At 71.9% G+C, this 42683-nt stretch carries 39 protein-coding genes, 1 tRNA gene, 1 pseudogene and 1 riboswitch (1 of these 42 cut by a window edge); of the genes and pseudogenes, 13 read left to right on the top strand and 28 right to left on the bottom strand.

The features are described from left to right. Positions 1-5: 5 nt before the first annotated feature. A tRNA-Ala gene (locus J0911_RS01390) sits at positions 6-81 on the top strand. Between the two features lie 28 nt (positions 82-109). Here the strand turns inward: J0911_RS01390 and J0911_RS01385 are convergent. Next, the gene (locus J0911_RS01385; protein WP_207273595.1) at positions 110-865 is read right to left on the bottom strand and encodes an SDR family NAD(P)-dependent oxidoreductase; all 756 of its coding nucleotides are present in this window, start codon (positions 863-865) and stop codon (positions 110-112) included. A 166-nt stretch (positions 866-1031) separates the two neighbouring features. Here J0911_RS01385 and J0911_RS01380 point away from each other — a divergent pair, with 166 nt between their 5' ends. Next, on the top strand, positions 1032-1913 hold the full coding sequence (locus tag J0911_RS01380; protein ID WP_207273594.1) for a helix-turn-helix domain-containing protein: 882 nt from the start codon (positions 1032-1034) through the stop codon (positions 1911-1913). 92 nt (positions 1914-2005) lie between these two features. Here the strand turns inward: J0911_RS01380 and J0911_RS01375 are convergent, their stop codons facing one another. Both J0911_RS01375 and J0911_RS01370 read right to left on the bottom strand, forming a co-directional pair. Then, positions 2006-2629, bottom strand: coding sequence for a VOC family protein (locus tag J0911_RS01375; RefSeq protein WP_207273593.1), 624 nt, complete (start codon positions 2627-2629; stop codon positions 2006-2008). 10 nt (positions 2630-2639) lie between these two features. Continuing rightward, positions 2640-3881: a benzoate/H(+) symporter BenE family transporter gene (locus J0911_RS01370; protein ID WP_207273592.1), complete on the bottom strand. Its 1242-nt coding sequence runs from the start codon at positions 3879-3881 to the stop codon at positions 2640-2642. A 76-nt stretch (positions 3882-3957) separates the two neighbouring features. On the opposite strand from J0911_RS01370, the gene J0911_RS01365 reads away from it, so the two are divergent. Continuing rightward, positions 3958-4494 carry a helix-turn-helix domain-containing protein gene (locus tag J0911_RS01365; protein WP_207273591.1) on the top strand — a complete coding sequence of 179 codons (537 nt, stop codon included), beginning with the start codon at positions 3958-3960 and terminating at the stop codon, positions 4492-4494. A gap of 97 nt (positions 4495-4591) precedes the next feature. Here J0911_RS01365 and J0911_RS01360 read toward each other — a convergent pair whose 3' ends face one another. The 4 genes from J0911_RS01360 to J0911_RS01345 form a co-directional block, all read right to left on the bottom strand. Beyond that, positions 4592-6448: a heavy metal translocating P-type ATPase gene (locus J0911_RS01360; protein ID WP_307864855.1), complete on the bottom strand. Its 1857-nt coding sequence runs from the start codon at positions 6446-6448 to the stop codon at positions 4592-4594. Positions 6449-6654: 206 nt separating this feature from the next. Continuing rightward, on the bottom strand, positions 6655-7020 hold the full coding sequence (gene cmtR / locus J0911_RS01355; protein WP_207273590.1) for a Cd(II)/Pb(II)-sensing metalloregulatory transcriptional regulator CmtR: 366 nt from the start codon (positions 7018-7020) through the stop codon (positions 6655-6657). Positions 7021-7104: 84 nt separating this feature from the next. Further along, on the bottom strand, positions 7105-7707 hold the full coding sequence (locus J0911_RS01350; protein WP_207273589.1) for a histidine phosphatase family protein: 603 nt from the start codon (positions 7705-7707) through the stop codon (positions 7105-7107). Between the two features lie 57 nt (positions 7708-7764). Beyond that, positions 7765-9123 (bottom strand): PEP/pyruvate-binding domain-containing protein, encoded by a 1359-nt coding sequence (locus J0911_RS01345; RefSeq protein ID WP_242636090.1) that lies wholly within the window; start codon positions 9121-9123, stop codon positions 7765-7767. A 68-nt stretch (positions 9124-9191) separates the two neighbouring features. Here J0911_RS01345 and J0911_RS01340 point away from each other — a divergent pair, with 68 nt between their 5' ends. Both J0911_RS01340 and J0911_RS01335 read left to right on the top strand, forming a co-directional pair. Beyond that, the gene (locus J0911_RS01340) at positions 9192-9578 is read left to right on the top strand and encodes an SANT/Myb-like DNA-binding domain-containing protein (protein ID WP_207273588.1); all 387 of its coding nucleotides are present in this window, start codon (positions 9192-9194) and stop codon (positions 9576-9578) included. 7 nt (positions 9579-9585) lie between these two features. Then, on the top strand, positions 9586-10221 hold the full coding sequence (locus tag J0911_RS01335; RefSeq protein ID WP_207273587.1) for a transcriptional regulator: 636 nt from the start codon (positions 9586-9588) through the stop codon (positions 10219-10221). 77 nt (positions 10222-10298) lie between these two features. Here the strand turns inward: J0911_RS01335 and J0911_RS01330 are convergent, their stop codons facing one another. The 12 genes from J0911_RS01330 to rplU form a co-directional block, all read right to left on the bottom strand. Beyond that, on the bottom strand, positions 10299-11054 hold the full coding sequence (locus J0911_RS01330; RefSeq protein WP_207273586.1) for an alpha/beta fold hydrolase: 756 nt from the start codon (positions 11052-11054) through the stop codon (positions 10299-10301). A 69-nt stretch (positions 11055-11123) separates the two neighbouring features. Continuing rightward, on the bottom strand, positions 11124-11546 hold the full coding sequence (locus tag J0911_RS01325; protein ID WP_207273585.1) for a hypothetical protein: 423 nt from the start codon (positions 11544-11546) through the stop codon (positions 11124-11126). Positions 11547-11595: 49 nt separating this feature from the next. Next, the gene (locus J0911_RS01320) at positions 11596-12282 is read right to left on the bottom strand and encodes a histidine phosphatase family protein (protein ID WP_207273584.1); all 687 of its coding nucleotides are present in this window, start codon (positions 12280-12282) and stop codon (positions 11596-11598) included. Further along, the gene (rsfS, locus tag J0911_RS01315) at positions 12279-12719 is read right to left on the bottom strand and encodes a ribosome silencing factor (protein ID WP_207273583.1); all 441 of its coding nucleotides are present in this window, start codon (positions 12717-12719) and stop codon (positions 12279-12281) included. Before rsfS ends, J0911_RS01320 begins: the two co-directional genes overlap by 4 nt. Continuing rightward, the gene (locus J0911_RS01310; protein ID WP_207273582.1) at positions 12716-13963 is read right to left on the bottom strand and encodes a hypothetical protein; all 1248 of its coding nucleotides are present in this window, start codon (positions 13961-13963) and stop codon (positions 12716-12718) included. Before J0911_RS01310 ends, rsfS begins: the two co-directional genes overlap by 4 nt. Continuing rightward, positions 13956-14561 (bottom strand): nicotinate-nucleotide adenylyltransferase, encoded by a 606-nt coding sequence (gene nadD, locus J0911_RS01305; protein ID WP_207273581.1) that lies wholly within the window; start codon positions 14559-14561, stop codon positions 13956-13958. Before nadD ends, J0911_RS01310 begins: the two co-directional genes overlap by 8 nt. A 21-nt stretch (positions 14562-14582) precedes the next feature. Continuing rightward, the gene (locus J0911_RS01300; protein WP_307864854.1) at positions 14583-14774 is read right to left on the bottom strand and encodes a hypothetical protein; all 192 of its coding nucleotides are present in this window, start codon (positions 14772-14774) and stop codon (positions 14583-14585) included. 104 nt (positions 14775-14878) lie between these two features. Then, entirely contained in the window at positions 14879-16234 is a 1356-nt protein-coding gene (locus J0911_RS01295) for a glutamate-5-semialdehyde dehydrogenase (protein ID WP_207273580.1), read from the bottom strand. 77 nt (positions 16235-16311) lie between these two features. Then, entirely contained in the window at positions 16312-17460 is a 1149-nt protein-coding gene (gene proB, locus J0911_RS01290; protein WP_207273579.1) for a glutamate 5-kinase, read from the bottom strand. A gap of 59 nt (positions 17461-17519) precedes the next feature. Continuing rightward, positions 17520-19037 carry a GTPase ObgE gene (gene obgE, locus J0911_RS01285; protein WP_207273578.1) on the bottom strand — a complete coding sequence of 506 codons (1518 nt, stop codon included), beginning with the start codon at positions 19035-19037 and terminating at the stop codon, positions 17520-17522. A 195-nt stretch (positions 19038-19232) separates the two neighbouring features. Continuing rightward, positions 19233-19493 (bottom strand): 50S ribosomal protein L27, encoded by a 261-nt coding sequence (rpmA, locus tag J0911_RS01280; protein WP_123813642.1) that lies wholly within the window; start codon positions 19491-19493, stop codon positions 19233-19235. 144 nt (positions 19494-19637) lie between these two features. Continuing rightward, positions 19638-19946: a 50S ribosomal protein L21 gene (gene rplU / locus J0911_RS01275; RefSeq protein ID WP_207273610.1), complete on the bottom strand. Its 309-nt coding sequence runs from the start codon at positions 19944-19946 to the stop codon at positions 19638-19640. A gap of 256 nt (positions 19947-20202) precedes the next feature. Between rplU and J0911_RS01270 the strand changes: the two genes are divergently transcribed. Further along, complete coding sequence (locus J0911_RS01270; protein ID WP_207273577.1) at positions 20203-20775, top strand: protein-L-isoaspartate O-methyltransferase family protein; 573 nt, start codon at positions 20203-20205, stop codon at positions 20773-20775. Positions 20776-20886: 111 nt separating this feature from the next. On the opposite strand, the gene J0911_RS01265 is transcribed toward J0911_RS01270, so the two are convergent. Next, positions 20887-24624 (bottom strand): Rne/Rng family ribonuclease, encoded by a 3738-nt coding sequence (locus tag J0911_RS01265; RefSeq protein WP_207273576.1) that lies wholly within the window; start codon positions 24622-24624, stop codon positions 20887-20889. Between the two features lie 415 nt (positions 24625-25039). Between J0911_RS01265 and J0911_RS01260 the strand changes: the two genes are divergently transcribed. Both J0911_RS01260 and cydB read left to right on the top strand, forming a co-directional pair. Then, positions 25040-26539, top strand: coding sequence for a cytochrome ubiquinol oxidase subunit I (locus J0911_RS01260; RefSeq protein WP_207273575.1), 1500 nt, complete (start codon positions 25040-25042; stop codon positions 26537-26539). A gap of 11 nt (positions 26540-26550) precedes the next feature. After that, positions 26551-27612, top strand: a complete 1062-nt coding sequence (gene cydB / locus J0911_RS01255) for a cytochrome d ubiquinol oxidase subunit II (RefSeq protein ID WP_207273574.1) — start codon at positions 26551-26553, stop codon at positions 27610-27612. Here the strand turns inward: cydB and J0911_RS01250 are convergent. The 3 genes from J0911_RS01250 to J0911_RS01240 are packed head-to-tail and all read right to left on the bottom strand — an operon-like array spanning position 27593 to position 30086. Continuing rightward, positions 27593-28507 (bottom strand): hypothetical protein, encoded by a 915-nt coding sequence (locus J0911_RS01250; RefSeq protein ID WP_207273573.1) that lies wholly within the window; start codon positions 28505-28507, stop codon positions 27593-27595. The two genes, cydB and J0911_RS01250, sit on opposite strands and share 20 nt — an antisense overlap. Continuing rightward, a complete protein-coding gene (locus J0911_RS01245) occupies positions 28504-29205 on the bottom strand; it encodes an N-acetylmuramoyl-L-alanine amidase (RefSeq protein ID WP_207273572.1) in 702 nt (233 codons plus the stop codon). Before J0911_RS01245 ends, J0911_RS01250 begins: the two co-directional genes overlap by 4 nt. Before the next feature lie 5 nt (positions 29206-29210). Then, complete coding sequence (locus J0911_RS01240; RefSeq protein WP_207273571.1) at positions 29211-30086, bottom strand: hypothetical protein; 876 nt, start codon at positions 30084-30086, stop codon at positions 29211-29213. A gap of 274 nt (positions 30087-30360) precedes the next feature. Here J0911_RS01240 and cydD point away from each other — a divergent pair, with 274 nt between their 5' ends. Together cydD and J0911_RS01230 are read left to right on the top strand one after the other, a co-directional pair. Continuing rightward, on the top strand, positions 30361-32217 hold the full coding sequence (gene cydD / locus J0911_RS01235; RefSeq protein WP_207273570.1) for a thiol reductant ABC exporter subunit CydD: 1857 nt from the start codon (positions 30361-30363) through the stop codon (positions 32215-32217). Continuing rightward, a complete protein-coding gene (locus J0911_RS01230; RefSeq protein WP_207273569.1) occupies positions 32214-33770 on the top strand; it encodes an amino acid ABC transporter ATP-binding/permease protein in 1557 nt (518 codons plus the stop codon). The genes cydD and J0911_RS01230 overlap by 4 nt, the downstream gene beginning before the upstream one ends. Positions 33771-33862: 92 nt before the next feature. Here the strand turns inward: J0911_RS01230 and J0911_RS01225 are convergent, their stop codons facing one another. Beyond that, positions 33863-34390, bottom strand: coding sequence for a mycothiol transferase (locus J0911_RS01225; RefSeq protein ID WP_207273568.1), 528 nt, complete (start codon positions 34388-34390; stop codon positions 33863-33865). Between the two features lie 197 nt (positions 34391-34587). Next, positions 34588-34737: riboswitch (cyclic di-AMP (ydaO/yuaA leader) on the top strand. Between J0911_RS01225 and J0911_RS20955 the strand changes: the two genes are divergently transcribed. Continuing rightward, on the top strand, positions 34735-35586 hold the full coding sequence (locus tag J0911_RS20955) for a C40 family peptidase (RefSeq protein ID WP_207273567.1): 852 nt from the start codon (positions 34735-34737) through the stop codon (positions 35584-35586). Its footprint overlaps the riboswitch before it by 3 nt. A 78-nt stretch (positions 35587-35664) precedes the next feature. Then, positions 35665-36675, top strand: coding sequence for an NAD(P)-dependent oxidoreductase (locus J0911_RS01215; protein WP_307864853.1), 1011 nt, complete (start codon positions 35665-35667; stop codon positions 36673-36675). On the opposite strand, the pseudogene J0911_RS01210 reads toward J0911_RS01215, so the two are convergent. From J0911_RS01210 to J0911_RS01195, 4 genes and pseudogenes are all read right to left on the bottom strand, one after another. Beyond that, positions 36620-36763: pseudogene (locus J0911_RS01210) on the bottom strand (zinc finger domain-containing protein); the annotation flags it as partial. The gene J0911_RS01215 and the pseudogene J0911_RS01210 sit on opposite strands and share 56 nt — an antisense overlap. A 330-nt stretch (positions 36764-37093) precedes the next feature. After that, entirely contained in the window at positions 37094-37600 is a 507-nt protein-coding gene (locus J0911_RS01205) for a hypothetical protein (protein WP_207273566.1), read from the bottom strand. Between the two features lie 313 nt (positions 37601-37913). Continuing rightward, a complete protein-coding gene (locus tag J0911_RS01200) occupies positions 37914-40349 on the bottom strand; it encodes a hypothetical protein (protein ID WP_207273565.1) in 2436 nt (811 codons plus the stop codon). Between the two features lie 162 nt (positions 40350-40511). Next, positions 40512-42134: a DUF6119 family protein gene (locus J0911_RS01195; RefSeq protein WP_207273564.1), complete on the bottom strand. Its 1623-nt coding sequence runs from the start codon at positions 42132-42134 to the stop codon at positions 40512-40514. Positions 42135-42375: 241 nt separating this feature from the next. Here J0911_RS01195 and J0911_RS01190 point away from each other — a divergent pair, with 241 nt between their 5' ends. Next, positions 42376-42683 carry the 5' portion of a hypothetical protein gene (locus J0911_RS01190; protein WP_207273563.1) on the top strand. The gene runs 115 nt beyond the window's last position, so only the first 308 of its 423 coding nucleotides appear in the window; its start codon is at positions 42376-42378; the stop codon falls past the right edge of the window.

Here is a 42683-nt window from a genome sequence, read left to right as displayed (position 1 = left end):
GCGTCGGGGCTGTGGCGCAGCTGGTAGCGCACCTGCATGGCATGCAGGGGGTCAGGGGTTCGAGTCCCCTCAGCTCCACCAGAAGGTCGGTGTTCGGACCGGCGACGAATCACCATGGAAGGCCTGCCCCCTCCCACGCCGTGAAGGTCCCGGAGGGCCCCTCAGGTCCGAGGCGGGCGACGCGCACCACCTCACGGGCGGCCTCCTCGACGGATTCAGTTCCCTGGAACTTCACCAGGGCGGTGTTCGCAAACCCGGGCGAGACCAGGTTGACCTTGATGTCACTGCCCTCCAGCTCGACCATCATGGCCAGTGTCACGGCGTTCAGCGCGGTCTTCGAGGCGGCGTAGACGGGCTCGAAGCTCGCATGAAACGGCGAACCCGGGTCGGCCGTCAACGTCAGCGAGCCAACTGCGCTGGAGACGTTGACGATGCGCGCGTCCGACGACTCCCGCAGCAGTGGCAGCATCGCCTGACAGACCGCCAGGGCACCGAAGACGTTCACCTCCCACACCGCCCGCACCTCATCGACGGGCACCGTGCTCGCCGTCGAGACCGCGCGCAGCTCAGCCAGCTCGTTGATGTCGGTGCGGGTGGTGGAGATCGCCGCGTTGTTGACCAGCAGGTCGAGCCGACCGGCCTCCTGGCGTATCCGCCCGGCGGCCGCGACGATCGAGGCGGTGTCGGTGACGTCGAGCCGCACGGCGACAGCGCCCTCGCCGATCTCGGCCGCTGCGGTCTCACCACGATCGAGATCGCGCGCTCCGAGGAACACGGTCAGCCCATCGGCGACCAGTTCCTCGGCGACCTGCCTGCCCATTCCTTGGTTGGCTCCGGTGATCAGAGCGATGCGGTTCCTGGGCACGAGGGCCTCCCCATCCGATGCGGTACTGGTGGACGAGCGCTCGTGTCGGTGCACGGTGCGCTCTCCCGCAACTGTGCGGGACCTGCGGCTCCGGGGGAAGGCCACCTCGATCCTGGGAGTGGCAGGACCAGCCGCTGTGACGCCGCGGGAACTACCATGGCGAAACATGGCGGAACAGGCCGGCGACCAGGAGAACAGGCTCGGCGAGTACCTGCGTGCTCGACGCGAGCTGGTACGCCCGGCAACCGTCGGCCTGCCCGAGGACGCCCGACGCCGGGTCTCCGGGCTGCGCCGGGAAGAAGTCGCGATGCTCGCCGGCATCAGCTCCGACTACTACCTGCGGCTGGAGCAGGGACGCAACCGCAACCCTTCGATACAGGTCCTCGAAGCCATCGCCCGGGTGCTACAGCTCGACGCGTCCTCCTTCGAGTACGTCCTGGAGCTGAGCACCGCCAAGCCGCGAGCACGCCGCACACACCGGCGCCGCGAGACGATCACCCCGAGAATCAGAGAACTCGTCCACTCGATCAACGTGCCGGCATTCGTCGCCGGCCGGTACCTGGACGTGCTCGCGAGCAACGCACCGGCACAGGCCCTGTCCCCGCAGCTCCGGGTCGGCGAGAACCTGCTCCAGGCGGTGTTCCTCGACACGGACGAGCGAATGCACCTCGACCGACGCGAGATGGTCGCCATGTTCCGCAGGCAGATCGGCTCCGACCTCGACGATCCGCGGGTCGTGCAACTGGTCGGCGAGCTCTCGGTCGCCAGCGCTGCCTTCCGGCAGGTCTGGGCGCGTCACGACGTGCGACCTCCCAGGGGCGGACTCATCCGCATCGACCACCCACAGATCGGCCCGATGGAGCTGAACCTCTCCAAGCTCGCCATCGACGAGACCGGCGACCAGCTACTCGTCGTCTACCACCCCAGCGACGCGCACCCGCACGGCGCGGACCAACTCGCCCTGCTCGCGTCCCTGACCGCACAGGGGCGTCGCGAGGGAAGCCCGCGACCGGCAGACCAGCGATCCCGGCGGCTTCCGGGAGCGTGAGCCGCTGCCACGGACGTCCACCCGTGTGATGACGCGGGACATCGTTCACCGATGTCCCGCGTCGTCGTCCTTCCCGGCGGGTGGCCACCGCGTCACGCGGCGGGCTCCCAGGAGAAGCCGTCCGGGTCGGTGACCGTCCCGATGTCGCCGTGGATGGTGAGCCGGTGCGAGCCGGTCCCCTCCGGCGGCACCCCGGCGTCCTTGGCCAGCGCACGGTGCTTGTAGAGACCGAACCCGATCGGGCTGGATCCCATGTCGAAGTCCACGTAGGAGCCGAAGCTCTTGCTCACCTTCAGCCCGCGCTCGGCGTAGAACCGCTTGCTTGCGGACACGTCCGAGGCACCGATCAGGAGGACGATCTCGTCGAACCGCCGGGCGGCCGGGCCGGTGTCCTTCTTCGCCGACGTCGCGACCTTCCAGATGCTTCCGTCCGGCGCCCGAACCACGCCGCCGTGACCCCACATGGACTTCGCGACGGGCTTGAGCGGGGTGGCTCCTGCCGCGACCGCCGCGTCGAACAGGGCGTGGACGTTCGCCGGCTGGGGCGCGACGAGGGACAGGTGATATCCCCGGAACCCCGTCGTCGGGCTGTCGCCGGTGCGGAACCCGAGCGACGTGCCGAGACCCGAGCCGTCGAGGTCGAAAGCGGCGTCGTAGAAGGAACGTGCGGTGCTGGGGTCGGTCACCTCGAGGGTGACGGCGTCGATGTCTGCCATGCCTCTCACGTTAGGGACCGTGCGGTGCGGGGCGCTTCTCGATTCCTGACCGGCCCGTCACGCGCCGCTCCGGCGACATCGCGGCGAGCCCGTGGGACCGTGCACGCCGCATGACGCACCTGAGCACGAGACCGGCGGCGAGTGCCCAGAACGCGGCACCGACGCCCAGGACGACGACGCCGGACGCGGCGACCAGCATGGTCACGACGGCGGCTTCGCGTTCGAGGGGGTCGGAGAGCGCCGCGAGAAGAGACCCGGCGAGTGCCCCGAGCAGCGCCAGGCCTGCCGCGGCCTGCATCACGCCGTCGGGCGCGGCCTGGACGAGCGTCGTGAGCGCTCCGCTCGCGGCGCCGAGCGTGAGCATCGTGACCGCCGCGGTGACGGCGGCGATCCAGCGCCGGCGCGGATCCGGCCCGGCGTCCGGGCCGGCCGCGAGCGCCGCGGAGATGGCCGCCAGGTTGATCGCATGCCCGCCGGTGGGTGCGCCGAGGGTGGTGCCGAGGCCGGTGACGATCAGGCTCTCGCGCCAGGGCGTGCGGTAGCCGTGCGCGGTGAGGACAGCGACGTCGGGAACGTTCTGCGACGCCATCGTCACCACGTAGAGCGGAACGGAGATGGCGACGACGCCTTCGACGGTCAGGTGTGGCACGGTCCAGGTCAGCGCCGGAACCAGGTCCGGCCCGGCGACCGCGCCGCCGCCGGTGACCAGCACCACGACGAGGGCGGCGCCGAGTGCGGCGGGCACGGCCCAGCGTCGGGAGACGGGAAGCAGGAGCAGCCAGGCCAGCACGACCGGTCCGACGGCGAGCGGCGCGCTCGCGAGTGCCGTGACCGGGGCGAGGCACAGCGGTAGGAGCACTCCGGCGAGCATCCCCTGGGCCAGCGATGCCGGGATGGCTGCCACCAGGTCGCCGAGCCGTGGGATCACGGCGGTGAGGACGATGAGCAGTCCCGTGACCCCGAAGGCCGCCACCGCCGTGGACCACCCGCCCGCGACGCCGGACATGGAGGCGAGGAGGGCGGCGCCCGGAGTCGACCAGGCCACGACCACCGGGCTGCGGTGCCGCACGCTCAACCAGAGCATGGCGAGCCCCTGGGTGACGAAGAGGGTCAGCAACCCCGATGCCGCCTGCGCGGGCGAGGCGCCCACGGCCGTCAGGCCGGCCAGCACGACGACGAACGAGCTGCTGGAGCCGACGACGGCCGTGACCACTCCGGCGGTCACGGGTCCGTGGTGCGATCTGTCGCTCATCCGAGCAGTCCTCACTATCCTGTTCCGAATACGGAACACCTTATGTTCTGTATACAGAACACGGCAAGGAGGGTGGATGGGTGATCCCAGGACCGGCGCGGCAGCGAGGGTCGGGCAGCGGATCCGCGCGCTGCGGACCGCCCGCGGGATGTCGCTGACGGCGCTGGCCGCGACCGCCGGGATCGGCAAGGGCTCGCTGTCGGAGCTGGAGACCGGGCGGAGGAATCCCACCCTCGACACGCTGTACTCGGTCGCCGGACCGCTGGGCGTGCCGATGGCCGAGCTGGTGGGCGACGGCGAGTGGACGCGGCTGGACGAGAACGGGATCTCCACCACCCGGGTCCGGGTGGTGCGCGAGGAGTCGCGGGTGACCGAGGTCTACCTGATCCGGCTCGCGCCCGGTGCGGTACGCCGCTCCCCCGCCCACGCCGCCGGCGCGGTCGAACGACTCGTCGTGCTGACCGGGAGCGGCACGGTCGCGTACGGCGGTCAGCGGTCCGAGCTCGCCGGGGGTGACTGCGTCGAGTTCCCGGCAGACCAGCCGCACTCGTACACGGGCAGCCCCGACGGCGGTTTCGAGGCGGTCGACGTCATCGTGACGCCACGAGCCTGACTCGTGCGGGGTTGCGGCCTCCGCACGTGACCCACACCGGGAGGTCCTCTCGCACCCGACAACTCAGATCGTGTCGTCACACCGACTCGACCGGGCATCACACCTGGAACGTCCCACGCGACGGTCGCCGGCCCGCCCTGATGCCGTTGAGGATCACGACGACCTCCGCGACCTCGTGCACCAGCACCACACCCGCCAGCCCGAGAGCGCCGGAGAGGGCGAGCGGGAACAGCCCGATGATGATGGCCAGCGCCAGCGCGATGTTGGCCGTCATGATGCGTCGCCCTCGCCTCGCGTGGGCGAGGGCGGCGGGGAGGAGACGGAGGTCGTGGCCGTTGAAGGCGATGTCGGCGGACTCCAGCGCCGCCGCCGAGCCACGTGCACCCATCGCGATCCCGACCGTCGCGGTCGCGAGCGCCGGGGCGTCGTTGATGCCGTCACCGACCATCGCCACGGGCCGGGTCGCGGCGAGGGCCGTGACCGCGTTCGCCTTGTCTGCGGGCCGTTGCTCCGCGCGGACGTCACGGATCCCGGCCTCCGCGGCGAGGGCGTGCGCGGTGGGTGCCGTGTCGCCGGTGAGCATGACGACGTCGACGCCCTGGTCCCGGAGCATCCGGACGGTCGCGGCAGCCTCTGGACGCAGCTCGTCGCGGACTCCGACCAGTCCGGCGACCTGGCCGTCCACCTCGACGACGACGGCGGTCACACCCGCCGCGGCCAGATGGTCGGCGTCGTCGCGCAGGTGGCCCGGATCGATCCACCGGGGGCTGCCGACTCGCACGGTGCGCTCACCGACACGCCCGGTGAGTCCGTTGCCGGCGTCCTCGACGACGTCCGCGGCAGGCCCGGCACCGGGAACCTCGGCGGTGATGGCGGAGGCGAGCGGGTGAGCGCTGCCCGACTCGACGGCGGCGGCCAGGGCGAGCAGCTCGTCCCGGGTGCCGGAACCGGCGGTTCGCACGTCGACGACGGCCGGCCGGCCCTCGGTGAGGGTGCCGGTCTTGTCGAAGGCCACCGTGCGGACGGTGCCGAACCGTTCGAACGCGGCGCCGGACCTGATGACGACGCCGAACCGGGACGCGGAGCCGATCGCGCTGATCACGGTGACGGGTACGGCGATGGCCAGGGCACACGGCGACGCGGCGACCAGCACGACCAGGGAGCGCTCGACCCATGTCCACGGGTCCCCGGTGATCAGACCGAACGCGGCGACCAGGGCGGCGGCGACCAGCACCGCCGGCACGAGCGGCCGGGCGATCCGGTCCGCGAGGCGGGCCCGTTCGCCCTTGCGGGCGTGCGCCTGTTCCACGAGTGCGACGATCCGCGTCAGCGAGTTGTCCCGTCCGTCCGCGGTGGCCTCGACCAGAAGACTTCCGGGCCCGTTCACCACGCCGGCGGGTACGGCGTCGCCGGGACCGACCGCGACCGGGATCGCCTCGCCGGTCACCGCGGACGTGTCGATGCTGGAGCGCCCTTCGACGACGACGCCGTCGGTGACGACGCGTTCCCCGGCACCGACGCGGAGCAGGTCGAGCGTGCGGATTCCGGCGACCGGGACGGTGACGTCCCCGCTCAGCCGGGAGACGCGCGCGGTTTCCGGGATCAGGGACAACAGGGCGCGGAGCCCTTCGCGGGCACGGTCCATGGCGCGGTCCTCCAGCGTCTCCGCCAGAGAGAAGAGGAACGCGAGCGCCGCGGCCTCCCCGACGTGGCCGAGCAGGACGGCGCCGGCAGCCGCGATCGTCATCAGCAGGCCCACGCCGAGCCGCCCGCGCATCAGCCGGCGCACCGCGCCCGGCACGAACGTCCAGGCGCCCGCGAGCAACGCCATCCCGTGCGCGACGAGTGCCGGGAGGGACGCGCCGGACCACTCGAGTCCCAGTCCGGCGGCGAGGAATACCCCGGAGAGCGCCGAGGGCGCCAGCGCCGGGTCGCGCCACCACGGCGGGCGCACCTCCGGCTCGGGGCCGGACCCCGCCTCGGGACCGCACCCCGCCTCGGGGTCGGGACCGCAGCACGCATCCGCGGTGCCCTCCACCTCCGGTCGCGGCGGGGCGGCGCCGCAGCAGTCGTGGCCGGCCGGCCGCACGGACCTCGTGGTGAGCCCCGGTACGGCCCGCGTGCCGGGGCGGCCGTCGTCGGATCCGCAGCAGTGCTCCGTCATGACGCCCTCTGCGCGCCGGGAGCGCAGCATCCCGGCACGGTGCACCGCGGGTCGAGGCACGGCGCGTCCTGGTCGACCGCGAGCGTCACGTCCACCACCGCGGTGAGTGCGGCGGTGAGGTGCGGATCGGCGATCTCGTACCGGGTCTGCCGCCCCTCCGGCTCGGCCACCACGATCCCGCAGCCGCGGAGGCACGCCAGGTGGTTGGACACGTTCGTCCGCGTCAGGCCCAGCTCACGGGCGAGCTGGGCCGGGTACCCGGGGCTCTCCAGGAGCGACAGGAGGATCCTGGAACGAGTTGGGTCCGCCATCGCCCGGCCCAGCCGGTTCATCACGTCCACCCGGGAAGCAATAGTCAGCATGCGCTGACTATACAGCGAACAGTGACCTATTGAGAGCGAGGTGCTCAGAAGTCCGGTCGACCGGCGCACGACGACGCCCGCACCTCACGGACGCTCCATCCGCGGGAATCCCGTCCAGCGCAGTTCGGCCGGCAGGTGCGTCATGTCGTTGAACATGACCATGCTCGGCGGAAGACCCGGACGGTACTCGATGACGGTCAGCCCCGTGTTCGCGCTGCTGAGGCCGAGCCACCGGGCCGGCGGTGCGGACAACGCGTCGCGGATGAGCCACGCGATCGGGTAGGCATGCGTGACCAGCACCTCGTGGACGTCGCGGCCCCGGTCAGGCGCGGTGGCGAACCGCGCGGTCAGGTGGCGGGCGGTCCGGTTTCCCTCGGCCGCCTCGCGGGCATCGCCACCGTCGAAGAACGGCTTCCAGGGCTGAGGCAGCTCATCGGGCGGCGGCACGTACGGGACATGGTCGACGAGCTCGCCGGCCTCCCCGACCGGCGTGCCTGCGCGGAGCTGCGCCGCGAGTTCTCGTGCGCTGATCCGCGCACGTGGCAACGGCGAGTGCCAGACGCCGTCGATCGGCAGGTGAGCCAGGCGCCGGCCGAGAAGCCTCGCCTGTTCGCGCCCGGCGTCGGTGAGCTCACCGAACGGGTCGGCCGCGCCGTGCCGCGCGATGTAGAGGTATCTCGTCGCCATGGGTCACCGCAGGACTCGCGCCCTGCCCGCTCCCTTCCGTCACAGAGGACTTCGTCGTCACGCGTCGCGGTCGCGCGTCTCGCGCAGCGACGCCCCCTCGGATGCGAGACTCACCGTGCCCGCGGTGCCGTCGAGAGTGACGCGAGCGCCGTCACGGATGTCGGCGGTGGCGCGGGGGACTCCGAGCACCGCCGGGATCCCGTGTTCACGCGCGACGATCGCGGCGTGGGACAGCACTCCCCCGGTCTCCGTGACGACCCCACCGGCGACACCGAACACCGGCGTCCACGCCGGCTCCGTGTCACGACAGACCACGATGTCCCCACGCACCACACGTGTGAGTTCGTCCGGACCGTGCAGCACGCGAGCGACCCCGCTCACGGAGCCCGACGCACCCGGCACACCGGTCAGGACCGCGCCGTCCACCGGCGGCCTCACGGGCCGCAGCGGAGGAAGCGGCACCGTGATCGGCCTCGCCTGCAGGATCCACAGCCTGCCGCCCGCGAGCGCCCACTCGACGTCCTGGGGACGCCCGAGGATCGACGCCACCCGGCCGCCGAGGGCCGCCAGCGCGCCGGCCGTGGCGTCGTCCAGCACGGGCTGCGCCCGCTCCCGGACGGGAACGGCACGAACGCTCAGGCCGCCGTCGGGGGCGCCGGTGCCGGGCGTGCGGTCCACGCGGCTGGCCTTGTCCCCGACGGTCCGCCGGACCTTCCCGTCCGGGAGGACCTCGTAGACGTCGGGAGCGACGACCCCTCCCACCACGTGGAGGCCGAGCCCCCACGAGGCTTCGACACGGGTCGCACCGCCCGGTGCGGACGGGGTGAACATCACGCCCGCGACGTCGGCGTCGACCAGCCGCTGGACGAGTACCGCCACATCCGTGACGTCCGGTGTGCCGGAATCCGCCGCCACGACGACGCGGTCCCCGCCGGGAGTCGGGAACCCGTATGCCCGTCCTCGTGCGTCCGGCGCCGCGGCGGTGGCCCGGCCGTCGACCTGACGCCAGTAGTCGGCGACGCGACGGGAGCGCGCCGACGCCCAGCAGGTGCGGACCGCGTCCGAGACCGCGGACGGCCCCCGGACGGCGATCACGCTCTCGTACTGGCCGGCCGCGGACGCGGCCGCCGTGTCCTCACGCACGGCCGAGGAACGCACCGCCACCACCGGGTCTCCCATGGCCGCGAGCCTCCGGGCGAGCTCCTCCCGCAACTCGGGCGACACCCGGGGCGAGCCGTCAGCGGTGCACTCGACGGCATCCCGGTGTGCGGTGAGCGGCACGACGAAGCCGTCGGGCACCGGCAGCCCCTCTCGCAGCAGCACCGCCAGCGGCGCCGCTTTCCCGCCGCACGTGTCGGCGGTCGCGTGCGCGAGCGGTAGGACCATCGGCCGTGGAGCGTTCGCTCGTGGAACCATCGCCGGATCATCCCTCCATCCATCAACATTCCGTTGACAACATTGTGTTGATTCTGGAGGATGGCCGCATGGAACGCAAGCAGGACCTCGATGACACCGCGGCCGCGGATCACGCTCGCGCCGTCCGCGAACAGCGCGCTCAGGAGCGCCTCCTCGCCCTCGGGGCCGCCGAGGCGGGACCACGCCCGTGGCGGCCCGCGCCACTGCCCCCGACGGCCGTCGACCTCGGTCAGTTCGCACTCTGGCGCTCCGCCGAACTGAGCGACGACGACCTCCTCGCCGCACTGACACTGCTGCCCGCCGCCCGCGCCGAGGTCGAAGGACTGGAGACCGGACTGCTCTTCACCGCCCGGAACGCCGGGCTCACGTGGGCGCAGATCGCCGAGGCGATGGGATTCCGTTCGCCCCAGGCATGCCAGCAGCACTTCACGCGACTCGCCGCCCGGACACGGTGAGGACTCCATGACGCACCCCTCACCGACCCCGCTGCGAGTGCTCCACGCCGTGCGTCTGCTCGGCTACGCCGACGGCGCGGACATCGCCCACCAGGCCGCCGCCGGGCTCGACGAGACCGTCGCGACGCTACGCGAGGCGGACCGTCGCGGCTGGGTACGGCTCACGGCGTTCGCCGGCGACGAGGGCTGGTCCCTGACCGACACGGGCAGGGCGGAGAACGAGCGCCTGCTTGCCGTGGAACGAGGGGCGGCGGATCCGAGCAACGAGATCGCCGTCGTCCACCGCGAGTTCCTTCCGCTCAACGCACGTCTGCTGCGTGCGGTCACCGACTGGCAGCTCAAGCCCGCCGGCGGCGACCGGCTCGCGCCGAACGATCACGACGATCCCTCCTGGGACCACCGGGTGCTCGACGAACTGGGCTCGCTCGGTGACTCCCTCACCCCGCTGATCGGCCGGCTCGCCGCCGTACTCACGCGGTTCGGCGGCTACGACTCCCGGTTCCGCTCCGCCCTCGACCGCGCACGGGCAGGACGCCACGGCTGGGTCGACGGGACCGGCGTCGACTCCTGCCACCGGGTCTGGTTCCAGCTCCACGAGGACCTCGTCGCCACCCTCGGCGTCGACCGTGGGGTTCCCGGGTAGCGCGCCGGGGGAAGTCAGGTCTGCGGCTCCCACCGACCCACGACCAGGGCTCTCACGCGGCGCCGTCGACGCCGGTGTCAGCCGGCCGACCGGTCGTCCAGGAATGCCGTGATCAGTTCCGTGATCTCGTCCGGACGTTCCAGACTCGGCAGGTGACCCGCCCAGCCGAGCTGGACATGGCGGGCGCCGTCGATCCGCGCGACGACGTGCCCGGCCACCTCACGGAAGTGGTCCAGGTCCTGACCGCCCGAGACGACGAGCGTCCGCGCGGTGACGCGTGCCAGGTCGGTGTCCGGACCAGGCAGCTGGTTCACCGTGTCACCGACGCCGAGCTGCACCTCGAACGCATGGCGCTGCATGGTGCGCACGAGTTCGCGGGCCTCCTCCGCGGCCTCGGGCCCTACCCAGGTGGCCACGTTCAGTTCGGTGGCGCCCTCGATGTCGTCGGCCGACAGGAGGACGTCCTCGCGCCGCGCGAAACGCTCGAGCGAACGCGTGGCCGGCAACGGATACGCGGGGTTGAGCAGCACGAGCCGGTCGACGAGCTCGGGCCACCCCGAGGCGACCTGCAGGGCCACGTGCCCGCCCGCCGAGGACCCGATGATCGTGACCGGAGCCTTCAGCGTCTGCAGGAGCCGCCGCACGTCGTCGGCGTCGCTGTACGGTTCGCCCGTGAGCGGCGTGTCGCCGTAGCCGCGCAGGTCGCACGTCGTCACGCGATGGTGCTCGGCGAGCGCCGTCCGCTGGGGGCCCCACATCCGCGAGTCGGCCACGCCCGCATGCAGCAGCAGGACATCAGGCCCGGAACCTGTCGTGTCATGAGTGAGATGCATCGGCTGACGGTAGTCCCGGCACGTCGGCCCCGGCCACCCGCCGGCCCGTGCGGAAGCGCGGGGCTCCCCTCAGGCTCCCGGCTGCCTGCCAGGCAGCAGCCGGTCGAGCGCCGCCGAGAGTTCGATCGAGTCGCCGTCCTTGCCACCGGCACCGAGCACCAGCGGAGGGCGCTTCCGTTCCGGACGCACGCCGCGCAGGCGGTCGAGCAGCGTCAGCGGCGCGGTCAGCACGTAGAAGCCGCCGTCGTCGGACACCGCTGCGGTACGGTCCGTCCGCAGGTACCAGCCTCGCAGCGGTGTGCGGGCGGTCCCCCGCCCGCCGTACCCACGGACCACGAGGGGCTCGGGCGGCAGGCCCGCACCGCGGGCCGCCTCGACGAACGTGGCGAGCATCGCCTCGGCGCGTGCGTGCTCGGCGTCCTGGCGCTCACGCAGCCGCTCGGCCTGCAGGCGCGCGGCCTCGGTGCGCTGCTCCGCCCACGAACTGCCCATGGCCCCTCCTCACGATGTTCGGCCACTCATCGGCACCGGTCGTGCCCGGTCACTCGCCCGAGACGTCCGGCTCCAGGTTCCAGTCCGGACCCGCCACCCAGTGGTCGAGCGGATAACCAGCGCCCACGTTGTGCGCCACCAGCCGCCACCCGGGCCGGCCCTGCGGGTCGGCGGCGTGCAGGTGCGACCAGTGCACGTTGTGCAGGCCGCTGATGCCTCGCCAGGTGACGGGATCCTGGCCCAGCAGGAGCGTGAGCGTCAGCGTGATCGCGGCGCCGTGCGACACCACGACGAGCGTGTCCTGGGCGCCCAGGCCGGCCGCGTGCTCCAGGACCCCGGCGGTCATCCGCTCGGCGACCGTCGCCCGGGACTCCGCGCCGGCCCGCACGGGCTCCGCACCGGCTCGCCACTCGGCGTGCTCGGCGGGCCACCGCGCGGCGATCTCCTCGCTGTTCAGGCCCTCCCACTCGCCGAACGAGCGCTCGCGCATCCGCTCGTCCCGCTCGACGTCCACGCCCACCAGCTTCGCGTACGCGGTCGCCGTGTCGAAGGCACGCTGCAGGTCGCTCGCCACCACCTTCGTCGCCGTGTGCGACGACGCGAGGGCGTTCGCCCCTTGCTCGGCCTGCCAGCGCCCGACGTCGTCCAGCGGGATGTCGACCTGTCCCTGCAGACGTTTGGTGTGGTTGTAGGCGGTCCGGCCGTGACGGAGGAGGACGATGGTGCCCGCCGTCACGGGCGGGGCCCGGGGTCGAGGTGGATGGCGGCGTCCGTGTCGCCGCCGCCGAACTCGGCCGTGTCGCCGCCGCCACGGGCGTCCTCGGGGAGCTCGATCTCCGGGCAGTCCTTCCACAGGCGCTCGAGCGCGTAGTAGACGCGGTCCTCGGCATGCTGCACGTGTACGACGACGTCGCCGAAGTCCAGCAGCACCCAGCGGGCCTCCGAGAGCCCCTCTCGGCGGATCGCCTTGGAGCCGGCCTTGTACATGGCCTCCTCGACCGCATCGACGATCGCCGACACCTGGCGTTCATTCGTGCCCGACGCGATGAGAAAGATGTCGGTGAGCACGAGCTGCTCGCTCACGTCGAGGGCGATGATCTCCTGCGCCTTGCGGTCGCTCGCCGCCCGGGCCGCCACGACGGCCAGCTCACGGGCGCGCTCGGTCGCCGTCATGCGAGTCCCGCCCCGGGGAGCACGGACGCGATCAACCGGGCCGCCTGGTCCGCGCTGTAGGAGGGGTCTTCCTCCAGCACGAGCTTCCAGATGAGCAGACCCAGGACGAACGCCACCACCACGAGGATCACGTAGTGCAACCAGGTGTACGAAGGACCCGGGTCCTCCTCCGTCTCGTCCCAGTCCTCCTCGGGACCGTGGCCGCTCCGGCCGGCCTGCTGCCGGCCGCCCCCCACCATCGCGTCGAAGCCATGGTTGGGCTCGCCGGGCCCACCCGCACCCGGGGGCGGCATGCCGGGTGGACCGCCGGGGGCGCCCCCGGCCGGCGGGAAGGGCGACGACCCGGGAGCACCTCCGGGCCCCGGTACGCCGCCGGGACCGGGAGCGGGAGCGTTCCTGCCCCAGGGCACACCCGTGGCGGCGACCTGGGTGACGTCCGCCCGCGCCGGGTTCGGCCCACGGTCCGCGAAGGGTGAGCCGGGACCGGCAGGAGGTGCGCTCTGACCACCCTGACCGGGCGGCGAGCCGGGCACGGCCTGCCCGGGAGCTCCGCCCGACGCCGGAGCGCCCCAGGGCGAAGCGGCCTGCGGCGCCCGGCGCACGGTCTCGTCGGAGAAGTCGTCCGGAGCACCCGGTGCTGCCGGGGGCGGTGAGCCGTGCGTGCGAGGCGCGAACGGGTTCTGGGGACCGGTCGGACCACCGGCCGGATCGCCCGGAGCACCAGGCCGTCCGCCGAACGGGCTGTGAGGCGTCGCCGCGCCGCCGGCGGGACCCGCCGGAGCACCGGAACGGCTCGGGAACGGGCTCTGCGGACCGCTGGGGCCGCCGGCCGGATCGACGGGGACGCCGGCGCGTCCGCCGAAGGGGTTCTGCGGACCGGTCGGGCCACCCCCGGGGTCCGCCGGTGCGCCGGTGCGGCCCGGGAACGGGGACGGGGCGCCGCCTGCGGGAGCCGCGCCACCACGGGACGGCGGGAACGCGGTGGGGGCGTCGGCACCCGGCGCGCCACCTTGCTGCTGCACGGGCGTCAGCCGACCCGTGGCGTCCACTCCGCGGGTGCCGGACGCCTGCGGGGGCCGCGCGACGGGGGGCGGTTGCGGCGGAAAGCCTCCGGCCTGCGGCCCGGTGCCGCGCTGCGGGGGGCCACCCGGGGACTGTCCCCCGCCCTCCGCGGCGGCTCGCGCCGCGGCCTCTCTCTCGCGGATCTCGCGCCGCGTCAGAGGCCGGCCATTGTTGTCACTCATCCTGAAGACCTCGATACAGTCCGTGCTTCGCGATGTACTGGACCACGCCGTCCGGCACCAGGTACCACACCGGCAGCCCGGCACCCGCACGCCGACGACAGTCGGACGACGAGATCGCGAGCGCCGGGACCTCCAACGTCGTCACCCCGTCCGTGGGCAGCCCTTCCACGGTCAAGCGATGCCCCGGGCGGGTGACCGCCACGAAGTGTGCCATGTCCCAGAGCTTCTCGGCATCTTTCCACGTAAGGATCTGCTGGATCGCGTCGGCGCCGGTGATGAAGTGGAGGTCGGCGTCGGGGCGCTCCAGCCGGAGGTCGCGCAGGGTGTCCACGGTGTACGTGGTCCCAGGGCGGTCGATGTCCACCCGGCTCACCGTGAACTGCGGGTTGGACGCCGTGGCGATCACCGTCATGAGGTAGCGGTGCTCGGGTTCCGTGACGTGCTGATGATGCTTGAGCCAGGGCCTGCCCGTGGGAACGAAGATCACCTCGTCCAGGTCGAGCCGGGCCGCCGCCTCACTTGCCGCCACCAGGTGGCCGTGGTGGATGGGATCGAAGGTCCCACCCATCACGCCGATACGGGGCCGCTGAGCTGTCACTGGCGCCGGTCCGACCTGGTCTCAGTGGCCGGCGTCGTCGTGGGTGACCGGAACCTCGGCATGCCGGTTGTTCACGTTGCGGAACGCGAAGGTGAACAGCAGACCGGCCACCAGCGAGCCGAAGGCGATCAGGCCGAACACGAGCGGCGAGAAAGGCAGCTCGGCAGCGTGTTCGGTGGTGGTCTCGGCAATCTGGACCGCAGTGTGCAGCACGGATGTCCTCCTGTGGTTCGTGCTCAGGTGGGCCCCAGTCTCTCATGCCGGGCCGGACGTACCGTATCCGGACGGTGTGAGGGTCCGGAGAGATCCTGCGCAGACTACGGCTTCACATGACCGTCGCCCTGCACGATCCACTTGGTGGTGGTGAGCTCGGCCAGGCCCATGGGACCGCGCGCGTGGAGCTTCTGCGTCGAGATCCCGATCTCGGCCCCGAGACCCAGCTCTCCGCCGTCGGTGAAGCGGGTGGAGGCGTTCACCATGACCGCGGCCGAGTCGATCTCGGCGACGAACCGCTCCGACGCCGCGAGGTCACGGGTCACGATGGCCTCGGTGTGCCCCGAGGACCAGGTACGGATGTGGTCGATCGCCTCGTCGAGGGACTCGACCACCTTCACACCGAGTTCGAGTGCGAGGTACTCGGTGGCCCAGTCGTCGTCGGTGGCGGGCACCGCCGTCGCACCGGCCGGCGCGTACTCCAGGGCGCGAGCATCGCCGTGCAGGACGACTCCGGCCTCGGCCAGGGCGGCCAGGGCGGCGGGCAGGAACGCGGGTGCGGCGTCGGCGTGCACGAGCAGGGTCTCGGCCGCGTTGCACACACCCACGCGCTGGGTCTTGGCGTTCATGGTGATGTCCACGGCCATCTCGACGTCGGCGGTGGCGTCCACGTACACGTGCACGTTCCCGACGCCGGTCTCGATCACCGGCACGGTCGACTGGGCGACGACGGTCTGGATGAGCTCGGCACCGCCACGCGGGATGAGTACGTCGACCAGGCCGCGGGCGCGCATCAGCGCGCGAGCACCCTCTCTGCCGTACGCGTCGATGGTCTGCACGAGGTCCGCGGGCAGGCCGCAATCCTCCAGGGCCGCACGGAGCACCTCGACGATCACCCGGTTCGACGACGCCGCCGCGGAGCCGCCGCGCAGTACCGCCGCGTTCCCGGACTTGAGGGCGAGCACCGCGGCGTCCACGGTCACGTTCGGGCGGGCCTCGTAGATCATGCCCACCACACCCATCGGGACCCGGAGCTGCCGAAGCCGCAGCCCGTTCGGCAAGGTCTGGCCACGGACGACCTCGCCGACCGGATCGGGCAGCCCGGCCACCTCACGAGCGGCGTCGGCGATCTGCCCGATCTTGTCCGGCGTGAGAACCAGCCGGTCCAGCAGGCCGGGCGACATGCGGTTGGCCCGCCCACGCTCCATGTCCTCGGAGTTCGCCGCCACGATCCGCTCGGCGTGTGCGACGAGGGCGTCGGCGATCGTGCCGAGTGCCGCGTCCTTCGTGGCGCGGTTCGCCGTGGCCAGTGCCCGCGACGCGACCTTGGCCCGGCTGGCGATCTCCTGAACGGCGGCGGCCGCGTCGTCCGGCGACGCCGGCGTCGCCTCGGCCACGCCGGGTGCGTGCTGCTCCGCCTCGCGGGAGGCGGAGCCCGTGTCAGGTGCAAGGCTCGTCATGACCACGAGCCTACGGCCCCGTGCCGACACCCGGCAGGGGTTATCCACAACCTGGTCGTCCGGGGGGGGCGCCGCGCTCAGGGGGTGCGGTCGGTGCCCTCCAGCACCAGATCGTCCCGGTGGACCACCTCACGGTCGTAGCCCTCGCCGAGCTCCTCCCGCAGGGCGTGCGTGGTCCGGCCGAGCAGTGCCGGCAGGTCCGTGGAACCGAACGCGACGAGCCCGCGGGCGACCACGACGCCGTCGGGCCCGACCAGCTCGACGGGATCGCCCGCGTCGAACACGCCCTCGACCTTCGTCACCCCGGCGGGCAGCAGCGACGCGCGGCCGCCGCGGACCGCTCGCACCGCGCCGTCGTCCAGATGGATCCGTCCCTGGGTCCCGGCGGCGTGCGCGATCCACAGCCGGCGCGCGGTCGTGCGGCGGCCCGTGGCCGCGAAGAACGTTCCGGTGTCGGCGCCGGCGAGCGCCGCGGCCGCGTCGCCGGCGTGCGTGAGGACCACGGGGATCCCGTCCCCCGTGGCGATGCGCACCGACTGGAGCTTGGTGAGCATCCCGCCGGTGCCGACGGCGCTGCCCCGGGCCGTCACCTCGACGCCGGCGACGTCGGACAGCCGCTCGACGTGCGGGATGCGTCGCGTCCCCGGCCGCGAGGGCGGCCCGTCGTACAGCCCGTCGACGTCGGTCAGCAGCACGAGCGCGTCCGCCCGCACCAGGTGGGCGGCGAGAGCGGCGAGCCGGTCGTTGTCGCCGAACTTCAGCTCCGCGGTGGTGACCGCGTCGTTCTCGTTGACGACGGGCACGACGCCGAGGGCCAGCAGCTTCTCCAGCGATCGCTGCGCGTTCGCGTAGCGGGACCGGCGCACGGTGTCCTCGGCGGTGAGCAGCACCTGCCCGACCCGTACACCGTGCCCGGCGAACGCCTCGGTGTACCGGGCGACGAGCTGCCCCTGACCCACCGACGCGGCCGCCTGCATGGTCGCGAGGTCGCGCGGGCGGGCCGGGAGCCCGAGCGGGCCGATGCCGGCCGCGACCGCACCCGACGTCACGAGAACGATCTGGCCGCCCGTCGCCGGGTCGGTCACGCGTGCCGCGAGCACGTCGACGAGAGAACGAAGGGCGCTCTCGTCGAGGTGCCCGTCGGGGCGGGTCAGCGAGGACGATCCGATCTTGACGACGATACGGCGCGCTGCGGGCAGCGCGGCACGGGAGGAAGCGGGGGCCACTCCCCCATCATCACCGGCGGCCCCGGGCAGACGCTCGATGATTTCGCCAGTCGAACTTCTCAGTCCTCGTCCGGATCCGTCCAGATGCCCGACTCGCGCTCGGTCCACAGCTCGCGACGGGCCTCCGCCTTGGCGTCCATGCGCTCGTTGAACTCGCGTCGCTTCTCCGCGCGGGTCGGGCGCCTGACCTCCTCGAGGCGCAGGTCCGTGCCGCGGGCACCGAGCAGTTCCGGGCCGGTGGTCAGGGTGGGCTCCCAGTCGAAGACGACGGCGTCCGCCGGGTCGCCGATCCGTACCTCGTCGCCGGCCACCGCGCCCGCCTTGAACAGGCTGTCCTCCACGCCGAGCCGCTCCAGCCGGTCCGCGAGGAACCCGACCGCCTCGTCGTTGTTGAAGTCGGTCTGCTTGACCCAGCGTTCCGGCTTGGCACCGCGCACCTCGAACCAGTAGTCACGCTCGCCGCCCTTGCGGGTGACGGTGAAGCCCGCGGCGTCGACCGGCTTCGGCCGCAGGACGATCCGCTGGGGCTCGGGCTCCGGCGCCGCCGCCCGGGCCTGCTCGACGATCTGTGCCAGCGCGAACGTCAGCGGGCGCAGCCCTTCGTGGGACGCGGTCGAGATCTCGAAGACGCGCAGTCCCCGCGCCTCCAGGTCGGGCCGCACCATCTCGGCCAGGTCCCGGGCGTCGGGCACGTCGATCTTGTTCAGCACGACGATGCGGGGCCGCTCCGCCAGGGGGACCCGGCCGCCTTCGATCCCGAGGTCGCCCGCGTACGCGGCGAGCTCCGCCTCGAGCGTGTCCAGGTCGCTCACCGGGTCGCGCTGCGGCTCCAGCGTGGCGCAGTCCAGCACGTGCACGATGACCGCCGTGCGCTCGATGTGCCGCAGGAACTCCAGACCCAGCCCCTTGCCCTCGCTCGCACCCGGGATCAGCCCGGGCACGTCGGCCACCGTGTAGCGCGACTCCCCGGCCTGCACCACCCCGAGGTTCGGCACGAGCGTCGTGAACGGGTAGTCCGCGATCTTGGGCCGTGCCGCGGAGATCGCGGCGATCAGCGACGACTTGCCGGCGCTCGGGTAGCCGACGAGCGCGACGTCGGCGATGGTCTTCAGCTCGAGGACCACGTCCGCCTCGTCGCCCGGCTCCCCGAGCAGGGCGAAACCGGGCGCCTTGCGCTTCGGCGAGGCGAGCGCCCGGTTGCCCAGGCCACCCCGCCCGCCCCGCGCGACGACGTACTCGGCGCCCGCTCCGACCAGGTCCGCCAGGACGTTGCCGTCGCGGTCCTTGACGACCGTGCCGTCCGGCACGCCGAGGACCAGGTCACCGCCGTTGGCGCCGTCGCGGTCGTCACCCATCCCCTGCGTGCCGTTGGGGGCACGGCGGTGCGGTGAGTGGTGGTAGTCGAGCAGCGTGGTCACCTGCGGGTCGACGACCAGCTTCACCGAACCGCCGTCGCCTCCGTTGCCGCCGTCGGGGCCGGCGAGCGGCTTGAACTTCTCGCGACGGATCGACGCGACGCCGTGCCCGCCGTTACCGCCTGCGGCGTGCAGGACGACGCGATCGACAAAGCTGGCCATGGATCGATCCTCTCAGGAGTGCGCTCGGTGGGCCGAGCGCGACGATGACGCCGTGCGGGAACGCCTCGGGCCGGCAACGTGGCCCGTCGGCGCCGACGCCCGGCCACCGCCTGGTGACGGTCCGGGACCGGGTCGGTCCCGGAACGGCGAGAGGGGCGTGCCCGGCCGGGCACGCCCCTCTCGCGGGAGCCGGGTTCAGGCCCCGGCGGGCTCGACGATGTCGATGACCTTGCGGCCGCGTCGCGTGCCGAACTGGACGGCGCCCGCGGTCAGGGCGAACAGCGTGTCGTCGCCACCGCGGCCGACGTTGTTGCCCGGGTGGAAGTGCGTGCCACGCTGGCGCACGATGATCTCGCCCGCGTTCACGACCTGGCCACCGAAGCGCTTGACGCCGAGGCGCTGGGCGTTGGAGTCACGACCGTTGCGCGAGGAGCTCGCGCCCTTCTTGTGTGCCATCTCTGCTGACCTCTTTCGGGAAGTTCTGGAAGTACAGCCGCCGGGATCGACCCGGCGGAAGCTCAGTCTCGTGCTGACGCTGCTCGCGCTCGGCTCCGGGCGAGTGCCTCGGCACCTCAGCCTCCACCGAGCCCATCGCCTGCGTCAGTTGATACCGGTGACCTTGAGGCGGGTCAGCGGCTGGCGGTGACCCTGCCGCTTCCGGTAACCGGTCTTGTTCTTGTACTTGAGGATCGTGATCTTCGGGCCCTTCTCGTCCCGCACGACCTCGGCGGTGACCTTGACCTTGGCCAGCGCGGCCTTGTCGGTGGTCACCTTCTCCCCGTCGACCAGCAGCAGAGCCGGCAGCTCCACCGACTCGCCCGGCTGCGCCGGGACACGGTCCATGACGACGATGGAACCGACGGACACCTTCTCCTGCCGGCCACCGGCCTTGACGATCGCGTACACCACGTTGAACTCTTCTCCTCGTCTTGGCGTGCGCACGACGTCGGTCACCGGCTTGGCTGTAACTCTCACCGCCGCGGCGGTCGAGTGCGGTGCGCCATGGGCACGCGGGACTGGTGCGCAGAGCGCGCACCGACGTCCAAGATTACGGGATGCGACCATGCCGTTCAAACCGCGCGGCCTGTGAGATGGGCGACGGGGCGCGGGCGCTCCCGCGACGACGGCCTACCCGAGGTGACGACGACGGCCTACCCTGAGAGGTATGGCCGACGACGCCGTCGCGGGCGCGATGCGGGCCGTGCCACGCACCGGCTTCCTCCCGCGCAGCCAGCGCTCCTTCGCGGGCGCCGACCACCCGCTGCCCATCGGTCAGGGCCAGACCTCCTCGCAGCCCAGCACCGTCGCCGCCATGCTGCGCCTTCTCCGCGTCCCGCGACGCGCCCGGATACTGGACGTCGGCGCCGGGTCCGGGTGGACCACCGCGCTCCTCGCCCACCTGACCGGCCCCGACGGAGAGGTGCTCGGCGTCGAGCGGCACGCCCGGCTGGCCGAGTGGGGCGCGGCGAACGTGGCGGCGACCGGGATGGGGTGGGCACGCGTGGAGCAGGCGGAGACGGACGCACTGGGCGCGCCCCGGACGGGCGGCTGGGACCGGATCCTGGTGTCGGCCACGGCGGACCGCCTGCCCCCGGAGCTGGTGGACCAGCTCGCTCCCGGCGGGCTCATGGTCATCCCGGTACGGGGCCGGATGCTGCTCGTGGAGCGCCACGCGGACGGCGACGTGCACGTGAGCGAGCACGGCGCCTATCGCTTCGTCCCTCTGGTCGAGGGCTGAACCACCAGCCACGGCAACGGCGGAGGGCCGCCACCCCGTTGCGGGTGGCGGCCCTCCGTGACGGTTCAGCGGCCCAGGAGCCTGGACCAGAACCCCTTCTTCTGCTGGTTCTCAGGCGACCTCGTCGCCGGCTCCTTTGGGCGGTTCGGGAGTGTCGCCGCCGTCCGCCTCGCCGTCGGACCGCTCCGCGATCACCTCCGGTCCGTTCCCGGACGTCGCCGGGGCCTCCTCGGGCTTCGCCGACCGGTCCGGCAGGACGATCGCGTCGAGCGACGCCGACGGCCGCGAGGCGGCCCGCTCCCCCGGATCGGTCTTCGGTACGGGCAGGTCGAGCTCGAACTTCGGCTCGGGCCTGGGCTCCGCCACCGGCTCGGCTGCCGGTGCGGCACTCCTCCCGGAGTCGGCCGCCGGGTCCACGTCCGGCACGGCATCCGCCCCGCCCTTGGCGCCGTCGTCCTCGTGGGCGTGCTGCGCCGCGGCGGCGATCGTCGCGAGCCGGGCCTTGACGTCCGCGCGCTCCTCGGAGCTCTCCTCGGGGAGCACCGCCGCCCCGTGCGACGCGCCCTTGGCCGGGGAAGGGACCTCGGCGCCCGTCTTGCCACCCTTCTTGCGGCGCTTGCGTGCGCCGTTGCCGGAGCCGTTGTCGCCCTGGTCGCCGCCCGACGGACCGCGCTCGATCGGGTGGTCGTGCACCACGAAGCCGCGGCCGTTGCAGTGCTCGCACGTCTCGCTGAACGCCTCGACGAGGCCCTGCCCGACGCGCTTGCGGGTCATCTGCACCAGGCCCAGCGAGGTCACCTCGGCCACCTGGTGCTTGGTCCGGTCCCGGCCCAGGCACTCGACCAGGCGCCGCAGCACCAGGTCGCGGTTGGACTCGAGGACCATGTCGATGAAGTCGATGACGATGATGCCGCCGATGTCCCGCAGGCGCAGCTGCCGCACGATCTCCTCGGCCGCCTCCAGGTTGTTCCGCGTGACGGTCTCCTCGAGCGTGCCGCCCGCACCGGTGAACTTGCCGGTGTTGACGTCCACGACGGTCATGGCCTCGGTACGGTCGATCACCAGCGAGCCACCGGACGGCAGCCACACCTTGCGGTCCATGCCCTTGGCGAGCTGCTCGTCGACCCGGTGCTCGGCGAACACGTCCCCCGGCTGCGCCCACTTCGTCACCCGTTCCCGCAGGTCGGGCGCGAGCTCGTCCACGTAGGCGGAGATCTCGCCCCACGCCCGCTCGCCCGCCACCACGAGGGAGGAGAAGTCGTCGTTGAAGATGTCGCGCACCACGCGGATCGCGAGGTCGGGCTCGCCCTGGAGCAGCACGGGGGCGGACTTCTTCGAGCGGTCGGCCTTCGTCGTGATGGCGTCCCACTGGCTCTGCAACCGCTCGACGTCGGCGCGCAGTTCCTCTTCGCTGGCCCCCTCGGCGGCGGTGCGCACGATCACGCCCGCGCCGTCCGGCACCACCTCGCGCAGGATCTTCTTGAGCCGGTTGCGCTCGGTGTCGGGCAGCTTCCGGCTGATCCCGGTCATCCCGCCGCCCGGCACGAACACGAGGTACCGGCCGGCAAGCGTGACCTGCGACGTCAGGCGCGCACCCTTGTGCCCGATCGGGTCCTTGGTGACCTGCACCAGCACGGTGTCGCCCGACTTGAGCGCCTCCTCGATACGACGTGGCTGGCCGTCCGCGATCCCCGCGGCGTCCCAGTTCACCTCACCCGCGTACAGCACGGCGTTACGGCCCTTGCCGATGTCGACGAACGCGGCCTCCATGGAGGGCAGCACGTTCTGCACCCGGCCCAGGTAGACGTTGCCGGCCATCGACGTCTGGGACTGCTGCGAGACGTAGTGCTCCACGAGCACACCGTCCTCCAGCACCGCGATCTGGGTGCGACCGTCCTGCTCGCGCACCACCATCGACCGGGTGACCGACTCGCGGCGCGCCAGGAACTCGGCCTCGGTGACGATCTGCCGGCGCCGCCCCGCGTCGCGGCCCTCACGCCGGCGCTGCCGCTTGGCCTCCAGCCGGGTCGACCCCTTCAGCGCCGTGACCTCGTCCGACGACGTCCGGCTGCTGCGAGCCGCCTCGGCACGCTCGGCACGGCTCCCGCGACGGCGCCGACGACGCCGACGACTGCCGGCGTCCCCGTCGTCGCCCGCGCCGTCGTCGTGGTCCTCCGGCTCGTCGCGCACGGGCGACTCGTCGCCCTGCTCGTCCGCCGGCTTCGGCTCGGTCGGTTCGTCGTCCGGCCGGGCGTCCCGCGCACGCCCGCCGCGTCGGCCACGGCCTCCCCGCCGCCGACGCCGGCGGTTGGGGCGGGAGTCGTCCTCCTCGAAGTCCTCCTCCTCGTCGAGATCCTCCGGCCCGAGCTCGGCCAGCTCGACCCCCTCGGCGACGAGCTCGTCCTCGATGACGCCCACCTCGTCCACGGCGGCCGCGTCGTCGTCGCTGAGCTCGGCGGCCTGGAACCGCGGAGCGGCACCCGCGGTGTCGCCCGCGGCGGCCGAGTGAACCGGCTCACCGGCGGCGCGCCCCGACCGGCGGCTCGCGGACCCCTGCTTGCCCGTACCCGTCCGGACCTCCGAGGACCGGGTGCCGTCCGTCTCCTGGCCCTCGACGGCGTCGGTCGGCGCCTCGGCGGGCGCCTCGGCCGGCGTGTCCGTCCCGGAGGCGGTGTCGGCGATCACGCCGCGCGCACCCGGCATCGTGAGCCCGGGCTCGCTCCGGGGACGCCGGACCGCAGCCAGATCCGGTGCCTGGAACAGCAGGGCGGTGGTCGCCAGGCGTGGCGCCGTGCGCGGCCGCTCGTCCTTCGTGTCGCCCGCGCCCGGGTCCGACGACGCCGGAGCGGTACCACTCCGCCGCGTGGCCCTGGTCCGGGGCGCGGTCCGCTCCTGGCGCGTGACCGCACCACCGGTCGGCGCGGCAGCAGCGTCGGGCTCCGCAGCCTCGGGCTCGGCAGCCTCGGGCTCGGCAGCGGCAGGCTCGGCAGCGGCAGGCTCCGCAGCAGCGGGCTCGACGGCCGCGGGCTCGGCGGCCTTGCGGGACCGGGACCGCCGCGCGCGGGCCGGCTTCTCGGCGGCGGTTCCCGTCCCGCTCGTGACGGTCGGCCCGGCGGCGGCCGCCGCCTCCGTCTTCCGTGCGGGAGCGTCCGCCGCGGCCGACGCCGGCGCCTCGTCCGGCACGGCGGGGCCGGCCGGTGCCGCGTCACCCGGTGCGGCCACGTCGTCCGTCGCGACCGGCGCGGCCGACCGGGACCGACGCGCGGTCTGGGCCTTCTCCGCGGCACCGGCCGGCTTGGTGACACGGCGCGAACGGCGCTTCGGCGCGGCAGCCGTCTCCGTCGGCTCGGGAAGGGCCGGGGCCGCCGTTCCGGCCGTGCCGCCGGCCGCGACCGCGGTCTCCGTAGGCTCGGTCGGGGTCTCGGCCGTGCCTGCGGACTCCGCCGCGGGCTCGGACGGGGCCGCCGCGGGCTCGGGCGCCGGCGAGGACGGGCTGACCGGCTCGGAACCGGAGTCCGGCCCCACGACGGGAGTCGCCGCCGGGGTGTCCCTCGCCGCGCCGTGCTCGGCAGGCGCGGCAGGTGCCGCGGACCCGCGGGTGGCCCGGCGGCGCGGGCGCACGGACGATCCCGTGCCGGCGACGACGTTCGACGCCGGAACCGCGGGCGACGACGGCTCGGCCGCCGGGGTGGCCTTGATGATGATCGGTCCCGCCGTCGTGGTGGGCGCCGACGTGGTGCGTGTGGCTCGGCGCCGTGCCGGCCGGGTCGTCGTCGCGGAGGCCTCGGCCTCGCCGTCGTGATCGTTCTGTGACCCGGCGGTCGGACCGGCGGTAGAGGGAGTCGTCACGTGGGTAGCTCCTGTTACTGGGGCCCGCCCCACACCGGCGGACCGCCAGGCGGTCGGTAGTCCTGCAACACGTCGCCTCGGAGCGACGTGCCGGACAGAAGTCTCGGTTGCGGCCCCACCTGCCGTGTCTTCGCGGACGCCTGCGACGACGGATCTCTTTCACTCCCCGTTGTCGCGGCACCGCGGCGGACGCGGTACTGCGGGCTCTGCATCCCCGGCCAGGATGTGGGTCCGGCAAGGGCAGGTTCATTATCGCACAAGCCCCCCGCCCTCGTCCGAGCCGACGCGCCCGGACGGGCCGACACCCTGATCAGTGGCCGATGTCACGCGGCGCGTCGTCATGCTGGGCACCCGACGGGCCTAAGCTGCTTGTGAAGAAAAGAACAAGCTCCGACCCGACCCCGCAGGAGTCCCAGTGGACGCACTCGATCTGGCACGATGGCAGTTCGCCATCACCACGGTCTACCACTTCATCTTCGTCCCGCTGACGATCGGCCTCGCCCCGCTCGTCGCGATCATGCAGACCGCCTGGGTCCGGACCGGCGACGAGCGCTGGCTCCGCCTGACGAAGTTCTTCGGGAAGCTCTTCCTCATCAACTTCGCGATGGGCGTGGTGACCGGCATCGTGCAGGAGTTCCAGTTCGGCATGAACTGGAGCGAGTACTCGCGGTTCGTCGGCGACGTGTTCGGCGCCCCGCTCGCGATGGAGGCCCTCGCCGCGTTCTTCGTCGAGTCCACCTTTCTGGGGCTGTGGATCTTCGGCTGGGACCGCCTGAACAAGAAGGTCCACCTGGCATGCATCTGGGCCGTCGCCGTTGCCGTGAACCTCTCCGCGTTCTTCATCCTCGCCGCCAACTCCTGGATGCAGCATCCCGTGGGCACCCGGTTCAACCCGGAGACCGGGCGGGCGGAGATGGAGTCCATCTGGGCGATCCTCGCGAACAACACCCTCTGGGCCGCGTTCCCGCACGCCGTCGCCGCGGCGTTCCTCACCGCCGGGACGTTCGTGGCGGGCATCGCCGCCTGGTGGATGGTCCGTCTGGTACGCACCGGGGACGAGACCCGCGTGGCACTCGCCCGGGAGGTGTACCGGCCAGCCGTCATGCTGGGCACGGTGACCATGCTGGTCGCCGGGATCGGCGTCGGCGTCTCGGGAGACCTCCAGGGCAAGCTCATGTTCGAGCAGCAGCCCGGCAAGATGGCGAGCGCGGAGGCACTGTGCGAGGGCACCGAGTCCGCGGCCTTCTCCATCCTCACCGTCGGCGACCTGTCGAACTCCTGCGAGGGCGTGCGGCACATCCTCGAGGTACCGGGCCTCGCCAGCTACCTGGGCACCGGGAGCTTCAGCGGCGAGGACAGCTACCTGCCCGGCGTGTACGACGTCCAGGCCGCGTACGAGGAGCGGTACGCCGAGACCGACGACGCCGGCGAGCCGATCTCGTACACCCCGAACCTCGCGCTGACCTACTGGTCGTTCCGGCTGATGATCGGCCTCGCAGCCGGCTCGGCCGCGCTGGCCCTGCTCGCGCTGTGGTTCACCCGGGGCGGGCGCGTCACCGGGAACCGGTGGTTCGCCCGCGTCGGCGTCTGGGCGATCCCCACACCCTTCCTGGCGTCGTCGTTCGGCTGGATCTTCACCGAGACCGGACGGCAGCCGTGGGTGGTGGCGCCGAACCCGACCGGGATCGACCAGATCCGCCTGCTCACCGAACGCGGCGTGTCGACGGTCGTCAGCCCCGGCATGGTGCTCTTCTCCATGGTCGTGTTCACCGTCCTCTACGGGGTGCTCGCCGTGGTGTGGGGCCGGCTCATGCACCGCTACGCCGTGGAGGGCGTCCCCGACGTCGTCCACGACGAGTCGCCGGAGGCGCGGGCCGACGACGACGCCGACCGCCCCCTCTCCTTCGCGTACTGAGGAAACGACACATGGATCTCGCAATTCTCTGGTTCGTGCTCATCGCGGTGCTGTGGACCGGGTACCTCGTGCTCGAGGGATTCGACTTCGGCGTCGGCATGCTGCTGTCGATCCTGCCGCGCGGCGCGGCCCGCGCCGGCGTCGAGGGCCGCGACAAGGAGCGCCGCGTCCTGATCAACACCATCGGGCCGGTGTGGGACGGCAACGAGGTCTGGCTGCTGACCGCGGGCGGCGCCACGTTCGCCGCGTTCCCGGAGTGGTACGCCACCCTCTTCTCCGGCTTCTACGTGCCTCTGCTCCTGATCCTGCTGGCACTCATCGTCCGTGGCGTGGCCTTCGAGTACCGCGGCAAGATCTCGGACGAGGTGTGGCGGCGGCGCTGCGACGTGGCGATCCAGGTGGGGTCGTGGACGCCGGCGTTCCTGTGGGGCGTGGCCTTCGCGAACCTGGTGCGGGGCGTCCAGCTGGACGCCGCGCACCAGTACGTGGGCGGGTTCTGGGCACTGCTCAACCCGTTCGCCCTGCTCGGCGGGCTCGTCACCACGGTGCTGTTCCTGCTGCACGGCGCCGTGTTCCTCGCACTGCGGACGGACGGCGACCTCCGGGAGCGCGCCGGCCGCCTCGCGTCCGCCCTCTCCGTCGTGGCCGTCGTCGTCGCCGGAGGCTGGGCGATGTGGGCGCAGGCCGCGTACTCGGTGCCGTGGACCTGGGTGGCGGTGGCCGCCGCGGCGGGAGCGCTCGTCGGCGTGGTCGTGATGACCCGTCGCCGGAAGGAGGGCACGGCGTTCGCGCTGTCGGCCGTGGCACTGGTGGCGGCCGTGGTCCTGATCTTCGGCTCGATGTACCCGGACGTCATGCCCGGGCTGGACGGCGGCGAGTCGCTGACCGTCACCGAGGCGGCGTCGACGCCCTACACGCTCGGGGTGATGACGGTCGTCGCGGTGATCCTCACCCCGCTCGTGCTCGCCTACCAGGCCTGGACGTACTGGGTGTTCCGGCGCCGCCTGTCCGCCGAGGACATCCCCGCGCCCGCGGGCCTGACGTGGAAGCGGATCAAGGACGCGGCGTTCTGACACGCGAGGCGGTGTCGAGCGTCGCCACCGCGACGCGTTCACCCACCACCCAGGGCGCGCCGATCGCGCAGACGGCGGGCCGCTCGGCGCAGTCGACGTACTGGTCGGCCCGCGCGCCGTCGGACCGCTGGAAGAGGGGGTAGGCGGCGATGTCGACGCGGAACGCGCCCCGGGAGTCGGCGACCGCCGTCGTGCCGTACTCGTAGAGGCAGTCGGGGCCGTCCACGCCCGTCCCGTCCGCGGCGACGGGACACTGCGACAGGTCGACGTCGGCGCCCGGCTCGAAGCCGCTGCCCCGCACGACGGCGGTACCGGTGTTCTTCCGCACGTCGTAGGTCCACGACTCGATGGTCAGCTCGGGCGCCTCCGGCACGGTGACGCCGTCGGGCAGCGTGAACGGGGCGACGGCCCGCACGGTCCGCCCACCCGTGACGACGCCGAGCACGCACCCGGTGTCGCACAGCACCTCGTGGCCGTTGATCTTCAGGAACACCTCGGGTTCGACGGTCGTGCGAAGGCTGCCGTCGGCCGCCGTCTCGACCGCGACGCCCGCGTCCGAGTTGAAGGAGCACATCGTGTCGGCGGCTCCGCGGTCGAGCCGGACGTACTCGGCCGCGCACGGAAGCACCTCGACGACGCTCCCGCCGGGCAGCCCCTCGGCCCGCACCTCGAGATCACCGCCGACCGGGACCACCTCGAGCGACGGCCGGCTCGGATCGGGCGCGGCGGCGGCGCGATCGGCGGCGCCCGACGCCGACGCGGCGGCGGACGGGTCGGTCGGCGGCACCCCGTCGGCCTCGTTCCTGGTGCTCTCGGGATCACATCCCGCGAGCGCCAGGAGCAGGATCCCGGCCAGCACCGGCGTACCGAGCCGCCGGGCGCGCGTCGCCGTCACGGGTATCCCAGGTACTCGTCGATGGACCTGCCGATGCGCCACGAGTAGTCCTGCTCGCCGAGCAGCCAGTTCCGGCCCTTGTTCCAGGTGTGGAACTCCATCTCCAGGTAGCACGCGACCGCGTTGGTGTTGTTCAGCTCACCGAGGTTGGAGCGGTAGGAACGCACGTCGTTCGTGCCCGGACTGCCGGGGCCGAACCACCGCACGAACGAGTCCGAGCACTCCCGGCCGGCTGCCGACACGTACATCATGAGCGTCCCGTGGTTGGCGCCGGTGGTGTCCCCGCACTTCTCGCTACGGGCGTTGGAGTGGATCGGGATGTGGAGGTCCGCGCCGTAGTTGTTGGAGCTGTTGACGTTCTGGTTGAGCGTTCCGGTTCCTCGCCGTACGCGGTATCCCCGTTCGAGGAGGTTGAGGCGGTCGTCCCGGACCCCGTTGATCGCGTGCAGAGCGGTCGCGAAGGACTGCGAGTTCTCGGAGTAGTCGCGGCAGCCGTGGTTCGTGATGCAGGAGCCACCGGGCACGCCGTCGTTGCCGTCGTGGCAGGCCTGCGACAGGTAGACGCGCTTGCCGTTCCAGCCGGCAGGGTTGTAGTCGACGTCGGCGGCGGCCGGCGCGGCGACGGCCGGCACGCCGACGACGGCGGCGAGCAGGACGGCGCCCACCCGGGCGAGGGTCCGGCGGCGGTTCGAGGTCATGGCGCTCACTCCTCGGTGCCGAGCTCGACGGGAAGGGGCACGGTGGCGCACACGTCGCCGTCGACGGCGAGGGCGTAGGCGAGGCAGTCACCGGCGACACGGAAGCGGACCGAGTCGAGAGCGCCGTTGCTGTGCGCCGTGAAGACCAGGGCCCGGTCGATCTCGTGGGCGGGAACGGGCGCGGCAGCGGCTGCCCGGGGAAACGTCGCCGGAAGATCGACGACCGCGCGCCCGTCCGTGACCACGGCCTCGCTGGCGGAGAGGTCGGCCCCGGGCATGAGCTCGGCGAGCACGACGTCCACCGCCGTTCCGAGCGAGTGCCGGAGGCCGCCCCGTACGGGTGCGGCGGGCGGTTCGTGCCCGGTGGCCGGGTCGCAACCGAGATACGGCACGGTGGCCGTGCCGTCGGTCCGCGGTTCCGTCGGCAGGTCGGGACACGACTGCGGCTCGACGGCGCGGTCGCCCTCGGCCTCCGACGAGGCGGCGTCGAGTGCGGCGCGCTGCTTCCCGTCGGGCAGGTCGAGGCCGGCGACCTCGACCGTCCAGCCGTCGAGGCCGGCGCCGGCGTCGGCGTCGTTCATCCACGAGTAGACGGCCTCGGGGTCCCGGGACATGTCGACGGTCACGACCCGTGCGGACTCGTCGACGGCGGTCACGAACGAGCGGTCGAGGGCGGCGGCGCGCGCGTCACGCTCCGCGCCCTCCGGCCCGGCGGTGACGCCCGCCGTCCGGCCGAGCTGGAGCATGCCCACGATCACCGAGAGCAGCAGCAGGGCCAGGAGACCGGCGAACACGCGAGACGTCCGCCGGGAGCGGGACCCGTCCGGCGCGCCGGCCGACGACACCGGCAGCGGCGCCACGACTTTCCTGATCACCGTCATGTCACTCCCCTTCGAAGTTCGCTGGAATGCGGGAACCACGTGTCTGGGGCGGATCAGCAGGGATTTATTACGTCCTGGAATGAAAGTGTGCACAGCAGGCGTGAAATCGGCAAAAGATAGGGCTGGTACCCGGCACGGCTTGGGAGCACGGCGTGCCGGGTACGGCCCCGACAGGCCGTCGTGGTGATCCCCGGACGGCACGGGCCGGGAAATCGTCATGGACTGTGAGGGACGGCATTTCCTGCGCAGCCCCCCGACGCGCAAAGATAGGCGGGTGCGCCCCCTCGATCCACGACTCCGGCACATTCGGCCGGCACGTTCATATCTCACGCTGACCGTCGGGCTGGGGCTGGCCTCCGCCGGACTCGTCGTCGCGCAGGCGCTGCTGATCGCGGCACTGCTCGCGCCGGTGATCCAGGAGCCCGGGGTGACACCGGCCGGCGGGCTGTTCGTGGCACTGGGCCTCGTCGTCGCCGGCCGTGCGGTCGTCGCCTGGGCCCAGGAGCGGTTCGCGCGCCGCGCCGCGTCTCGCACGATCGCCGACCTGCGCGAGCAGGTGGTCACCGCGGTCGCCGTGCGCCCACCCCGCGGCACCGGCTCGACACCGGACGGCACCGCCGTCGCCACCCTGGTCACGCGTGGGCTCGACGACCTCGAGCCCTACCTGGTGCGCTACGTGCCGCAGCTCGTCCTGACCGCGCTGCTCACTCCCGCCCTGGTGCTGGTGGTGCTGTGGCTCGACTGGGTCTCCGCGGCCGTCGTGGCGGTGACGCTGCCGCTCGTGCCGATCTTCATGGTGCTCGTCGGACGCCTCACGGCGGGCGCCTCCGAACGGCGGCTGGCCGCGGTCGCCCGGCTGGGTGACCAGGTGCTCGACCTCGTGGCCGGCCTGCCGACACTGCGCGCTTTCGGACGGGCGGCCGGGCCGGCGGAACGCGTCCGCGCCCTCGGCGAGGCGTCACGGGACGCGACGATGCGGACCCTGCGGGTCGCGTTCCTGTCGTCGATGGTGCTGGAGCTGCTCACCACCCTGTCGGTCGCCGTCGTCGCCGTGGGGGTGGGCCTGCGCCTCGTCGAGGGCCAGATGGACCTGGGGGCGGCGATCGCCGTCCTGGTGCTCGCCCCGGAGGTGTACCTGCCCCTGCGCCGCGTGGGAGCGGAGTTCCACGCCTCGGTCGACGGCGTCGCGGCCGCGGGCCGCGCGCTCGATCTCCTGGCGCCGTCGGGCGCCGCCGTCGCCGCCGTGCCGGAGGCCGGGCCCGCACGCCCGGCGGAGGGTGCGGGCCGGCCCGTGACCCTGGTGCTGGACGACGTCCACGTCCGCGCGGGCGAGCGGGGCCTCGTCGCGCCCGCCGGGCTCAGCGCCCGCATCCCGCTCGGTTCCGGGCGGCCCGGTGACGGCCGCGTCGTGGCGCTCCGGGGGCCCAGCGGCTCCGGGAAGTCGACGGCGGTCCTCGTGGCACTCGGCCTGGTCGAGCCGGACTCCGGCCAGGTCCTGCTGGAAGTCGCCGAGCACCCTGGACCGTCCCGGGAGCGACACGCGGACGCCGGCGGTTCCCGCGGGCCCGGCGACCACCCGCCGTCCACCGGGACGCGGCTCGTGCCGCTCCACGAGTTCGGCCGCGAGGCCTGGTGGCGCCGCGTCACCTGGGTCCCCCAGCGGCCGTCGACACCGCCGGGCACTCTCCGGGACATCCTGCACCTGCCCCCCGGCGCCGAGGGCGGGCTCGTCCCTCCGCAGCGCACCGTCCGGGTCGCCCGAGCGGCCCGCAGAACCGGGCTCGACGACATCGTGCGCGACCTGCCGCACGGCTGGGACACCCGGCTCGGGCTGGGAGGGACCGGCCTGAGCGTGGGTCAGCGTCAGCGTGTGGCGCTCACCGCCGCGCTGCTCGACGACAGCGCGGACCGCCCGCTCGTGGTGCTCGACGAACCCACGGCCCACCTGGACGCCCGCTCGGAGGAACAGATTCTCGACACCGTGCGGACGTGGCGCGGCGAGGGCCGCACCGTCCTGGTCGTCGCACATCGCGAGTCGCTGCTGGCCATCGCCGACGACGTGATCGACGTGACGGCACGACCCGTGCCCGGCACCGCCCTGACCGACGCCGAGCCGGGAGCCGCCCGATGAACGCCGAAGCACGCCCGTCGCGTGTCCGTGATCCGCTGTGGCGGCTCCTGCCGCTGCTGGAGGTCCGTCCGGGCCGCGTCGCCGCGGCCGTCGGCCTCGGTTCCTTGGCCCTGGTCTGCGCGATCGGGCTCGCCGCCGCCGCGGCCTGGCTGATCGCCCGTGCCTCGCAGATGCCCCCGGTGCTCACGCTGTCGGTCGCGGTCGTGTCGGTACGGGCGTTCGGGATCGGGCGAGGCGTACTGCGCTACCTGGAACGCCTGGCCTCGCACGACGTCGCCCTGCGCGGCATGTCGGCACTGCGGGCCCGGGTCTACTCCGGTCTCGCGCAGGCTCCCGGTACTCCGTCGGTGCGGCGCGGTGACCTGCTGGCGCGGCTCGGGGCCGACGTCGACAGCGTGGGCGACGTCGTGGTGCGAGCCGTGATCCCGGCGGGGGTGGCCGTGGTGACGGGCACCGGCTCGATCGTCCTGGTGGGCGCGTTCCTGCCCGAGGCCGGGCTCGCGCTGGCGGCGTGCCTGCTGCTGGCAGGTGTCGTCGTGCCGTGGCTGGCCGCGCGGGCGGCCGCACGCGTCGAGGCCGACGGAGCCGCGGCGCGCGGGCGGGTGAGCGGGATCGCGCTGGAACTGCTGGAGGAGGCCCCGCAACTGCGCGTCGCGGGACGGTTCGGGGGCCGTTCGGCGGACCTCCGGGCCGCCGACCAGGAGCTGGACGCGGCGAACGAGGCCGGGGCGAGGATCTCGGGGCTGTCGGCCGCGCTCGGGTCGCTCGCCCAGGGCCTCGCGGTGATCGCCGCGCTCGTGCTGGGCATTCCCGCCGTCGCGGCGGGCCGGCTCGCACCCGAGGAACTGAGCGTCGTCGTGCTCACCCCGCTCGCGGTCTTCGAGGCGACCGCCGGACTCCCAGCCGCGGCGGTCCAGTGGCGGCGGTCCCGGGAAGCCGCTCGGCGGCTGCTCGGCCTCCTGGAGGACGACACGGAACGTGTCGGGGAGTCCCGTCCGGGCCTGCACGGCGTCTCGCTGGACCTGGAGCCGGGATCGGTGACCGTGGTGACCGGGCCGTCGGGCTCGGGGAAGACGACGCTCCTCATGCGAGCCGCGGGTCTCCTCCCGGGCCAGGGAGCGGCGCACGCGCTTGGCACACTATTCATAGCCGAGGACGGTCACGTCTTCGGGACCACCGTGCTGGAGAACCTCCGGGTGGCGCGCGGGGACGTCGGCGAGGAGGAGGCGCGGGCGGCGCTCGGCGCCGTCGGGCTGACACCGTGGCTCGACGGGCTGCCGGACGGCCTGGACACCATGCTCGGGACCGACGCGACGAACGTGTCGGGGGGCGAACGGCGCCGTCTCCTCATCGCCCGGGCGCTGCTCGCGCGCGCGGACGCGCTGCTCGTCGACGAGCCGGGGGAACATCTCGACGCACGGGCCGCCGACGACGTGGTCCGCGTGCTGGCGGCGCACGCACGCGACACCGGCACCGCCGTCGTCCTGGCGACCCACCGCCCGATACCGGCGGGCCTGGCCGACCACGAGGTCGCCCTGACGCTCCGCCGGTGATTCACGCCCGTGACGTCACTCCCCTGACGTCGCTTCCGGGCGGTCGGAGGTGTCCGCCACGGCACGCGCGTGCCGGTGCGGCCGCCCCGGCCTCACTCCCCCGTCGCGCCGTCGATCTGTTCGCGTGCCGCGTCCAGGTGACCCGCGTGGCGGGCGTACTCCTGGAGCACGTGGAACCCGATCCACAGGAGCGTGGGCGGGGTCTCGTCCGGCGTGAACCGCCCACCCGTCGCGCCCCGCTCCGCGAGCCCGCGGGAGAACAGGACGTGCCTGGTCCGGACGCCGCCTTCGTGCAGGCGGCGCAGCCAGGACTCGACCTCCGTGTCGCCCGGCGGCACCTCCCACGCGCCGTCCGGCCGCCCGCCGGCGTGGTCACCCCACGGATCGGGCACGTCCTCCGCCAGGAACCCCCACACGAACCACCGCCGCTCCATGTGGACGAGGTGCACGAGCAGTTCCAGCGGCGACCACCCGGACGCGAGCGGGCGCGCGCCGAGCTGATCGGGGCCCAGACCTCGGATCTTGCGTTCGATCGCGCCCCGGTAGTAGTCCAGGTACGCCACGAGCTGCTCGGCGGGGTCAGGGGAGTCAACACGAGGTTCGACATCGGAGAGCGGCATGTCGTCACCCTAGAGGCTCGCTCGCGCGAACGGCGTTTCCAGGGCATGACCTGCGATGACACCCCGTTTCCGACCCTTACGACATGCGGGTGAAAACCTTCGCGTGACCAATTCGTGACATCCGCCGTGAACCTCTGTACTGTCATCCCCGAGCCGCGGACCCAGACCGCGGCCCCGGATCCGGCCGCCGAACCCTGCCACCGGATCTGCCCAGCGAAAACATGGCGGGGACGGGGGAACCAGGTAGTACGGGCCACGGCCCTTGGGGTGAAGCCTCCTGCGGGAGGCCGGGTGATACTCCCATCCGAACCCGACAGCTCACCTCGCAGGCGTCGGAGGAGACAGTGACCACGATCACGCCTGAAACCAGCCGCTCGTCCCGCCGCGGTCGCCACCGCGCCGAGCGCCCCACCATCACCCCGCTGTCCGGCGTGGGTGAGGCCGCTGCCCGGACGGGCGCCATCGCCGCCGTCACGGGCGGCATGCTCGCGTCGGTGTTCTCGTCGAGCGCCGGCGCCGCACCGCTCGCCGAGGGCAACAAGCAGACCGTCGACTACGGCAAGGCGGACGCCGGCGTCCTGGCGGACGAGCTCGTCGAGCGGGTCCAGGTCTCCCAGCGGGCGGAGACCGTCGTCGAGGCCAGCACCGTCAAGGTGACCCCGTACGCGGAGACCGCCGAGGGCAAGGCCGAGGCGAAGCGCATCGCGGAGGAGAAGCGCCAGGCCGAACTCGAGAAGCAGCGCCAGGCCGAGCTCGAGGCCCAGCGCCAGGCGGAGCTCGAGGCCCAGGCTGCCGCTCAGGCGGAGGCGGAGGCAGCGGCAGCAGCCGAGGCCGCGGCCACCGTGTCCACCTCGGCCGTGTCCGCGACGGGTCAGCAGGCGGTGAACCTCGCGATGGAGCTCGTCGGCACACCGTACGTGCTCGGCGGTTCGACGCCGTCGGAGGGCCTCGACTGCTCCGGCCTCATCACCTACGTGTACGGCCAGCTCGGCATCAGCCTTCCCCGCACGTCGAGCGAGCTGCGCTACGCCGGCACCGTCGTCGCGGACCCGCAGCCCGGCGACATCGTGTGGACCTCGGGCCACGTCGCCCTCTACGCGGGCAACGGCATGATCGTCGAGGCCGTGCAGCCGGGCACGCCGCTGCGCTACACGACGATGTGGCAGTCCAACCCGACGTTCGTCCGCGTCGCCTGAGCGTCGCGGACGGTCACCGGCACCCCGCACCATGACGGCGTGCCGGTGACCGTCCGGCTCCAGGGTTACAGTCCCGGCGTGAAGATTCTCCTGCCCGACGTCACCTTCGACCTCGGATTCCGCCGGCTCCTGGACGCCGACCTGCGACAGGCGGTCGCCGACGAGGCGGTGGTGCGCTACGCCATGCACGAGCCCGTCCCCCACGAGCACGCCGATGCCGACGTGCTGGTCACCTGGGCGAACCCGCCCGCGCTCGTCTCCGACGCGGCACGCCGCCTCACCCGCCTGCGCTGGGTCCAGACCCTCTCGGCGGGCCCGGACGTGGCGCTGGCCGCCGGGTTCGCCGACGATGTCACCATCTCCTCGGGACGCTCGCTCCACGACGAGACGGTGGCCGAGCACGCCCTCATGCTCGTCCTCGCCTCCGTACGACGCCTGCCGGAGGCTCTCCGGGCGCAACGTGAGCACCGCTGGGCACGGGAGATGGCCGCCGCCCAGGCGGCCCCCGACACCGACGCGCACTGGACCCTGTCGGGGGCGCGCGTCGTCCTGTGGGGCTTCGGATCCATCGCGGAACGGCTCGCCCCGCTGCTCGACGCCCTCGGCGCACACGTCACCGGGGTCGCCGGGACCCCGGGCAGCCGCGCCGGGTTCGACGTCGTCGGCCCGGACGGGCTCGCCGGACTGCTGCCCACCACCGACGTCCTCGTGTCCCTGCTGCCGGCCGTGCCGGGCACGCGACACGCGCTGGACGCCGGCGTCCTGGCCCAGCTCCCCCCGCACGCCCGGTTCGTCAACGCCGGGCGCGGCACCACCGTCGACGAGGCCGCGCTGCTGGACGCGCTCCGGTCCGGCCGCCTCGCCGGGGCCGCGCTCGACGTGACGGAGACGGAACCACTGCCCGCCGACTCGCCGCTGTGGGACTGCCCGAACCTGATCCTCACGCCGCACGTGGCCGGCGGGCGGCCACGTGGCGCCGCACGGTTCCTCGCGGACCAGGTCACGGCCTGGACACGCGACGGCGCGGCAGGGCTCAGGAACGTGGTACGCGCTGGCAACGAGGGCAGAAGTACGACGACCGGTTCATGAACTGCTCGCGCCGCACCTCCGTCCCGCAGCGGCGGCAGGGCTGCCCCTCGCGCCCGTACACGTTCAGCGACCGCTCGAAGTAGCCGGACTGCAACAGTGCTGGACGTTGACCTGGTTCGTCGTGTCCAAGCGCGTCATAGCTTTGTATTTGGCGCTGCGACCAGCGCATCGACTGCTACGACCGCTTCTCGCCTCATGGCATTTCGGCGTCCTGGCGACGACGGCGGGCGACTTGCAGGTCTGACGAAGTGTGACGGATTAGGTCAGGTCGAACGGCGGACTCGCAGCGGCATTCCGATGGGATTGTCCCGTCGTCAGTGGCCGCCGCGACCCTCACCTCCGCGTAGTGGAACGTGCCGTGCGTGACAAGGGTCAGCCGATAGACCGCCGAGCGGTAGGCGTCGTCCATCTCGGGAACCTACTGGCTCTCTGCGACGGCGAGTGGAGCATGGAGCTCGTCACTGTCCGCAGGTAGGTGGTGCGCACGTAGCCACGCGGTGAGCCGGTCGGGTTCCGCGAGCGTCGCCTTCCCGAGCCAGTGATGACACTCGATGGAATCGGGAAGGTCGATCCGGACGACCTCGATCAGCATGCCCTCGCTGTCGAAGAACTCGATGACGAGGTCACCGGTGCACATGCAGACGAAGTCGGTGACCTCGTTCACGGTCAACGCGGTGACCAGCGCTGCCAGGTCAGCCATCCCGGTGGTACCGACCGCTGGCCCAGAACGCACGGCCACCACGCGCTTGAGGGTCCCGTCCGCGAGAACGTCCTCGTCGGGATCGACAGCCGAGACGAAACTGCCGCCGACGCCGACCTCGGCGCGGACCGCTCGCGCCAACGCGCAATCGAGCGCGTCAAGGTCCAACGTCGGCGCGCCGGAGAAGAGCAGCTCGGGGCGCGACTTTCGCTTCTTCCTTCCCACGGAGATGAACGTACCGTCTGGGCGCAGCGGCACTGACGAATCGGGTTTCGGGCGCCAGCTCGGGGATGCATCCGTGCCAGCCCCGTCGGCGGCAGCTCAGGGCCACTCCCCTCAATCAGGTACCCCTACGCCGAGATATGTTCCCAGGTTGCGCCGTACGCGCGTGGCGACTTCTGCAAGTCCTGGTAGAAGTCCCATCCTTGGTCCCGGTTAGAGAACACCCGTTCACGGGTCGTATCCCCCTCATCCACGGACCTCCATGTGACGCGGTAGTTCACGCTCGGATCTTCGTAGCCAGTGGTTGGTTCGTGTCTCATCCTTCGGGGCTCCTTCCACAGTTGTAGAGCGAAGCTAGCACCACCTGAGTCGGGGGCGGGCTGGATGCTTGCCAAGGCATCGCTACAGCGATTGTCCGCACAGACGGTTCGGAAGCGCCGGTGTGCTGACGGGCTCTGACCCGCGCGCTACTCGCGCATCCGGGGCAGAGGTTGGGCTCGAACACCTTGGTGAGCCGGGCGTATTCAGTCGCGTCGTATGGGGGCGGTCCATTCGTGGAGATTGTCGTCGTGTCCCACGGTCTTGGGCCGTCGGGGCGAGGTGTGAGCAGGACGCCCACGGTCCACGGGTAGATCGGTCCCAGGGCGCCTGACTTCTTCAGGAAGTCCTGCCGACGCAGCAGCAGCCACGACCGGTAGATCTCCTGGTGGTAGTCGGTCAGTTGCGACATGGTCGTAAAGGTGACCTGGAGAGAGCCCTCGTCGATGTACATGACCCGGTGGTCCATCCGATGACCATCGGGCGCCGCCTCGGCGCACTGGATCAGCCGTCGCAGCAGGAGCCTGCCCAGTTCGGCCCGCGCCCCGACCGCAACACGGTCGATGTAAGAGAGAAGCGCGATGCGGTCTGTTTCGTCGCCTGCGAAGTCGGTGTCGGCGATGTCCTCGAGGATCCGCTGGAAGATCGCCTGCCCGAAACGGTCGGCCGATCCTGCTGGATCGTAGGGGAGAAGGGGCAGGCTCGTGTGCACGGCACCGGTCTCCGGGATCCAGTCAGGCAACCTCCTCGGAGGGGCATGCGCATCCTTCTCGGCGAGGTCGAGGTACCGGTTGCTCTCTGCGCCCAGCTCGAGCGGTTCTTCCTCCTGGGCGACGCGGTGGATGTAGTCGACGACCGCAGTTGCGGAACGAAGCTGGTCCCAGAGGAACTCCCAGTCGCGCCGCGTCAGCACAACGCTGGGGCCCCTGGGGTCGGGCGCCGGGATAACGCCCGTCGGCGGAGAGTCGGGGTGGTCGATCACCACGACGGGAATCCACGCAACCGCGCTTCCGTGGACCTTGACGGTGCGTCCGCGCAGGTTTGTTAGCTCGACGGCAGGGTTGAGTAGGGCTGTCCTAATCGTCCCCCGTGCTTGCCGGAGGCCCTGGGCTGCATTCTTCAGCATCCACTTCCTCGCCCTCTCCGGGGTATCCCCGGTGACGCCTCGGGCCTTGACCTGAAGGCTGATCCCGCGGAGGCCGGCAAGGATCGTTCCGTCGCCGAGTTCGCGCACCCCGCGTCCCTTCGCATAGACCTTCGGTCGGAGGACGAGGTCAGGCAGACCCCACCTGCCAGCAGCAGCCCGAGTGGCTTCCTCGACGGCCGTTCCATCCAGGCTGGCGTCCAGCAGGTCGCGCGCGGGCGCGATCTCACGTCCCAGAACGCGCCCGTCCCCGGAGAGGCGCATGTATACCAGGGTGCCGTCACCGTTGAGGTAGGTGGCCATGCCCCTGTCGGACTCCACGATGGCACCTCTGACGTCAGCTTCCTCGTTGGCACTGTTGAACTCCACGGGTAGCCAGGTGTCGACCTTCTGCTCAGGGAGATCCAGCGCGCGGAGAAGATCCACGCGGTAGGGGTCGCTGACCGACCGCTCCAACCCCTCGATGAGGTGCCGCGTGATCGCAACCAGTCCATGCGAGCGGTGGGCGAAATTGTCATCGGGGTCGTCGGGCCGAGGGCCGGTGTTCAAGATGACATCGAAGGAGACGTTGGGGTTGCCGGCGAACGACGCTCCGGCCGAGTCCTTGTGAAGGGTGAACCTGGCCAACCGCTTGGGCTGATGAAGCGGACCTGCTGGGTCGACTTCTCTCTCCTCGATGCGCACACCGTCTGGAAGCGCAGGTTTGGGATCGGCCTTGGACGCCCATGCGGTGAACAACAGACGTTCTCCCTGAGATGCCTCCCATTCACTGAGTGCCTCAAGCCCGGCTGCGAGATGCGCCATGTCCCGGGCAATCGTGCGTGCGGACGTGGCGTCCAGGCGTTCGGTGAACGGCTGAAGGAGCCGGAGGGCCCGGACCTGGTCCGGGCGCAGACCCCTTAGCTGCCCCCGTGCAGGAAGTGAATCGAACTCCGAGGGCTCGGCGACGAGCGGCATCTGATGGACTTCGGGCTCAACCCACCCAATCGGGCGGCAGACAGCGTTTGCCGCCGCAAGTACACAGGCGTCCAGCGCGGCCTTGATATCGCGGAGGAAGGCGGCCATGGCCTCGTCCGCCTCTCGCTGTAGGGCGTCACCGGGCTCGAAGGAGCACCACACTTCATGGACGAGAGGCTCGGGAGACTCGACCCACGCGGAGAACGGCTGGTCGGTCCGCATCGAGTTCCACAGGGCGTTGATGCGAGAGCGGCTGGCCCGGGCACGGGCCAGGCGGCTCCGAGCGACCGCAAAAACGGGTCCCGGGAGCAAGTCGTCCGCGATGTCCACCACGGGACCAGCATGCCGGATAGGGCCGGCACCCCAGTTTCACCACACAGTCAGTCGCAATAGGTCTGGAACGATTCGGACGTGCCGTGACGCTGCGGTCGTGGCCAGCTTGATCAGACGCTCACGGGCATCCGGGGGTACCGAACAGGCGAGGGTCAGTCGGGCCTAGCGTTCGAGCGCAATCGGTGCGACGTAGACGTCGATTCCGCGACTCGCGATACCGTGCACGGCGCGCACCAGCGTCACCCGTGAGAAGGTAAATAGCCCAGCTGCGGTGATCGGGTTCTTGCGGGCCATCGCGATGACGACACGTTCGGGCCGGTCCTTGACCCAAGTCGGGTCTCCGCCCTGTTCCTGGACTAGTTCGCGGAGTTGGCGCACTGCTTGTGGGTGCATCGCCAGCGACTCGGTCGACACCAGCGCTTGGGCGAAGAGGTGGCTGGCCGGCGCCGACTTCGGAGTCTTCTTGACGTGGACGAGCGTCCCGTCGCGCAGTAGTACGTCGCAGGCCTCGAATCCCCTCTTGTGCGCCGTGGTGTGGACGAACTTGCGGTCGAGGCAGATCCCGCCCAACTCTGCGGCAAGATGCTTGTTGTAGTCATCTTCTTCGTCGAACTCAGCGGTCCAAGCGGGGAGGACGGTTTCGAACTTCTTGCGGAAGATCTCCTCGGTAAGCGCAACGAGCTGGTCGGCGTACTGGTCCTCCATCTGAAACCACTGTCCGTCGAATAGACAGTACCGTTTCCCGTCGAACGGAGTCTCGAACGCGAGCCACTTTCGAGCAGGGATCGCACTGCTCACCGGATCGTCGTCCTCCGCACTGCCGAAGAGCTGAATCCGCATCTGCTTGAGGCGGTCGAGCGGCGCAGACGTCCTCCCGAGCGGTGCCAGGAGGTCGTCGAGATCCGGCAGACCCTCTCGAAGGCTGGCGCCACCCCTTCCGGTTCCCGAGCTCAGCAACTTGAAGTGGGTCGGTGGCGCGTTGTCACCAATGTGCTCGAACGGCCAGGACAGCGCCAGCTGATGGTCACGATCCTCCGCGGTCAGCGCCTCAGCCAGCAAATGATCCAAAGCACTGACCCGAGTTGCTGGCTTCCGGACCGGGACGAGCTGTTCGAGGACCTGCATGCCTTCGGGCGGTTCGGTCGCGAGGAGCGCTTCGATGCAGTCTAGATCCGCAACCAGATCAGCAGCAGTCCTTCCCAGGGGAATGTTGAGGGCGTCCGCGCCGCGAACGGTGACGTCGCCGTCGTGCGTGAGGCCAGGGACCCGACCGCGCACGACGAGCCTAGTCACCATCTCGCCAAAGGACTCGAAACCGAACCGGCTCAGGCCGTCGCCAGTAGGCACCGTCACGCGTGAGACGCGGGCTCCGGCATCGATCGCGCTGCGCGTGATCGAGCTGATCTTCGTGGGGTCACCGAGCCGGATCGCGATCCGTTGCCCGAAGCTCGAGTCCACGAGTGCCTGGTCGATCAGTTGGAAGCCCATGCCGAACGTGACAGCCCACGCTCCTCGGTCGCTGCGACGGATGATCAACGCACCCGCTGCTGTCATGTTGCCGACCACCGCAGGTTGTCCGGTCAACTCTTCGATGTCGCGGGCCCACTTGGCATGCTCGGTGACCATCGCACCGAGCACAAGCAGCGCTTCACGTCCGCCCACGGCGATGTCATACATCGTGAACGCCTCACCGACGTACCGCTCACGGATCACCGAACGCAGGTTCTGGACGTCGACCAGGCGGTACAGCGTCCTGGCAGTGGCATTCTTCTCCTGGCGAGGCATCTCTCGATCTTCCGGGGCAGAGCCGTCTCACGCAACGAAATCCCGACAGAATCACCCCGCCAGTTGCCTATATCCCTGAGCCTCCAGTCCCTGGGCCGGTCAGTTCGGCGCCGCCGACGCTCACGAAGTTGCCTTGCCTCACGACAGGCCGTGTCGCGCCCTGCTACCAGGGTAAGAATGCTCGTGCCCGGCCCGGCGCCGCCGCTTGCCCGGAACATTACGCGCATGTAATAGTGGACGAGTGCTGATCGACTGGACCGACGACTTCGACCGATGGTTCACGCGCCTTGAGGAACGCGTGGACGCCGGAGACGACGAGGCCAGGAAGACCTACGCACTGGTCCGGTTCCAACTGACGCTCCTGCAGGAACTGGACGGCCCGCCCACGCAGGAATCCAAGATGCTCAAACAGGTACGCCAGTCCAAGCAGTACCCCGTCTGGCGCCTGTCCCATCCCTACCGAGAAGGCCTGGCGGTCCGAACCATCGTCTGGTTCGCCGACGACGACACCGCCGTGGTGGCGCTTTTCGCCAACAACAAGGCCCAGAT

The organism is Myceligenerans salitolerans, assembly GCF_017349295.1.
GTDB classification, from domain to species: domain Bacteria; phylum Actinomycetota; class Actinomycetes; order Actinomycetales; family Cellulomonadaceae; genus Myceligenerans; species Myceligenerans salitolerans.
This window is presented reverse-complemented; position numbering and strand designations above follow the sequence as displayed.

Coding starts and splice junctions, on each gene's coding strand:
- J0911_RS01365 (WP_207273591.1), top strand. CDS start 3,958: ATGGGTGATCCCAGGACCGGCGCGGCAGCGAGGGTCGGGCAGCGGATC.
- J0911_RS01245 (WP_207273572.1), bottom strand. CDS start 29,205: ATGACCTCGAACCGCCGCCGGACCCTCGCCCGGGTGGGCGCCGTCCTG.
- J0911_RS01335 (WP_207273587.1), top strand. CDS start 9,586: ATGACGCACCCCTCACCGACCCCGCTGCGAGTGCTCCACGCCGTGCGT.
- J0911_RS01295 (WP_207273580.1), bottom strand. CDS start 16,234: ATGACGAGCCTTGCACCTGACACGGGCTCCGCCTCCCGCGAGGCGGAG.
- obgE (WP_207273578.1), bottom strand. CDS start 19,037: ATGGCCAGCTTTGTCGATCGCGTCGTCCTGCACGCCGCAGGCGGTAAC.
- J0911_RS01310 (WP_207273582.1), bottom strand. CDS start 13,963: ATGAGTGACAACAATGGCCGGCCTCTGACGCGGCGCGAGATCCGCGAG.
- cydB (WP_207273574.1), top strand. CDS start 26,551: ATGGATCTCGCAATTCTCTGGTTCGTGCTCATCGCGGTGCTGTGGACC.
- J0911_RS01345 (WP_242636090.1), bottom strand. CDS start 9,123: ATGGTTCCACGAGCGAACGCTCCACGGCCGATGGTCCTACCGCTCGCG.
- J0911_RS01370 (WP_207273592.1), bottom strand. CDS start 3,881: ATGAGCGACAGATCGCACCACGGACCCGTGACCGCCGGAGTGGTCACG.
- J0911_RS01240 (WP_207273571.1), bottom strand. CDS start 30,086: ATGACGGTGATCAGGAAAGTCGTGGCGCCGCTGCCGGTGTCGTCGGCC.
- J0911_RS01195 (WP_207273564.1), bottom strand. CDS start 42,134: ATGCCTCGCCAGGAGAAGAATGCCACTGCCAGGACGCTGTACCGCCTG.
- J0911_RS01325 (WP_207273585.1), bottom strand. CDS start 11,546: ATGGGCAGTTCGTGGGCGGAGCAGCGCACCGAGGCCGCGCGCCTGCAG.
- J0911_RS01230 (WP_207273569.1), top strand. CDS start 32,214: ATGAACGCCGAAGCACGCCCGTCGCGTGTCCGTGATCCGCTGTGGCGG.
- J0911_RS01270 (WP_207273577.1), top strand. CDS start 20,203: ATGGCCGACGACGCCGTCGCGGGCGCGATGCGGGCCGTGCCACGCACC.
- J0911_RS01380 (WP_207273594.1), top strand. CDS start 1,032: ATGGCGGAACAGGCCGGCGACCAGGAGAACAGGCTCGGCGAGTACCTG.
- J0911_RS01350 (WP_207273589.1), bottom strand. CDS start 7,707: ATGGCGACGAGATACCTCTACATCGCGCGGCACGGCGCGGCCGACCCG.
- J0911_RS01330 (WP_207273586.1), bottom strand. CDS start 11,054: ATGCATCTCACTCATGACACGACAGGTTCCGGGCCTGATGTCCTGCTG.
- J0911_RS01340 (WP_207273588.1), top strand. CDS start 9,192: ATGGAACGCAAGCAGGACCTCGATGACACCGCGGCCGCGGATCACGCT.
- rsfS (WP_207273583.1), bottom strand. CDS start 12,719: ATGACGGCGACCGAGCGCGCCCGTGAGCTGGCCGTCGTGGCGGCCCGG.
- rpmA (WP_123813642.1), bottom strand. CDS start 19,493: ATGGCACACAAGAAGGGCGCGAGCTCCTCGCGCAACGGTCGTGACTCC.
- J0911_RS01375 (WP_207273593.1), bottom strand. CDS start 2,629: ATGGCAGACATCGACGCCGTCACCCTCGAGGTGACCGACCCCAGCACC.
- cmtR (WP_207273590.1), bottom strand. CDS start 7,020: ATGCTGACTATTGCTTCCCGGGTGGACGTGATGAACCGGCTGGGCCGG.
- J0911_RS01225 (WP_207273568.1), bottom strand. CDS start 34,390: ATGCCGCTCTCCGATGTCGAACCTCGTGTTGACTCCCCTGACCCCGCC.